This is a genomic window from Micromonospora sp. CPCC 205554 (assembly GCF_036902745.1).
GTDB classification, from domain to species: domain Bacteria; phylum Actinomycetota; class Actinomycetes; order Mycobacteriales; family Micromonosporaceae; genus Micromonospora; species Micromonospora tulbaghiae.
The window spans coordinates 54,249-110,161 of the sequence record NZ_JBAKHP010000020.1; the positions used below are offsets into that span (position 1 = coordinate 54,249).

At 71.9% G+C, this 55,913-nt stretch carries 53 protein-coding genes, 1 tRNA gene and 1 pseudogene (2 of these 55 cut by a window edge); 20 read left to right on the forward strand and 35 right to left on the reverse strand.

The features are described from left to right. The 5 genes in view from resB to hemL are tightly spaced (at most 3 nt apart) and all read right to left on the reverse strand, a layout consistent with a single transcriptional unit that may run on beyond the window. Positions 1-781: the beginning of a cytochrome c biogenesis protein ResB gene (resB, locus tag V6U82_RS22230; RefSeq protein ID WP_334464159.1), read on the reverse strand. The gene continues 839 nt to the left of window position 1, outside the view; the window shows 781 of its 1,620 coding nt (coding positions 1-781); the start codon lies at positions 779-781; its stop codon lies off the left edge, out of view. Next, positions 781-1,617, reverse strand: coding sequence for a cytochrome c biogenesis CcdA family protein (locus V6U82_RS22235; RefSeq protein WP_128137296.1), 837 nt, complete (start codon positions 1,615-1,617; stop codon positions 781-783). The genes resB and V6U82_RS22235 overlap by 1 nt, the downstream gene beginning before the upstream one ends. Continuing rightward, positions 1,617-2,192 carry a TlpA family protein disulfide reductase gene (locus tag V6U82_RS22240; RefSeq protein ID WP_128137297.1) on the reverse strand — a complete coding sequence of 192 codons (576 nt, stop codon included), beginning with the start codon at positions 2,190-2,192 and terminating at the stop codon, positions 1,617-1,619. The genes V6U82_RS22235 and V6U82_RS22240 overlap by 1 nt, the downstream gene beginning before the upstream one ends. Continuing rightward, positions 2,192-2,839, reverse strand: a complete 648-nt coding sequence (locus V6U82_RS22245) for a histidine phosphatase family protein (protein ID WP_013283542.1) — start codon at positions 2,837-2,839, stop codon at positions 2,192-2,194. Before V6U82_RS22245 ends, V6U82_RS22240 begins: the two co-directional genes overlap by 1 nt. 3 nt (positions 2,840-2,842) lie before the next feature. After that, entirely contained in the window at positions 2,843-4,171 is a 1,329-nt protein-coding gene (hemL, locus tag V6U82_RS22250) for a glutamate-1-semialdehyde 2,1-aminomutase (RefSeq protein WP_442933457.1), read from the reverse strand. A gap of 155 nt (positions 4,172-4,326) precedes the next feature. Here hemL and V6U82_RS22255 point away from each other — a divergent pair, with 155 nt between their 5' ends. Beyond that, positions 4,327-4,659 carry an STAS domain-containing protein gene (locus V6U82_RS22255; protein ID WP_013283540.1) on the forward strand — a complete coding sequence of 111 codons (333 nt, stop codon included), beginning with the start codon at positions 4,327-4,329 and terminating at the stop codon, positions 4,657-4,659. A gap of 94 nt (positions 4,660-4,753) precedes the next feature. On the opposite strand, the gene V6U82_RS22260 is transcribed toward V6U82_RS22255, so the two are convergent. Beyond that, positions 4,754-6,346 (reverse strand): ABC transporter permease, encoded by a 1,593-nt coding sequence (locus V6U82_RS22260; RefSeq protein ID WP_334464165.1) that lies wholly within the window; start codon positions 6,344-6,346, stop codon positions 4,754-4,756. Beyond that, on the reverse strand, positions 6,343-7,287 hold the full coding sequence (locus V6U82_RS22265; RefSeq protein ID WP_128137299.1) for an ABC transporter ATP-binding protein: 945 nt from the start codon (positions 7,285-7,287) through the stop codon (positions 6,343-6,345). Before V6U82_RS22265 ends, V6U82_RS22260 begins: the two co-directional genes overlap by 4 nt. 53 nt (positions 7,288-7,340) lie before the next feature. Here V6U82_RS22265 and V6U82_RS22270 point away from each other — a divergent pair, with 53 nt between their 5' ends. After that, positions 7,341-7,865: a GbsR/MarR family transcriptional regulator gene (locus tag V6U82_RS22270; protein ID WP_258544891.1), complete on the forward strand. Its 525-nt coding sequence runs from the start codon at positions 7,341-7,343 to the stop codon at positions 7,863-7,865. A gap of 4 nt (positions 7,866-7,869) precedes the next feature. On the opposite strand, the gene V6U82_RS22275 is transcribed toward V6U82_RS22270, so the two are convergent. Both V6U82_RS22275 and V6U82_RS22280 read right to left on the reverse strand, forming a co-directional pair. After that, positions 7,870-8,427 (reverse strand): response regulator, encoded by a 558-nt coding sequence (locus tag V6U82_RS22275; RefSeq protein WP_128137300.1) that lies wholly within the window; start codon positions 8,425-8,427, stop codon positions 7,870-7,872. Beyond that, a complete protein-coding gene (locus V6U82_RS22280) occupies positions 8,424-12,788 on the reverse strand; it encodes a HAMP domain-containing protein (RefSeq protein WP_194802085.1) in 4,365 nt (1,454 codons plus the stop codon). The genes V6U82_RS22275 and V6U82_RS22280 overlap by 4 nt, the downstream gene beginning before the upstream one ends. Before the next feature lie 170 nt (positions 12,789-12,958). Between V6U82_RS22280 and V6U82_RS22285 the strand changes: the two genes are divergently transcribed. Beyond that, a complete protein-coding gene (locus tag V6U82_RS22285) occupies positions 12,959-15,019 on the forward strand; it encodes a SpoIIE family protein phosphatase (protein ID WP_128138853.1) in 2,061 nt (686 codons plus the stop codon). Positions 15,020-15,525: 506 nt separating this feature from the next. On the opposite strand, the gene V6U82_RS22290 is transcribed toward V6U82_RS22285, so the two are convergent. Further along, the gene (locus tag V6U82_RS22290; RefSeq protein WP_334464170.1) at positions 15,526-17,124 is read right to left on the reverse strand and encodes an FAD-binding oxidoreductase; all 1,599 of its coding nucleotides are present in this window, start codon (positions 17,122-17,124) and stop codon (positions 15,526-15,528) included. A gap of 100 nt (positions 17,125-17,224) precedes the next feature. On the opposite strand from V6U82_RS22290, the gene V6U82_RS22295 reads away from it, so the two are divergent. Both V6U82_RS22295 and V6U82_RS22300 read left to right on the forward strand, forming a co-directional pair. Next, entirely contained in the window at positions 17,225-19,318 is a 2,094-nt protein-coding gene (locus tag V6U82_RS22295) for a S9 family peptidase (protein ID WP_334464172.1), read from the forward strand. A 15-nt stretch (positions 19,319-19,333) separates the two neighbouring features. Then, positions 19,334-19,474 (forward strand): hypothetical protein, encoded by a 141-nt coding sequence (locus V6U82_RS22300; RefSeq protein WP_252451919.1) that lies wholly within the window; start codon positions 19,334-19,336, stop codon positions 19,472-19,474. A 4-nt stretch (positions 19,475-19,478) separates the two neighbouring features. Here the strand turns inward: V6U82_RS22300 and V6U82_RS22305 are convergent, their stop codons facing one another. The 10 genes from V6U82_RS22305 to V6U82_RS22350 form a co-directional block, all read right to left on the reverse strand. Then, entirely contained in the window at positions 19,479-20,990 is a 1,512-nt protein-coding gene (locus V6U82_RS22305; protein ID WP_334464175.1) for an FtsX-like permease family protein, read from the reverse strand. Continuing rightward, positions 20,987-21,688 carry an ABC transporter ATP-binding protein gene (locus tag V6U82_RS22310; RefSeq protein WP_334464177.1) on the reverse strand — a complete coding sequence of 234 codons (702 nt, stop codon included), beginning with the start codon at positions 21,686-21,688 and terminating at the stop codon, positions 20,987-20,989. Before V6U82_RS22310 ends, V6U82_RS22305 begins: the two co-directional genes overlap by 4 nt. Continuing rightward, positions 21,685-22,221 (reverse strand): PadR family transcriptional regulator, encoded by a 537-nt coding sequence (locus tag V6U82_RS22315; protein ID WP_120572135.1) that lies wholly within the window; start codon positions 22,219-22,221, stop codon positions 21,685-21,687. The genes V6U82_RS22310 and V6U82_RS22315 overlap by 4 nt, the downstream gene beginning before the upstream one ends. A 73-nt stretch (positions 22,222-22,294) precedes the next feature. Next, complete coding sequence (locus tag V6U82_RS22320; protein WP_334464180.1) at positions 22,295-22,861, reverse strand: TIGR03086 family metal-binding protein; 567 nt, start codon at positions 22,859-22,861, stop codon at positions 22,295-22,297. A gap of 98 nt (positions 22,862-22,959) precedes the next feature. Then, the gene (locus tag V6U82_RS22325) at positions 22,960-24,498 is read right to left on the reverse strand and encodes a SpoIIE family protein phosphatase (protein ID WP_128137719.1); all 1,539 of its coding nucleotides are present in this window, start codon (positions 24,496-24,498) and stop codon (positions 22,960-22,962) included. 2 nt (positions 24,499-24,500) lie between these two features. Beyond that, entirely contained in the window at positions 24,501-25,847 is a 1,347-nt protein-coding gene (locus tag V6U82_RS22330) for a sensor histidine kinase (RefSeq protein ID WP_128137720.1), read from the reverse strand. Further along, positions 25,844-26,857: a SpoIIE family protein phosphatase gene (locus V6U82_RS22335; RefSeq protein ID WP_334464242.1), complete on the reverse strand. Its 1,014-nt coding sequence runs from the start codon at positions 26,855-26,857 to the stop codon at positions 25,844-25,846. Before V6U82_RS22335 ends, V6U82_RS22330 begins: the two co-directional genes overlap by 4 nt. Then, a complete protein-coding gene (locus V6U82_RS22340; RefSeq protein WP_120572138.1) occupies positions 26,854-27,273 on the reverse strand; it encodes an ATP-binding protein in 420 nt (139 codons plus the stop codon). The genes V6U82_RS22335 and V6U82_RS22340 overlap by 4 nt, the downstream gene beginning before the upstream one ends. After that, positions 27,270-27,680 carry an STAS domain-containing protein gene (locus V6U82_RS22345; RefSeq protein ID WP_128137721.1) on the reverse strand — a complete coding sequence of 137 codons (411 nt, stop codon included), beginning with the start codon at positions 27,678-27,680 and terminating at the stop codon, positions 27,270-27,272. The genes V6U82_RS22340 and V6U82_RS22345 overlap by 4 nt, the downstream gene beginning before the upstream one ends. Beyond that, a complete protein-coding gene (locus V6U82_RS22350; RefSeq protein WP_128137722.1) occupies positions 27,680-28,540 on the reverse strand; it encodes an STAS domain-containing protein in 861 nt (286 codons plus the stop codon). The genes V6U82_RS22345 and V6U82_RS22350 overlap by 1 nt, the downstream gene beginning before the upstream one ends. A gap of 159 nt (positions 28,541-28,699) precedes the next feature. Between V6U82_RS22350 and V6U82_RS22355 the strand changes: the two genes are divergently transcribed. Further along, a complete protein-coding gene (locus tag V6U82_RS22355) occupies positions 28,700-29,056 on the forward strand; it encodes an STAS domain-containing protein (protein WP_018789120.1) in 357 nt (118 codons plus the stop codon). Between the two features lie 10 nt (positions 29,057-29,066). Here the strand turns inward: V6U82_RS22355 and V6U82_RS22360 are convergent, their stop codons facing one another. Next, a complete protein-coding gene (locus V6U82_RS22360) occupies positions 29,067-30,335 on the reverse strand; it encodes an MFS transporter (RefSeq protein WP_334464187.1) in 1,269 nt (422 codons plus the stop codon). 49 nt (positions 30,336-30,384) lie between these two features. Between V6U82_RS22360 and V6U82_RS22365 the strand changes: the two genes are divergently transcribed. The 5 genes and pseudogenes from V6U82_RS22365 (at position 30,385) to V6U82_RS22385 (ending at position 33,815) form a co-directional block, all read left to right on the forward strand. Next, positions 30,385-31,077 carry a FadR/GntR family transcriptional regulator gene (locus V6U82_RS22365; RefSeq protein WP_334464189.1) on the forward strand — a complete coding sequence of 231 codons (693 nt, stop codon included), beginning with the start codon at positions 30,385-30,387 and terminating at the stop codon, positions 31,075-31,077. Between the two features lie 138 nt (positions 31,078-31,215). Beyond that, positions 31,216-32,574: pseudogene (gene tnpB, locus V6U82_RS22370) on the forward strand (IS607 family element RNA-guided endonuclease TnpB); the annotation flags it as partial. 48 nt (positions 32,575-32,622) lie between these two features. Next, positions 32,623-33,093, forward strand: coding sequence for a large conductance mechanosensitive channel protein MscL (mscL, locus tag V6U82_RS22375; protein ID WP_128138612.1), 471 nt, complete (start codon positions 32,623-32,625; stop codon positions 33,091-33,093). A gap of 78 nt (positions 33,094-33,171) precedes the next feature. Next, positions 33,172-33,420: a hypothetical protein gene (locus V6U82_RS22380; RefSeq protein ID WP_026268772.1), complete on the forward strand. Its 249-nt coding sequence runs from the start codon at positions 33,172-33,174 to the stop codon at positions 33,418-33,420. 29 nt (positions 33,421-33,449) lie between these two features. Beyond that, positions 33,450-33,815 (forward strand): hypothetical protein, encoded by a 366-nt coding sequence (locus V6U82_RS22385; RefSeq protein ID WP_334464192.1) that lies wholly within the window; start codon positions 33,450-33,452, stop codon positions 33,813-33,815. A gap of 4 nt (positions 33,816-33,819) precedes the next feature. Here the strand turns inward: V6U82_RS22385 and V6U82_RS22390 are convergent, their stop codons facing one another. Further along, positions 33,820-35,025 (reverse strand): benzoate/H(+) symporter BenE family transporter, encoded by a 1,206-nt coding sequence (locus V6U82_RS22390; RefSeq protein ID WP_334464194.1) that lies wholly within the window; start codon positions 35,023-35,025, stop codon positions 33,820-33,822. 58 nt (positions 35,026-35,083) lie between these two features. Here V6U82_RS22390 and V6U82_RS22395 point away from each other — a divergent pair, with 58 nt between their 5' ends. The 5 genes from V6U82_RS22395 (at position 35,084) to V6U82_RS22415 (ending at position 39,904) form a co-directional block, all read left to right on the forward strand. Next, positions 35,084-35,647, forward strand: a complete 564-nt coding sequence (locus tag V6U82_RS22395) for a helix-turn-helix domain-containing protein (protein ID WP_128138618.1) — start codon at positions 35,084-35,086, stop codon at positions 35,645-35,647. Between the two features lie 93 nt (positions 35,648-35,740). Further along, entirely contained in the window at positions 35,741-36,460 is a 720-nt protein-coding gene (locus V6U82_RS22400; protein ID WP_099162983.1) for a PP2C family protein-serine/threonine phosphatase, read from the forward strand. A gap of 52 nt (positions 36,461-36,512) precedes the next feature. Beyond that, positions 36,513-37,712: a GNAT family N-acetyltransferase gene (locus V6U82_RS22405; protein WP_334464198.1), complete on the forward strand. Its 1,200-nt coding sequence runs from the start codon at positions 36,513-36,515 to the stop codon at positions 37,710-37,712. A gap of 39 nt (positions 37,713-37,751) precedes the next feature. Continuing rightward, complete coding sequence (locus tag V6U82_RS22410; protein WP_120572146.1) at positions 37,752-38,501, forward strand: ZIP family metal transporter; 750 nt, start codon at positions 37,752-37,754, stop codon at positions 38,499-38,501. A gap of 254 nt (positions 38,502-38,755) precedes the next feature. Further along, a complete protein-coding gene (locus V6U82_RS22415; protein ID WP_334464244.1) occupies positions 38,756-39,904 on the forward strand; it encodes a hypothetical protein in 1,149 nt (382 codons plus the stop codon). Positions 39,905-40,282: 378 nt separating this feature from the next. Here the strand turns inward: V6U82_RS22415 and V6U82_RS22420 are convergent, their stop codons facing one another. Then, positions 40,283-41,365, reverse strand: a complete 1,083-nt coding sequence (locus V6U82_RS22420) for an NAD-dependent epimerase/dehydratase family protein (RefSeq protein ID WP_334464200.1) — start codon at positions 41,363-41,365, stop codon at positions 40,283-40,285. 37 nt (positions 41,366-41,402) lie between these two features. Next, positions 41,403-41,702, reverse strand: a complete 300-nt coding sequence (locus V6U82_RS22425; RefSeq protein ID WP_120574039.1) for a hypothetical protein — start codon at positions 41,700-41,702, stop codon at positions 41,403-41,405. A 180-nt stretch (positions 41,703-41,882) separates the two neighbouring features. On the opposite strand from V6U82_RS22425, the gene V6U82_RS22430 reads away from it, so the two are divergent. Next, entirely contained in the window at positions 41,883-42,266 is a 384-nt protein-coding gene (locus V6U82_RS22430) for a DUF6223 family protein (RefSeq protein WP_334464204.1), read from the forward strand. A gap of 28 nt (positions 42,267-42,294) precedes the next feature. Here the strand turns inward: V6U82_RS22430 and V6U82_RS22435 are convergent, their stop codons facing one another. Both V6U82_RS22435 and V6U82_RS22440 read right to left on the reverse strand, forming a co-directional pair. Further along, a complete protein-coding gene (locus V6U82_RS22435; RefSeq protein ID WP_334464206.1) occupies positions 42,295-42,957 on the reverse strand; it encodes a response regulator transcription factor in 663 nt (220 codons plus the stop codon). Further along, complete coding sequence (locus V6U82_RS22440; protein WP_334464208.1) at positions 42,954-44,120, reverse strand: sensor histidine kinase; 1,167 nt, start codon at positions 44,118-44,120, stop codon at positions 42,954-42,956. The genes V6U82_RS22435 and V6U82_RS22440 overlap by 4 nt, the downstream gene beginning before the upstream one ends. 131 nt (positions 44,121-44,251) lie before the next feature. Between V6U82_RS22440 and V6U82_RS22445 the strand changes: the two genes are divergently transcribed. Then, a tRNA-Lys gene (locus V6U82_RS22445) sits at positions 44,252-44,323 on the forward strand. Between the two features lie 84 nt (positions 44,324-44,407). Here V6U82_RS22445 and V6U82_RS22450 read toward each other — a convergent pair. The 3 genes from V6U82_RS22450 to V6U82_RS22460 are packed head-to-tail and all read right to left on the reverse strand — an operon-like array spanning position 44,408 to position 47,390. After that, positions 44,408-45,628: a tyrosine-type recombinase/integrase gene (locus V6U82_RS22450; RefSeq protein WP_334464211.1), complete on the reverse strand. Its 1,221-nt coding sequence runs from the start codon at positions 45,626-45,628 to the stop codon at positions 44,408-44,410. Next, a complete protein-coding gene (locus V6U82_RS22455; protein ID WP_091099625.1) occupies positions 45,628-45,825 on the reverse strand; it encodes an excisionase family DNA-binding protein in 198 nt (65 codons plus the stop codon). Before V6U82_RS22455 ends, V6U82_RS22450 begins: the two co-directional genes overlap by 1 nt. Beyond that, the gene (locus tag V6U82_RS22460; protein WP_334464215.1) at positions 45,822-47,390 is read right to left on the reverse strand and encodes a replication initiator; all 1,569 of its coding nucleotides are present in this window, start codon (positions 47,388-47,390) and stop codon (positions 45,822-45,824) included. The genes V6U82_RS22455 and V6U82_RS22460 overlap by 4 nt, the downstream gene beginning before the upstream one ends. A 1,309-nt stretch (positions 47,391-48,699) precedes the next feature. On the opposite strand from V6U82_RS22460, the gene V6U82_RS22465 reads away from it, so the two are divergent. Continuing rightward, on the forward strand, positions 48,700-49,755 hold the full coding sequence (locus V6U82_RS22465) for an IS110 family transposase (protein WP_334464217.1): 1,056 nt from the start codon (positions 48,700-48,702) through the stop codon (positions 49,753-49,755). A gap of 49 nt (positions 49,756-49,804) precedes the next feature. Here V6U82_RS22465 and V6U82_RS22470 read toward each other — a convergent pair whose 3' ends face one another. From V6U82_RS22470 to V6U82_RS22485, 4 genes are all read right to left on the reverse strand, one after another. After that, positions 49,805-50,578, reverse strand: coding sequence for a hypothetical protein (locus V6U82_RS22470; protein ID WP_334464219.1), 774 nt, complete (start codon positions 50,576-50,578; stop codon positions 49,805-49,807). A 46-nt stretch (positions 50,579-50,624) separates the two neighbouring features. Continuing rightward, on the reverse strand, positions 50,625-50,891 hold the full coding sequence (locus tag V6U82_RS22475; RefSeq protein WP_334464221.1) for a hypothetical protein: 267 nt from the start codon (positions 50,889-50,891) through the stop codon (positions 50,625-50,627). A 976-nt stretch (positions 50,892-51,867) separates the two neighbouring features. After that, positions 51,868-53,373: a restriction endonuclease gene (locus V6U82_RS22480; RefSeq protein ID WP_334464223.1), complete on the reverse strand. Its 1,506-nt coding sequence runs from the start codon at positions 53,371-53,373 to the stop codon at positions 51,868-51,870. Positions 53,374-53,780: 407 nt separating this feature from the next. Then, positions 53,781-54,002 carry a winged helix-turn-helix domain-containing protein gene (locus V6U82_RS22485; RefSeq protein ID WP_334464225.1) on the reverse strand — a complete coding sequence of 74 codons (222 nt, stop codon included), beginning with the start codon at positions 54,000-54,002 and terminating at the stop codon, positions 53,781-53,783. 699 nt (positions 54,003-54,701) lie between these two features. On the opposite strand from V6U82_RS22485, the gene V6U82_RS22495 reads away from it, so the two are divergent. Further along, positions 54,702-54,875, forward strand: coding sequence for a hypothetical protein (locus V6U82_RS22495; protein WP_334464229.1), 174 nt, complete (start codon positions 54,702-54,704; stop codon positions 54,873-54,875). 324 nt (positions 54,876-55,199) lie between these two features. Here V6U82_RS22495 and V6U82_RS22500 read toward each other — a convergent pair whose 3' ends face one another. After that, on the reverse strand, positions 55,200-55,499 hold the full coding sequence (locus tag V6U82_RS22500; RefSeq protein WP_334464231.1) for a hypothetical protein: 300 nt from the start codon (positions 55,497-55,499) through the stop codon (positions 55,200-55,202). A 162-nt stretch (positions 55,500-55,661) separates the two neighbouring features. Beyond that, on the reverse strand, positions 55,662-55,913 hold part of the coding region annotated (locus tag V6U82_RS22505; RefSeq protein WP_334464233.1) for a ricin-type beta-trefoil lectin domain protein (this coding region is incomplete at its 5' end). 508 nt of the annotated region lie beyond the right edge of the window; 252 of 760 annotated nt are visible.

The window sequence follows — 55,913 nt, forward strand, 5'->3', positions numbered from 1 at the left end:
GGGACGCCAGCCCGGACGGCAGGTAGTCGGCCTCGAACTTCTCCAGCGTCAGGCAGAACGGCGGCAGGTCGGAGCTGTCCACGCGCGGGCCGAGCGACGCCTCGGCGTACTGCTGGCGGGTGTTGCAGAACGCGTTGTCCTCGCCCGCCACCAGGATGCGGTTGCCGTGCCATCCGTACCAGGAACCGAGTGCCACCCCGAGCAGGACGGCGACCAGCGACACGTGGAAGAGCAGGTTGCCGGTCTCCTTGAGGTAGCCCTTCTCGGCGGAGACCTCGTTGCCGCGCACGGTGACCCGCCACCGGCGGCGGCGCAGCACCGCCGCGATCGCCTCGGGGTCGGCGGCGGCCGGGGCCTCCAGCACCGCGTGCTGCGGCAGCCGGTCGAACCGTCTCGGCGCGGCCGGTGGCCTCATCCGCAGCGCGCGGACGTGGTCGCGGGCGCGGGGCAGGATGCAGCCGATCAGCGAGGTGAACAGCAGCAGGTAGATCGCGGAGAACCAGACCGAGCCGAAGACCTCGAACGCGCCGATCTGGTTCAACCGGGGCGCGAGGTCGGGGTGGTCGACGAACCACTGGTCGACGCGTTCCGGGTTGACGCCGCGCTGGGGCAGCACCGAGCCGGGGATGGCCGCGATGGCGAGCAGGAACAGCAGGATCAGCGCGGTACGCATGCTGGTGAGCTGCCGCCACGAGTTGCGCAGCAGGGCCAGCACCGGGTTGACCCGCCGCCGGGGCGCCTGGGCGGGTGGGGTCGACGGCCGGTCGTCCACGGTCGTCATCAGATGCTCACCTCGCCCACGCCCACGTTCGTCTGCAACCAGATCACCACGTTCACCCAGCCGCCGGTGATCAGCGCCAGGCCGATCGCGATCAGCAGCGCGCCGCCGATCCGGGTCACCCAGCGGCTGTTGCGCCGGACGGCGCGGAACACCCCGAGCAGGCGCTGGAAGCCCAGCCCGAAGACGACGAACGGTATCCCCAGCCCGAGGCAGTACGCCACGGCGAGCAGCACGGCGCGGTCCGTCCCACCCTCGGTGGCGGCCATGCCGAGCACCGCGCCGAGCGTCGGGCCGGTGCAGGGCAGCCAACTGAGCGCGAAGACCGCGCCGAGCACCGGTGCGCCGAGCAGCCCGGCGGCGGGCAGCCAGCGGATGCGGAACTCCCGCTGCATGCCGGGGATCACCCCGAGGTAGCCGAGGCCGAGCACCACCACGAGCACGCCGATGACGATCTCCAGCGTGCGCTCGTACCGGAAGAAGAGCTTGCCGACGCCGGAGAAGAGGATCGCGGTGGCGACGAACACGACGGTGAAGCCCGCGATGAACAGCAGCGTGCCGGCGAGCACGCGGCCCTTGACGGCGGCGGTGGTCCGGGCCTGCGTCCGTTCCGCCACGGCGACGCCGCCCCCGGTCGGCGGTGGGTCCGGCGGCTGCGGCGCGCCCGGGCGGCGGCCCTCCAGATCGGTTCCGGCCAGGCCGGTCACGTACGACAGGTAGCCGGGCATCAGCGGGAGCACGCACGGCGACAGGAAGCTGACCAGTCCGGCCAGCGCGGCCGCGCCGACCGCGAGCAGCAGCGGGCCGGACTCGGCGAGCTGGCGGAACGTCTCGCCCATCAGCGGGAGCCGTTCGGCGGCGGCGACTCGGCGGCGATGTCCTCGACGATCGGCCGCAGCTCGTCACGGGTGACGGCCCGCCGGATCACCACGGCGATCCGGCCCTCGCGGTCGAGCACGACGGTGGCCGGGGTGGTGTTCGGCGGGATGTCGAAGTTCAGCGCCTGCCGGCTGGCCGGGTCGAAGATGCTCGGGTACGTGACCCGGCCCTCCTCGAAGGCGATCGCCTTGTCCTTGCTGTCCTGGACGTTGATGCCGAGGAACGTCACGCCGGAGCCCTTGGTGGCCTGGTAGGTGGCCTCCAGGTCGTCCGCCTCGGCCCGGCAGGGCGCGCACCAGGAGCCCCAGAAGTTGACCACGACGACCTGCCCGCGGTCGCGGGAGATGTCGTAGCTGCCGCCGGTGAGCAGCTCACCGCTCACCTTCGGCGTCTTGGACCGCTGGTCGGGGGCACAGGTGACGGTGGAGCCGTCGGCCGCGCACCGGCTCTCCTGGCTGCCGGAGGAACAGCCGACCAGCGCCGTACCGGCGGTGACGGCGGCGAGCAGGGCGGCGGCGAGCCTCCGGGTGAGCATCAGGCCCCCTTGGCCGTCCGGGCGGTCGGCGAGATCGACACGAGGTGGGCCGCCGGCTCGGAGTACCCGATGCCGACGATCTTGGCCCCGTCGAAGTGGAACGAGGTGAGGCTGGCCAGGCCGCACTGGCGGCGGCGCGGGTCGTGCCAGAGCCGCTTGCGCTCGACGTGCCGGCGCAGCGTCCAGATCGGGAGCTGGTGCGACACCAGCACCGCCTCCCGCCCCTCGGCGGCGACCCGGGCGGCGTGCAGCGCGGCGAACATGCGCTCGGCGATGGCCCGGTACGCCTCGCCCCAGGACGGGGTCACCGGGTCGCGCAGCACCCACCAGTTGCGCGGGTCGCGGAACGAGCCGTCACCGGGCGATACCTTCTTGCCCTCGAACCAGTTCGCGCTCTCGATCAGCCGCTCGTCGACGCCGACGGAGAGGCCGAACTGCGCCGCGATCGGCTCGGCGGTCTGCTGGGCGCGCTCCAGCGGGCTGGCCACCACGTGCACCACGGTCCGGTCGGCGAGCGCCTGCGCGGCCGCCTTGGCCATCTGCACGCCCAGCTCGGAGAGGCGGAACCCGGGCAGGCGGCCGTAGAGGATGCCGTCCGGGTTGTGCACCTCGCCGTGCCGCAACACGTGCACCACGGTCTCCGCCATGAGTTACCCCCCGCTTCCCGCCGCTGCCGCCGCCCGCGCCGCCACCGGAAGGGCGGCGGCGATCTGCTCCCACGCGGCGTCGTCGATCGCGGTCGAGACGAACCACGACTCGAACGCGCTCGGCGGCAGGTAGACGCCGGCGGCGAGCATCGCGTGGAAGAACGCCTTGAACGCCGGCACCACCTGGGTGCGGGCGCTGTCGTAGTCGTGCACGTCCGCGTCGGTGAAGAAGACCGAGAACATGTTGCCCGCGGTGGAGAGGCGGTGCGGCACGCCGGCCGCGGACAGCGCCTCGGTGGTGAGCTTGCCCAGCGCGGCGGCGGTCTCGTCGAGCCGCCGGTAGAGCGCGTCGTCGGCCAGCCGCAGCGTGGCCAGCCCGGCCGCGCAGGCCAGCGGGTTTCCGGAGAGCGTGCCGGCCTGGTAGACCGGGCCGGCCGGGGCGAGCTTCGCCATGATCTCCGCGCGCCCGCCGAACGCCGCGGCGGGCAGGCCGCCACCCATGACCTTCCCGTACGTCCACAGGTCCGCGTCGGACGGGTCGAGGCCGTGCCATCCGGCGCGGGACACCCGGAACCCGGTCATCACCTCGTCGACGATGAGCAGCGCGCCGTTCACGTGCGCGATCCGGGCCAGCTCGGAGTTGAAACCGTCGCGCGGCGCGATCACGCCCATGTTGCCGGCGGCGGCCTCGGTGATGATCGCGGCGATGTGCTGCCCCTCGGCGGCGAACGCCTCCTCGACCGCGCGCAGGTCGTTGTACGGCAGCACGATGGTGTCGCCGGCCGCCGCGCCGGTCACGCCGGGCGAGTCGGGCAGGCCGAACGTGGCGACGCCGGAGCCGGCGGCGGCGAGCAGCGCGTCCGAGTGGCCGTGGTAGCAGCCGGAGAACTTGATGATTTTGGAACGGCCGGTGAAGCCGCGGGCGAGCCGGATCGCCGACATGGTCGCCTCGGTGCCGGAGTTGACCAGGCGGACCTGCTCCACCGGCGTCCGCGCGATGATCTCCTCGGCCAGGTCGACCTCACCCGGTGTCGGCGTGCCGAAGCTGGTGCCGAGCGCCGCCGCCTCGCGCAGCGCCTCCACCACGGCCGGGTGCGCGTGGCCGAGGATCAGCGGACCCCACGAGCAGACCAGGTCGACGTAGCGACGGCCGTCGGCGTCGAAGAGCCACGGACCCTCCCCCCGGACCATGAAGCGCGGGGTGCCGCCGACGGCACGGAACGCGCGCACGGGGGAGTTGACCCCGCCGGGCACGACGGCCTTGGCGCGGTCGAACAGGGCCTCGGAGGCCGGGGCGTCGGCCGGGTAGCGGCCGGATCCGGCGGAATGCATCTCGGTCACGATGGGGCCATTGTGTCAGCGCCGGAGTGCTGCCTGGCAGGCACCCCGCGACGGGGGTTACCAGGCTCACCCGCCTGAGCGGCGCGGCGGGCCGACGGCGATCCGCTCGACAGGCCCGTCGGTCGAGATCGCGATAGGGTGACCGGGTGGATCGTGCCGAACTGTCCATCACCGTACACCGGACGGGTGACGAAGCCGTGCTTCGCCTGGCCGGTGAGATCGACATGCTCACGGCCGCCCAGCTCTCGACGGTGGTCAACGAGGTGCTGGCGGATCCGCCTCCGCGCATCGTGCTCGACCTGGCCGGGGTCACGTTCTGCGACTCGCAGGGCCTCGGCACGCTCGTGGTGCTCAGCCGCAAGGCCAGTCACACCCAGTGCCTGCTGATGCTCACCAACGTCGGCGACTTCCTGATCCGCGTCCTGGACATCACCGGCCTCCGCAGCGCCCTGATGATCCGCAACGAAGCCACCCCCTGAGCCTCGGGCTTCTCCCCCGCGATCTTGCACTTGCGGCCCTTTGCTCGGGCGATTCGTCCCCTTCGTCGGGGCCGCAAGCGCAAGATCAACGCGGTTAGAGGACGGGGAGATCGCGGCGGCGGAAGGTCAGCAGACCGGCTGTGGCCAGGGTCACCGCCAGGGCGGTCAGCACGTAGAGCGGGGTGGGGGTCCACGTGTCGCGCAGCACCTGTGGGGTGTGCGTGAACGGGGACACGTCCAGCAGCCACTGGTCCAGCTCCAGCACGGCGCCGAGCTGCCCGAGCAGCACACACACCGCCAGCACCACCCACGCGGCGGACGCGAGCCGGGGCAGCAGGCCGTAGAGCAGCACGGCGAGCCCGGCCAGCACCCACGCGGCCGGCACCTGGGCCAGGCCGGCGGCGAACATGCGGCCCAGCTGGCGGGGCACGTCACCGGTGCTCAGGCCGTACGTCAGGCCGGTCGTCAGCCCGGTCACCGCGAGCACCACCACCGGGCCGAGCAACGCGAACGCCACGTGTGAGAGCAGCCAGGCCGAACGCCGCGTCCCGGTGGCGAGCACCGGCTCGGCGTGCCCGGCGGACTCCTCGGCGCGCATCCGCAGCGCGGCCTGGATGCCGTACCCGGCGGCTGCGAGCCCGGCCAGGCTCAGCGTGACCCCCAGGTACGCGTCGGCCATCCCGGACGCCCCGCCGAGCCGGGCCACGATCTCCTCCATCCGCGGGCTCCCCTCGACCGACCGGCCCGCCGCCTCGGCCGCGCCCCCGAGGATCAGCCCGAGCAGGCCGAAGCCGACCGACCACCAGAGGATCTGCCCCCGGTGCAGCCGCCAGGCCAGCCCGAACGGACCGGACAGTGCGCCGGGCGCAGTCGCCGGGCCGAGCCGGGGTGGCAGCACGCCGGCGCCCAGGTCGCGGCGGACCGAGACGGGGTACGCGAGCGCGGCGAGCAGCACCGTGGCCGCCAGCGGCAGCAGCAGCACCCACCACCGCTCCCCCTCGTACGGCCGGACGCGGGCACCCCAGCCCAGCGGGGACAGCCAGCTCGGCCAGTCGTTGCCGGCGGTGTCCCCGGCCAGGCGCAGCCCGAACGCGGCGCCGAGACCGGCGAGGCCGATGCCCCGTGCCCCGCCGGCGGTCTCGGTGAGCTGGGCGGCCAGCCCGCCGAGCGTCGCGAAGACCACACCGGTCAGCACGGTGACCAGCCCGTACGCGAGCGAGCCGCCCACCGGCAGCCCGGTCGAGACCAGGCCGGCGGCGGTGAGCAGCCCGAGCACCAGGCCGGCCGCGTACGTGACGAGCAGCGCGGCGGTCAGCCCGGCGTGCCGCCCGAGCACGCTGCCGCCGAGCAGTTCCCGCCGCCCGGCCTCCTCCTCGGTGCGGGTGTGCCGGATGACCGTGAGCAGGCTCGCCAGCGCGACGATGAGCAGCAGGAAGCCGCTGCGCTGCGCGGTCAGCCCGCCGATGCTGTCGCCGTAGGCCGGGCCGAGCAGCGCGACGATCGACGGGTTGCGGGCGGTGCCCTCCAGGTACGCGGCCCGCTCGGCGGCGGTCGGGAACAGCTCGAAGTAGCTGGCCGCGTACGTCATCGGCAGCACCGCGAGGACCAGCACCCACAGCGGCAGCAGGAGGCGGTCCCGGCGCAGGATCAGCCGGACCAGGTGGCGCGTCCCGGTGAGCGCGCTCATGACCGGTCCGCCGTCTCGGAACGCGCCACGCCGGAGGAGGACGCCACGCCGGAGGCGGGCGCCGTCTCGTAGTGCCGCAGGAACAGTTCCTCCAGCGTGGGCGGCGTGCTGACCAGGCTGCGTACCCCCAGCTCGGTGAGCCGGCGCAGCGCGGCGTCGAGCGACGCGCTGTCCACGTCGAAGCGGACCCGCTGCCCGTCCACCCGCAGGTCGTGGACACCCGGCAGGTCGGCCAGCCCGTCCAGCGGCGCGGTGACCTCGGCGTCGATCGCGGTGCGGTGCAGGTGGCGCAGGTCGCCGAGGGTGCCGGACTCGACGGTCCGGCCGGCCCGGATGATCGTCACCCGGTCGCAGAGGGCCTCGACCTCGGCGAGGATGTGGCTGGAGAGCAGCACTGTGCGCCCGTCCTGCCGGGCCCGGCGGACCCAGTGCTGGAAGACCTCCTCCATCAGCGGGTCGAGCCCGGAGGTCGGCTCGTCGAGGATGAGCAGCTCGACGTCGGAGGCGAGCGCGGCGACCAGGCCGACCTTCTGCCGGTTGCCCTTGGAGTAGGTGCGACCCTTCTTGCGCGGGTCCAGCTCGAACGACTCCAGCAGCTCGGCGCGGCGTCTCGGGTCGAGCCCGCCGCGCAGCCGCCCGAGCAGGTCGATCACCTCGCCGCCGCTGAGGTTGGGCCAGAGCGTCACGTCGCCGGGCACGTACGCGAGGCGGCGGTGCAGCGCCACCGCGTCCCGCCAGGGGTCGCCGCCCAGCAGCCGGACGGCCCCCGCGTCCGCCCGCAACAGGCCGAGCAGCACCCGGATGGTGGTCGACTTGCCGGAGCCGTTCGGGCCCAGGAAGCCGTGCACCTCTCCGGTGCGGACGGTCAGGTCGAGCCCGTCGAGAGCCCGGGTGCGGCCGAAGGTCTTCACCAGGCCGGACACATCGATTGCCGTTTCCATACTTCAGAAGCTACGCTCGTTTCACAAACTTGTGAAGACTGTAGGGTCACGGGGTGAGCGTCGAGGAGCCGACCATGAACGTGCCGCCCCACCACGACGAGGAAGAGGTCCACCTCTTCGTCGAGCGGATGGCGATGGCCTTCGCCGACGTGGGCTTCCCCCGGATGGCCGCCCGGGTCCTGTTCACGGTGATGAGCGCCGACGACCCGCTCACCGCGGGCGAGATCGCGGAGCGCCTCGGCGTCAGCGCGGCGGCGGTCAGCGGCGCGGTGCGCTACCTGACCCAGTTCGCCATGCTGGTCCGCGAGCCGGTCAAGGGCTCCCGGCGCGACCGCTACCGGATGCCCGACAACCCGTGGTACGAGGCGACCATCACCAAGACCACGATCTACAAGAACTTCATCGACATCGCCGCCGGTGGGGTCGACGCGCTGCACGGCCGCAGCACCCCGGCCGGTGAACGGGTCGCCGAGATGCGCGACTTCTTCCTCTTCGTACAGGAGGAACTGGAATCGCTCGGCGACCGCTGGCGGGCCCGGCGGGCCGCGGCCGGGCACGGCGGCCCGGCCGGCGGCTGAACCGTCAGCGGGTGTTGCCCCAGCGCGCCTGCTCCAGCAGCTCCACCGCGCGGTCCCGGGCCGACGGGTCGTCGTCGGAGCGCAGCAGCGCTGTCGCCTCGTCCACCGCGTCGGTCAGGTGCCGCCACTGGAGATCCCGCTCCCGCACCAGGTCCGACTGGGCGGCGAGCTGCCGCGTCTTCACCCACAGGTCGACGAAGACTGTCACCTTCGCCCGCAGCACCCACGGGTCGAACGGCTTGGTCAGGTAGTCGACCGCGCCGGCCGCGTAGCCGCGCAGCGCGAGCTGGGCGTCCTTGTCCGCGGCGGTCAGGAAGATGATCGGTACGTGCCGGGTGCGCTCGCGCCGCTTGATGTGGGTGGCGGTCTCGAAGCCGTCCATGTCCGGCATCTGGGCGTCCAGCAGGATCACCGCGAAGTCGTCCACCAGGAGCTGCTTGAGCGCCGCCTCGCCGCTCTCCACCGCGACCGACTGCACCGGGAGACCCTGGAGGATCGCCTCCAGCGCCATCAGGTTCTCCCGCCGGTCGTCCACCAGCAGGGCCTTGGCCGTCTGCGTCACGCGTTCTCCTCGCCTCGGCTCCGGCCGATCCAGGACGCCATCAGTTCGATCAGCTCGTCCAGGTCCACCGGCTTGGTGATGTAGTCGCTGCCGCCGGCGCCGAGCGCCGACTCCCGGTCGCCGGGCATCGCCTTCGCGGTCAGGAACACGATCGGCAGGTCCGCGAACCGGTGGTTGCGGCGGATCTGCGCGGTCGTCTCGTACCCGTCCTGGTCCGGCATCATGGCGTCCATCAGGACGATGTCCACCTCCGGGTGCTCGGCGAGCTGGCGGACGCCGTCCGCCCCGTTGTCCGAGTACAACACGGTCATCCCGTGCAGTTCCAACGCGGACGTCAGCGCGAACACGTTCCGCACGTCGTCGTCGATGATCAGCACGGTCACGCCGTCCAGGCGCCGGGTCGCGGGCGTCTCCTGCGGCTGCGGCAGCTCCATGGGCATGAGCAGCGACGACGGCAGGCCCGCGCGGCTCGGCGACGGTGGCGCCGGCGCCACCACCGCGTCCGGCGCCAGCACATCGGGTACGAAGAGAGTGAACGTCGAACCCTGACCGGGCGCGGACGAGACGGTGATCGTGCCACCGAGCAGGCGGGCCAGATCACGGCTGATGGACAGCCCGAGGCCGGTGCCGCCGTAGCGCCGGCTGGTGGTGCCGTCCGCCTGCTGGAACGCCTCGAAGATCAGCGACAGCTTGTCGTCGGAGATCCCGATCCCGGTGTCTATCACGGTGAACGCGATCACCCGCTGCGCGTTCGTCAGCGCCGGCACGTCGAAGACGGCGTTCTCGGCCGCCGGGCCGATCCGCAGCGTCACCGCGCCGTTGTCGGTGAACTTCACCGCGTTGGACAGCAGGTTGCGCAGGATCTGCTGCAACCGCTGGGCGTCGGTGACCAGCGCGGGCGGCAGGTCACGGCTGACCCGTACCTGGAAGTCCAGGCCCTTCTCCTCGGCCTGCGGCGCGAACGCCTGCTCGACGTAGCCGCGGATCTCGGCGAACTGGATCTCGGTGGGCTCCACGTCCATCCGGCCCGCCTCGATCTTGGACAGGTCGAGGATGTCGTCGATCAGCGACAGCAGGTCCGACCCGGCGCCGTGGATGGTCCGCGCGAACTCGATCTGCTTCGCGCTGAGGTTGCGCTCCGGATTCTCGGCGAGCAGCCGGGCCAGCAGGAGCAGCGAGTTCAGCGGCGTACGCAGCTCGTGGCTCATGTTCGCCAGGAACTCCGACTTGTACGCCGACGCGCGGGTGAGCTGCTGCGCCTTCTCCTCCAGGCCGAGGCGGGCCAGCTCGATCTCCCGGTTCTGCGTCTCGATGTTGGCCTTCTGCTCGGACAGCAGCTTCGCCTTGTCCTCCAGCTCGGCGTTGGTGCGCTGCAACTCGGCCGACTGGTCCTGCATCTCGTGCGCCAGCCGCTGCGACTGCGCCAGCAGCTCCTCCGTACGCCGGTTGGCCTGGATGGTGTTGACCGCGACGCCGATGGTGAGCACCAGCCGCTCCAGGAACGCCAGGTGCAGCTCGGAGAACGTGGCCACGCCGGCGAACTCGATCACGCCGAGCAGTTCGCCCTCGAACTGGACCGGCAGCACCACCAGGTCGGCCGGGGGCGTGTCGGCCAGCCCGGACCGTACGACGAGGCGCCCGTCCGGCTGCGCCTTGACCCGGATCGTCCGGCGCGACAGCGCGGCCTGCCCGACCAGTCCCTCACCCGGGCCGAACGTGACGTCGTGGCCGCGTGCCACGTACCCGTAGGAGGCGGTGAGCCGCAGCCGCATGCTGCCCTCGGAGCTGTCCGCCAGGAAGAACGCGCCGAGCTGCGCGTCCACCAGCGGGGTCACCTCCTGCATGATCATCCGGCAGACCTCGCCGAGGTCGCGCTGGCCCTGGAGCAGACCACCGATCCGGGCCAGGTTCGAGTCCAGCCAGCCCTGCTCGGCGTTCTTCTTCGTCGTCTCCCGGAGGGTGACGATCATCTGGTTGATGTTGTCCTTCAGCTCGGCGACCTCGCCCTGCGCCTTCACGTTGATCCGCTGGGTCAGGTCGCCGCGGGTCACCGACGTGGAGACCTGCGCGATGGCGCGCAACTGCGTGGTGAGGGTCGAGGCGAGCTGGTTGACGTTCTCGGTGAGGTCGCGCCACGTACCGGAGACGCCCTTGACCTGGGCCTGACCACCCAGCTTGCCCTCGGTACCCACCTCGCGCGCCACGCGGGTCACCTCGTCGGCGAACGACGAGAGCTGGTCGACCATCGTGTTGACGGTGTTCTTCAGCTCCAGGATCTCGCCCTGCGCGTCCACCGTGATCTTCTGGCCCAGGTCGCCGTTCGCCACGGCCGTGGTGACCGAGGCGATGTTGCGGACCTGACTGGTCAGGTTCGACGCCATCGAGTTCACGTTGTCCGTCAGGTCACGCCACGTACCCGAGACGCCCTTGACCTGGGCCTGACCACCCAGCTTGCCCTCGGTACCCACCTCACGGGCCACCCGCGTGACCTCGTCGGCGAACGACGAGAGCTGGTCCACCATCGTGTTGACAGTGGACTTCAGCTCCAGGATCTCGCCCTGCGCGTCCACGGTGATCTTCTGCGACAGGTCACCCTTGGCGACGGCGGTCGACACCTGGGCGATGTTGCGCACCTGCGCGGTCAGGTTCGACGCCATCGAGTTCACGTTGTCGGTCAGGTCGCGCCAGGTGCCGGCGACGCCGCGTACCTGGGCCTGGCCGCCGAGCTTGCCCTCGGTACCCACCTCGCGCGCCACCCGCGTGACCTCGTCGGCGAACGACGAGAGCTGGTCCACCATCGTGTTGACAGTGGACTTCAGCTCCAGGATCTCGCCCCGGGCGTCCACAGTGATCTTCTGCGACAGGTCACCCTTCGCCACGGCGGTGGTGACCGAGGCGATGTTCCGCACCTGACTGGTCAGGTTCGACGCCATCGAGTTCACGTTGTCCGTCAGGTCACGCCACGTACCCGAGACGCCCTTGACCTGGGCCTGACCACCCAGCTTGCCCTCGGTACCCACCTCGCGGGCCACGCGGGTCACCTCGTCGGCGAACGACGAGAGCTGGTCGACCATCGTGTTGACGGTGTTCTTCAGCTCCAGGATCTCGCCCTGCGCGTCCACCGTGATCTTCTGACCCAGGTCGCCCTTCGCGACCGCCGTGGAGACCTGGGAGATGTTGCGGACCTGGCTGGTCAGGTTGCCGGCGAGCTGGTTGACGTTCTCGGTGAGGTCGCGCCAGGTGCCGGAGACGCCACGCACCTGCGCCTGGCCGCCCAGCTTGCCCTCGATGCCGACCTCGCGGGCCACCCGGGTCACCTCGTCGGCGAACGACGAGAGCTGGTCCACCATCGTGTTCACGGTGTCCTTCAGCTCCAGGATCTCGCCCTGCGCGGCCACCGTGATCTTCTGCGACAGGTCACCCTTGGCGACAGCGGTCGACACCTGCGCGATGTTGCGGACCTGAGCGGTCAGGTTCGACGCCATCGAGTTGACGTTGTCGGTCAGGTCCTTCCACGTTCCCGCCACGCCCGGCACCTCGGCCTGGCCGCCGAGCTTGCCCTCGGTGCCCACCTCGCGGGCCACCCGGGTCACCTGCTCGGCGAACAGCCGCAGCGTGTCGGTGAGCGAGTTCATCGTGTCGGCCAGCTCGGCCACCTCGCCGCGCGCCCCGACCGTGATCTTCTGCGACAGGTCGCCCTTCGCGACGGCGGTGGCCACCTGGGAGATCGACCGCACCTGCCCGGTGAGGTTCGACGCCATGGTGTTCACCGAGTCGGTGAGGTCCTTCCAGGTGCCCGCCACCCCACGCACGTCGGCCTGGCCACCCAGCTTGCCCTCGGTGCCCACCTCGCGGGCCACCCGCGTCACCTCGTCGGCGAACGACGAGAGCTGGTCCACCATCGTGTTCACGGTCCGGCCGATGCGCAGGTACTCACCGCGAAGCGGGCGACCGTCTATCTCCAGCGCCATGTGCTGGGAGAGGTCGCCGTCGGCCACCGCCACGATGACCCGGGCGATCTCCGTGGTCGGCCGGCCCAGGTCGTCGATGAGCGAGTTGACCGCCCGCTGCCCCTCCGCCCAGGAGCCGTCCAGGCCCTCGTCGTCCAGGCGCTCGGTGAGCCGGCCGTCGCGGCCGACGATCCGGCTGATCCGGCGCAGGTCCAGGTGCTGCCGTTCCTGCAACGACACCACGTCGTTGAAGGCGTCGGCGACCTCACCGGGCAGTCCCGCCCGCCGGGGCAGGCGCACCCGCAGATCGCCGCGCCCCACCCGGCGCAACGCCTCGACCAGTTCGCCGAGGAGCACCTCGTGGTCGGACGCGGACGGGTCAGCGGTCACCGACTGATTCACCGTGGCCATCGTTCCTCGCTCCGCTCGGGCTCGTGCGGTCACACGGGCCATCCCATCATTGTGCCGCGCGATCCGTCGAGGTCACCGCGTGTGATCGCGCGTCACGTGCGGTATCAACCCGGGTGGCGGGTTCGCCGGGACGCTTGGCACCCGGGGTGGGCGCGGTGGAGGATATGAAGGTGTCAGCGGAGGCAGGGCCGGCCAGCGGCGGCGCGGACGAGCGCGTCCGCCGGGTCCGCCTCCCCGCCGACCGCCGCACCCCCGCTGCGGCCCGCGCGCTGGTCCGCACCATGCTGCTCGAAGCGCGGCTGCCCGAACTGCTGAACGAGGCGCTGCTGCTCACCACCGAGCTGACCACCAACGCCGTCGAACACGCGCGGACCGAACTGGACATCGAGGTCGACACCGACCGCGACGGCCTCACCGTGACCGTCACCGACTTCGCCTCCGGCCCGGTCGACGAGCTGATCGTCGGTGTGCGCAACACCACGTCCGACATCACCGAGGTGGCCGCCCGAGGGCGCGGGCTGCTGCTCGTCGACCACTTCTCCAGCCGGTGGGGCACGACCTACCTGCCCACCGGCAAGGGGGTCTGGTTCCGCCTGGACCGGTCCGGCCCCGGCGGGTCCGCCCGGCCGTCGGCCGGCCCGCTGCGGGTCGCCGAACCGGAACGCACCGGCGACGGTACGCCGAGCGCCGCGGCCATGAGCGATCTGATGCAGCTCACCCCCGACGCGTACGCCGACGAGCCGCTGCCCGAGTTCGCCACCGGGCTGCTGACCCGGGTCGCCGAGATGGTGGGCGCCGCCGGTGGCACGGTCCGGCTGGACCGGGGCGACGGACTCGGCACCCAGGTCTTCGCCCGGTACGGCCGGCCGCCGCGCGATGGCAACGAACTGCTGCGCGTACCGCTGGCGGTGCACCGCCCGTACTCGGGCGAGCTGGAGCTGGACGCGGCGCCCTCGGCGTACGCCCGGCCGCTCGCCGTACTGGCCGCCGAACGGCTGTCGCTGCACCTGGAGAACGACCGGCTGCGCCGCGCCGACGTACGCCGCTCCACCTGGCTGACGTTCCTGGCCGAGGCCAGTGAACTGCTCGCCCAGTCGCTGGACGTCGAGCTGACCATGGCGCTCGTCCCGCAGCTCGTGGTGCCCCGGCTCGGCCAGTGGTGCGCCGTGCACACCACCGACGAGTGGGGCCGGCTGCGGCTCGCCGCGTCGAGTCACGCGGACGAGGCGATGCTGCCGCAGCTGCACCGGATCCTCCAGGAGACCGGCCCGGACTCGATCCAGTCCCGGCTGCGCGAGGCGTCCCGCAACGCCGCCCAGGTGCCGCTCGGCGGGCCGATGGAGGGCTTCGCCGTGCCGTTGATCGCCCGTGGCCAGCGGCTCGGCACGCTCGCCGTGGGCCGGCACCAGCGGCACCGGCACGACCCGGACGAGGTGTCGGTGCTGGAGGACGTGGCCCGCCGGGCCGCCCTTGCCATCGAGAACGCCCGCATCCACGCCGAGCGCCGCCGGGTCGCCCAGACGCTCCAGCAGTCGCTGCTGCCGCCGGTGCTCCCGGTGGTCGAGGGCATCGGCTTCGCCGCCGAGTACGTCCCGACCGGCGACGACGCGGAGGTCGGCGGCGACTTCTACGACGTGCTCCCGCTGCCGGACGGCCGCTGGCTCGTGGTGGTCGGCGACGTGTCCGGCAAGGGCGTGCAGGCCGCCGCCGTGACCGGGCTGGTCCGGGACGTGATCCGGGTGCTCGTCGGCGACGGCAAACCGCTGCCCGAGGTGCTCGGCCGGCTCAACGAGACGCTCGTCGAGCGCGGCGGCGGGCGCTACTGCACGTTGGCGCTGGCGGCTGTCGCGCCCGGCGACGGCGACCAGCTCGACGTCTCGCTGCACCTGGCCGGCCACGACCGCCCGGTGCTGCTGCACGGCGGTGGCGGCGCGACGTTCGTCGGTGCCGGCGGTACGGCGCTGGGCCTGCTCGACTCGATCACCACGCCGACCGCCGAGCTGACGCTCAAGCCCGGCGACGCGCTGATCTTCTACACCGACGGGGTCACCGAGCGGCGGCGCGGACGGGAGCTGTTCGGCACCGACCGGCTGCGCGAGTCGGCGGCGCCGCTGGCCGGGTACTCGGCCGACGTCGTGGCCGCCCGGTTGCGTGCCACCACCATCGCCTTCTCGGTGGAGCCCCCGCGCGACGACATAGCCATCCTGGTCCTCCGAAACGACACCCCCTAGCGCTCCCACCCGGTCCCGGTCCCGGTCCCGTCCCGCGCACGGTCCCGAGCCTGGCCCCGTCGATCATGAAGTTAACCGCTCACTTCGCCCGATTCCTCCCCGCCAACTTCATGATCAACGCCCTCCGGCACGCCACGGACGCCTCAGGCCGCCTCCCGTCGCGCTCCAGCCCGCCCTCGCCCCCCTCCCGCCCGCCCATCGGCGGTGATCAAGGAGTTTGTGTTCTCTGGGGGCGCGAAATCCGACGCAAAGTCCTTGATCACCAGGGCGAGGTAGGGCGCGCGGGACGGGAGGCGGGGACGCGGGTGGCGCCGAGGCTGTGCGGTTCCGGGGCGCCCCGACAGGCGGGTCGCCCGGCCAGGCGGGGGCGCCCGGCGGGTGGCGCCGTCGAGCGAGGTGCCGGCACGGGTGCGGGCGGACGTCGGCAGGCCGGCGTCTGGGGAGGACGCACCAGAGCTCGGCGAATCCGCCGTAGCGCAGGCAGAGCGGGCCGCCGTGAGGGCTGGTCAGAGGCCGCCGGGGAGGCGGCCGGGGGCCAGGCGGCGGTGCGGGTCCAGGTGGGCCTTCGCGCTGCGCAGGCGCGGCAACGTGGGCAGCTCGCCCCAGAGGTCCACGGCACGGCGTACCGCCGCGGGCGCGGCCACCACGACGCACCGGCCCCGCCGGGCGATCAGCACACTGCGGACGGCGGTGAGGATCGAGGCGACCCGCTCGGGCGGCAGCGCGCCGGACAGGGCGGCGTGGACGGTGCCCGAGCCCGCTGAGCCGCGTACCGGCACGGGGCCGCCGGTGGCGTCACGCAACGCGTAGACGGCCGCGTGCAGGTCGTTGATCGGCACCTCGATGCGCAGCGCGGTGTCGCCGGGCGCGAACGGGTAACGCCCCCACCATTCCGGCGCGTGGTGACTGACCATCGCCTCGGCGCCGAGGACTGCGGTGAGCCGTTCGGCCCGCTCGGTCACGTCGGCCGGGCCGCCCTCCAGCAACACCACCAGGCTGCCCGCCGCGGGTCGTCCGGTCACGGCGGGATGGTCGGGACGGTTGACCACCGACGGGTGTGTGGCCGGGATGCGACGCCGGGGCAGCGGCACCGGCACCGGCAGGTCCAGTTCGACGGCCGCCGGATCGACGCCCGCGGCCAGTACGGCCCGGACCAGGTCGTGCACCTCGAGCGGTGTCCACACCGGACGGGACACCCAGAGCCGCCCGGCCGGCACGGCGTGCACCCGCATGGTGGCCGAGACCAGCACGCCGAGCCCGCCCTGCGAGCCGCAGAGCAGCCGCGCCACGTCGAGCCCGGGCACGTCGCCCCGCCCGAGGATCGCGGCCCCGCCACCCGGACCGTCGCCGAACGCACCACCGGCACCCCAGCCCGCGCCACCGGCCGGACCGCCGGCACCCCACCCGGGACCGTCCGCCGGGCCACCGGGTCCAAAGCCGCCACCACCCGCCGAACCGCCGGCACCGGCGGCACCGCCGCCACCATCGCCCGCCGGACCGCGCCCACTCGCCCGGCCACCGCCGCCCGGGGTGGCCCGGCCGAGCGCCTGCGTGCCGGACTCGCCGACGCTCACCAACTCGCCGTCGGCGTCGAGGTAGCGCACCCCGACGAGCTGGGCGCACGGGCTGCCGTGCCGGTGACGCAGCGGACCGGACTCGTCGGCGGCGAGCACCCCGCCGAGCGTCGCGCCCGGCGAGGGCGCGTCGACCGGCAGCCGCCGGTTGGTGCGCGCGAGCGTGGCCTGGACCGCGCGTAGCGGCGTACCGGCGCCGATCTCGGCCACCGCCGCGTCGCGCGGCTCGTGCCACACCCCGGCGAGGCGGCCGGTGTCGAGCATGATGTCCACCTGCGCGGGGGCGGCACCCCAGTCGATCTTCGTGCCGGCGCCGCGGGGCACCACTGTCAGGTCGTGCGCGGCGGCCAGCCGCAACACCTCCGCCGCGGCGTGCGGGCCGCCCGGCACGGCCACCCATCGGGCGGTACGGCCGGCCACCTCGTCGGCCGGGCCGGCGAAGCGGGCGAACGGGTCACCGCAGATCGCGGCCAGCTTCCGGGTGATGTCGAGGGCTTCGAGTCGGTGGGTGGAACGTGCCGCATCCGCCATGGCGGTTATCGTACACATGTTCGAAAGGCCTGGCGGCGAGTCGCGGGATTCGGTCGGCGGGCGAGCCCGGCGGCGGCCCGGCGACCGGTAACGTGGCGCCGTGACCGAAACCCCACCGCCCGTCGCCAAGCGCGTCCCGACCGAGCGCGTCCATCACGGTGACACAGTCCTCGACGAGTACGCCTGGCTCGCCGCCAAGGACGACCCGGACACGATCGCGTACCTGGACGCCGAGAACGCGTACACCGAGGCGCGCACCGCCCACCTGGCCGGGCTGCGCGCGGAGCTGTTCGAGGAGACGCGCCGGCGCACCCAGGAGACCGACCTGTCGGTGCCGACCCGCAAGGACGGCTACTGGTACTACACCCGCACGGTCGAGGGTCAGCAGTACGGCGTGCACTGCCGCCGCGCGGTCCGGCCGGGCGAGACGGCGCCCCCGGTCAGCGCGGACGGCGCCCCGCTCGACGGCGAGGAGGTGCTGCTCGACGGCAACCAGCTCGCCGAGGGGCACGACTTCTTCTCGCTCGGCGCGTTCGACGTGAGCCCGGACGGACGCTGGCTGGCCTACTCCACCGACTTCTCCGGCGACGAGCGGTTCACGCTGCGGATCAAGGATCTGACCACCGGCGAGTCGCTGCCGGACGAGGTGCCGGACACGTTCTACGGCACGGCCTGGTCCAGCGACGCGTCCACGCTGTTCTACGTGACGGTGGACGAGGCATGGCGGCCGAACCGGGTCTGGCGGCACACCGTCGGCACGGCGTCCACCGAGGACGTGGTGGTCTACTCCGAGGACGACGAGCGGTTCTGGGTCGGCGTCGAGCTGACCCGCTCGGAGCGCTTCGTGGTCATCGACGTCCACAGCAAGATCACCAGCGAGGTGTGGGTGATCCCGGCGTCCAACCCGACCGGCGAGCCCGCCGTCGTGGCCCCGCGGCGTCAGGGCATCGAGTACGCGGTGGAGCACCACGGCCACCGCTTCCTGATCCTGCACAACGACGGCGCGGAGGACTTCGCGCTCGCGTACACCTCGGCGGACGCGCCGGGTGAGTGGGAGCCGCTCATCCCGCACACACCGGGCACCCGGCTGGAGGCGGTCGACGCGTTCGAGCACCACCTCGTGGTGTCGCTGCGCGCCAACGGCCTGACCGGCCTGCGGGTGCTGCCGGTGGGCAGCGACGACAGCTGGGACATCGACTTCCCCGAGCCGATCTACAGCGTCGGGCTGGACGCGAACCCGGAGTACCGCACGAACGAGGTCCGGCTGCGCTACACCTCGCTGGTCACCCCGGACTCGGTCTACGACTACGACCTGGTGACCCGCGAGCTGACGCTGCGCCGGCAGAAGCCGGTCCGCCCCGGGCCGGACGGGCGCGCGTACGACCCTGCGGACTACGAGCAGCACCGGGACTGGGCGCTCGCCGACGACGGCACCCGCGTGCCGATCTCGCTCGTCTGCCGCCGCGACACCCCGCGCGACGGCTCGGCGCCCGCCGTCATCTACGGCTACGGCTCGTACGAGGCGAGCATGGACCCGTGGTTCTCGATCGCCCGGCTGAGCCTGCTCGACCGTGGCGTGATCTTCGGGGTGGCGCACATCCGGGGCGGCGGTGAGCTGGGCCGTCGCTGGTACGACGAGGGCAAGCTGCTGGCCAAGAAGAACACGTTCACCGACTTCGTGGCCTGCGCCCGGCACCTGGTGAAGGCGGGCTGGACGGCGAGCGACCGGCTGGTCGCCCGGGGCGCCTCGGCCGGTGGTCTGCTGATGGGCGCGGTGGCGAACCTCGCCCCGGACGCGTTCGCCGGGATCGTCGCGCAGGTGCCGTTCGTCGACGCGCTCACCTCGATCCTCGACCCGTCGCTGCCGTTGACGGTCACCGAGTGGGAGGAGTGGGGCAACCCGCTCGACGACCCCGAGGTGTACGCGTACATGAAGTCGTACACGCCGTACGAGAACGTCACCGCCGCCGACTACCCGGCGATCCTGGCGGTGACCAGCCTCAACGACACCCGCGTGCTCTACCACGAGCCGGCCAAGTGGATCGCCCGGCTGCGGTCGCTCGCGCCGACCGGTGACTACCTGCTCAAGACCGAGATGGGCGCGGGCCACGGCGGCCCGAGCGGCCGGTACGACTCCTGGCGCGAGGAGGCGTTCGTCAACGCCTGGATCCTCGACCGCGTCGGCCGGGCCTGACCCGTTCCGGATCAGATGAGCGACGAGGAGCAGCCGGGCCGACGTGCGCCGGCGTGGCTGCTCCTCGTGGTGGTCGCCGGCGCGCTCGTGGTCTGCTGCTGTTCGACGGTGATCGGCCTGGCCGTCGCCGGCTCCGCCGGGCTGCTCGGCCGCTGACCGCTCAGGTGCTGCGCAGTTCCTCCACCGAGGTCGCGGCGCGCAGGAACAGCAGGCCGGCCACGACCGTGCCCAGCACCGCCGCCAGCCCACCGGCCGCGAGCCAGGCCAGCTGATCCCACGGTACGTCCGGCGGGATGGTGGTCTCCGGCACCCATTCGGTACGGGTGTACCGCGCCGCGGTGGCCGGGTCGCCGCACAGTTCCGTACCGGCGTCGCAGACCGTCTGCGCGAAGCCACCGTTGCTCGGTGCCGGCATGACGCCCCGGACCAGCAGGTAGCCGACCGTCAACGCGAGCCCGATCGCGGGTACGGCGGGGGCGAGCGCGGCCCAGAGCAGCGACCGGCCGATGGTGGCGCGTGGCACGCCGGTCGCCACCTGTGCCGCGTACGCCCGTCGCCGGCTGGTGATCCCCTCGACCACCGCCACGAGCAGCCCGCCGCCGGCGATCGCCATCGCCACCACGACCGCGAGGTCGACGAGATCCATCGCGCCGAGGAAGAAGTCCGGGTCGGCCAGTCCGGAACCGGTGCGGCGGGTCAGCTCGGCCTGGGCCCGGAAGTCGGCGCGCATCCCCGCGGCACCGGCGCCGAAGATCAGCGCGGCCAGCAACGCGGCGAAGGTGCGGCTGCCGGCCCACGGGTCGGCGGCCAGCCGGCGGGCGGCGAGCAGCGCGGCCGGGCCGCGTCCGTGCCGGTGCAGCAGCCGCCCGGTGTGGTACGAGATCCAGCCGGTCCCGGACACGACACCGATCATCGCGGTCAGCCCGCCGACGACCAGCAGCGTCGGCACCAGCCAGTCCGGTGCCACGGCGCCACGCCGCTCGTACCAGAGCAGGAGCGGGCGGATCGCGGCGAACATCGCCAGTGCGGCGAGGATGAGCACGCCGGGCCACGGCCAGGGCGCCCGGGTGCGGACCCTGCGCACGACGCCGAACGGGGTGGTGGCGACCCGCCGCAGCAGCAACGCGCTGACCAGCGCGGCGGCCAGCGGCAGGCCGAGCACGACGGCGGCCGCCACCACCGGGGCCGGGTGCACGTCGGTGGGCAGCGGCAGCCGCCCGTCGGCGTCGGGCCGGTGCAGCAGCCGGCGCCCGGCCAGGAAGACGGCCAGGCCGGCGAGGGTGCCGATCAGGCTCGCCACGCCGGTCTCGGCGACCGCGACCCGGGTGACCTGCCCGGGGGTGGCACCGGCCAGCCGGAGCGCGGCCAGCCGCCGGTCCCGGCCCGGCGCGCCGAGGCGGGCGCACTGCCCGGCCAGCCCCAGCACGGGTACGCAGAGCAGCAGCAACGCGAACGCCACGCCGGGGCGCAGGCCGGGTTCCCGCAGCAGGGCGTTGGTGTACTGCTCGGACTGCGTCCAGGCGTCGCCGGGCGGCTTGACCACCGACAGCACTGTGAGCGCGGCCAGCCCGGCCAGCGTCGCGAGCGCCGCGCTCACCGCGGTGAGCACCACCCGTGCGATGTCGGTGCGCGTGCCCGCCAGCACGAGACGCAGCAGCGTCCCCGGCCTCACCGTGACCCGCTCGGCAGCGCCGGGTCGAGCCCGAGCCCGGTGTGGTCGACCATGCCGTCGCGCAGGCTCACCTCCCGGTCCGCGTACGCGGCGATGCGCGGCTCGTGCGTCACCAGCACGACCGTGGTGCGCTGCTCGCGGGCCAGCCGGACCAGTTGGGCGAGCACCTGCTCTCCGGCCAGCGTGTCGAGCGCGCCGGTCGGTTCGTCGGCGAAGATCACCCGTGGTTCGGTGACGAGCGCCCGGGACATCGCGCAGCGTTGCTGCTGCCCGCCGGACATCTCACCGGGCCGGGCGTCGGCGACGTCGGCCACGCCGAGCCGGTCCAGCCAGGCCAGCGCCGCGGTCCGTGCCGCTCGCCGCCCCGTGCCGGCGAGCAACAGCGGAAGCGCGACGTTCTCCGCGGCGGTCAGCTCGGCGACGAGCTGACCGAACTGGAACAGCACCCCGAATTCGGTACGGCGCAGCCGCGAGCGGGCCGCCTCCGACCACGTGTCGATCCGTTCCCCGCGCCAGGTCACCTGACCGGCGTCGGCGCGCAGGAGGCCGGCGAGGCAGTGCAGCAGCGTGGACTTGCCGCAGCCGCTCGGGCCGGTGACCGCGAGGATCTCGCCTTCGGCCACGTCGAGCGTCACACCGCGCAGCGCGGGTGTGTGACCGTATGCGCGGACGACTCCGCGCGCTTGCAGGAACGTCACGAGCGCACCTCCCGGTGCCAGTCGGCGACCCGGTCCAGGGTGGTGTGCAGCCACCGGAGATCGGCGTCGAGGTGGGCGATGGCGAAGTCGGCGGCGACCACCTCGTCGAGGCGGGCGCCGGGGGCCGTCTTGAGCGCGGTCAGTTCGCGCAGCCGTTGCGTGTGCGCCTGCCGTTGCGCGATCAGGTAGGCGCGGGCCTGGTCGACGTCGGCTACCAGGAGCGCGACCACCACCTTGGCGAAGAGCGTGCTGGCCACGTACGGCATCGGCGGCTCGACGGTGCCGAGCCAGTGGTCCAGGGCCGCACGCCCGTCGTCGGTGAGCGCGTACGAGGTGCGGTCCGGGCCGCCCTCGCGGGTCTGGCCGGCCGTGGCGACGAGGCCGTCGCGGCACAGGCGGGCCAGCGTCGCGTAGACCTGCCCGAAGGCGAGCGGACGGGCGCGGGGCAGCCGCTCGTCGTGCGCGCGCTTCAGCTCGTAGCCGTGGCGCGGGCCGGCGGCGAGCAGCCCGAGCAGGACGTGCGACGTGGACACGGCCCTACTATTCGCTGAGCGAATAGCGGTGTCAAGAACGGCCCGCGCGGCGCACCACGCGGGCCGTCGGGGTTCAGCGGGTCCAGGCCGGATCGCGACCGGCCCGGCCGAGCAGCGCGTCCATGCTGTCCGGCGCCGCGTCGGTGGGCACCGGCGGGCCGAACGCGCCCATCTTCTGCCCCGTGTCGCCCATCCGGTCCATGAACTCGTGCCCCGCCGCCACCACTGCGGGATCCACGCTCAGATCCTTGCCGGTGGCCCGCGCCAGATCCCACCCGTGGATGGTGAGGTCGATCAGGGCCATCATGCCGACCGTCTCCTGGGGCAGTCCCATGCCGGGCGAGATCCCCTCCTGCGTGGCCGGGTCGGACCAGGACTCGGTCAGCCGGGCCGCCTCGGTCGCGAACCGGTCCCGCCAGCCGTCGGTCAGGTGGTCGGTCTTGCCGGACCAGTCGACCTCCTCCCGGCGGGCCAGCGCCTGGAAGTTGACCACCACGTCGAACAGGTGGCCGAGCAGGTCGCGCACGGTGTAGTCGGGACAGGGGGTGGGCAGGACGAGCTGGTCGTCGGAGATGCCGCGCACCACCGCGGCCGTACGCGGCGCGGCGACGGCGAGCAGTTCACTGGTCTTCGTAGTCATAGGGACAGCCTATGAGGACGGTCACGAGGAGACGGGGCACGAACCGGCAGGGTCCGGTTCCGGCGCCGGCCGGCCGCCGCGACGACCGCGCCGATCGCTCAGCGGCGGCGGACCGCCACCACCGCCACGTCGTCGTGGATCTCCGGCGGCGCCAGCTCGACGAGCAACCGCCGGCAGAAGTCGTCCAGGTCGTCGTCCACCCGGGTGGCGGCCACCCCGAGCGCCGCCATGCCGTCGTCGATCGTGGCGTCCCGCCGCTCGATCAGCCCGTCGGTGTAGAGCACGAGCGTGGCCCCGGCGGGCAGCACGAACTCCAGATCCGGCGGGCGCGGCGCGCGCACGCCGAGCAGCGGCGCGGACTGCGTCACGAACTCGACCCGCCCGTCCCGGCTCAGCAACGCCGGCAGGTGCCCGGCGCTGGCCAGCCGGACCAGCCCGGTCGACGGGTGGAGCAGCAGGACGCAGATGGTCGCCAGCTCGGTCGGCAGCAGGTTGCGCATCAGCTCGTTGACCCGGTCCAGGATCACGCCCGGCTGGTGCCCCTCGACCGCGTACGCCCGCACCGCGTGCCGCAGCTCGGCCATCACGGTGGCGGCGTGCAGCGAGTGCCCGGCCACGTCACCGATCGCCACCAGCAGGTGCCCGTCGAGCATCACCAGCTCGTAGAAGTCGCCGCCCACCTCGGTCTGCGCGCTCGCCGGCTCGTACCGGACGGCCAGGTCCAGGCCGACGACGTCGGGCAGCCGCTGCGGGAGCAGGCTGCGCTGCAACGTCACCGCGATCCGGTGCTCCTCGTCGAAGGACCGCTGCGCCTCCACCGCCGAGGCGACCGCCTGGGCGAGCTGCACCAGCACCGGCGTGCGTACGGTCTGGGTGGCGGTCGGCACCACCACGTACAGCGGGGCCCGGTCCTCGCGCAGCCGGGACGCGGCCACCGTGACGGTGTCGCCGTCCGGCCAGCCCGCCACCGCCCAGTTGCCCGGCTCGTCGACCCGCACCCGGGTGCCGATCGGCACTCCGGTGTCGTCCACCACCCACGGCACGATCCGGGCCGGCGTGTGCGGGTCGTCCGCCACCCCGGCCAGGCAGTCCCCGTCGAACGTCTCCGCGACCACCGCCGCCGGGGCCTTGAAGATCCGCGCCGCGCCGCTCGCGGCGGCCTCCAGCAGCCGGACGAAGTTCGGCGTCGCGTGCATCTCCACTGTGGCGTCGGCGAGCGCGGCGAGCCGCTCGGCGAGCTGCTCGGCCCGCAGCCGGGCCTGGTAGTAGCGGAGCACCGCGTGCGCGGTGGCGACCAGTTCCTCCGGCTCGATCGGCTCGGCCAGGTAGGCGTCCGCACCCCGGGTGAGACCCTGCGCCCGGTCGACCACGTCGACCGCGTGCGCGGAGACGTGGATGACCGGGATGTACGGGTACTCCTCCTTGATCCGCTCGCACACCTCGAAGCCGCTCATGTCCGGCAGCCGCACGTCGAGCACCACGAGGTCGACGTGTTCCCGGGCCACCCGGTCCAGCGCCGCCGTGCCGTTCTCGGCCTCCAAGGTGACGAAGCCGGCCCGGGTCAGCCAGTTGACCAGCAGGTATCGCTTGGGGCCGCTGTCGTCGACCACAAGCACGGTCACCGGCCCGCTGTCCACCGTCACGCTCCGCCCGCGGGGAGGACCACTGTGAACGTGCTGCCCCGGCCGGTTTCGCTGGTCAGCTCCAGCGTGCCGCCGAGCAGCGTGACCAGCCGCCGCGCGTACGGCAGGCCGAGCCCGGTGCCACCGACCCGGGTCGTGCCGGGCACCTGGTAGAACTCCTCGAAGACCCGTTCGTGCAGCTCCGGCGGGATGCCCACGCCGGTGTCGGTGACCGACAGCGTCCACTGCTCACCGCGGCGCTCGGCGCGCAGGCGTACCTCGCCGCGCTCGGTGAACTTCAGCCCGTTGTGCAGCAGGTTGCGCAGCACCTGGGCGAGCAGCACCTCGTCCGAGCGGAGCGTGGCCGGTGCCGGGGGTTCCTCGACCACCAGCTCCACCTCGGGGCGCGAGGCGAGCGCCCGCAGCGTGCCGCGCAGCTGCCCGAACACGGCGCGCAGATCGACGTCGGACCAGTCCGGCTCGATCCGGCCCGATTCCGCCTTCGCCAGGTCGAGCAGCTCGTTGACCAGCCCCAGCAGGTCGCCCGCCGAGGAGCGGATCAGCCCCACCTGGCGGGCCTGCTCGCCGGTGAGCGGGTCGGAGGCGGAGTCGGCCAGCAGCCGGGCCAGGCCGATGATCGCGGTCACCGGGGCGCGCAGCTCGTGACTGACGTTCGCCAGGAACCGGCTCTTCGACTCGCTCGCCGCCCGAAGCTGGGCGGACTTCTCGTCCAGCTCGGCGTAGAGCGCCACGACGCCCCGGTTGGTCTCCTCCAGCTCCTCGGTGAGCTGGTTGTAGAGCGCCATCACGCCCCGGTTGGTCTCCTGGAGTTCCGAGTTGAGCACCGCCAGCTCGTCGCGCTGACTGCGTACCTCGTCGAGGGCGGCGATGAGCTGCGCGTTCTGGGCGGCCAGCTCGTCCAGCGCGGACCCCGGAGCGCGCTCGGCCAGCTCGGCCCGGAGCCGGCCGGCGCGTTCCGGCGTCAGCTCCTCGGCGTGGTCGGGCACTCGTCGGGACATCCTCACGACCGTATCGCCCTCGACGGCCACGACCCGCAACGTGTCCACCAGACGCGCGACGGCGCCGGACTGCGGCTCGTACCGTCCACCGGGGAGCGGGCGCAGCGGCGACAGGTCCACCTGGAGGACCCGGCGGCCGACGGCGTCGCGGTCGAGGGCGAACGTCACGTCCGCGCCGTCGACCCCGTGCAACAGCTCCCGCGCCACCTCGCTCAGCGCGGTGGCGATCCGTACCTGGTCCTGGTGTTCCAGCCCGACCGCAGCGGCCACCTCCCGGCCACGCTGCCGGACCAGGAAGATGTCCTGCTCCACCCGGAGCGCGAGGTGCAGGAGGGGTTCGGTCATGCCGCCCCCCGGGCCACCAGGACGCAGGCGTCGTCGCGGCGGGTGCCGGCGTCACGCAGCAGCGTCGCGGCGGCCAGCAACGGGTTGCGCCCGGCCAGCCCGGGGTAGTCGTCGAGGTCCCAGCGATCCACCACCCCGTCACTGTGCATGACCAGGGTGGCGTCGCGCGAGAAGGGGTAGTCGTACCCGCGGATCGCCGGACGCTGGTGCCCGGCGATGCCCGGCAGCGAGACCAGCCCGCGCCGCCGCTCGCCCGGCGCGACGATCATCGCGGCGATGTTGCCCAGTCCGGCGTAGCGGAGCACTCCGGCGACCGCATCCGGCTCCGCCACCGCGAGCGCGGCGCCCCGGGTGTGCGAGATGGCGGCGTGCAGGTGCCGCACCACCACGTCCGGCGGCCCGTCCGGCGCCGAGCGGAACGCGGACACGGCGGCGCCGGTCGCGGCGGCGGCCAGCGGACCGTGGCCCAGACCGTCGGAGACCAGCACCTGGCGGCGGCCGTCGACCTGGCGGACCGCGTACCCGTCGCCGCTGCTCTGCTCGCCGGTGATCGGACGGGCCAGCCCGGCCGCCCAGTCCGGCTCCGGCGGTACGCCGTCCCAGACCTGGATGACCAGGACCGTGCCCCGGCCCGGCGACGAGTAGCCGTCGAACCGGCTCGACTGCCGGGTGATCGCGCCGAGCCCGATGCCGAGCGTGCCGGCGGTGGAGTGGCCGTCGACGGAGGAGAGCGTGAGGTCGGCCATGCCGGGGCCGGAGTCGATCGCCACCAGCTCCACCCCGGCCCGGCCGCCCCGGCGCGCCGGGCGCATCAGCAGCGTGCCCTCGCGGGCGTGCTTGACCAGGTTGCTGGTGATCTCGGCGGTGACGATGGCCAGGTCCGCGACGCGCGGCGCGCTCAGTTCGAGCTGCCGGCCGAGACGCTCGGCCGCCCGGCGTACGCTGCCGGCGGTCGCCCCGGTGTCGACCCGGAACCAGAGGCCGTGGTCGGGCACCACGTCGGCGGTCATCGCGACCACTTGGTGACGGTGATCCGCGTCCCCTCGCCGACAGCCGTGCGGATGTCGAAGTCGTCGACGAGCCGGCGGGCGCCGCTCAGTCCCAGGCCCAGCCCGCCGCCGGTGGTGTAGCCGTCGGTGAGCGCCAGGTCGAGGTCCGGGATGCCCGGTCCCTCGTCGGCGAAGACGATCCGCACGCCACGCCGGCGGCCGTCCTCCACGGTGCTCACCTCGGCGCTGCCCCCGCCGCCGTAGATCAGCGTGTTGCGGGCCAGTTCGCTGGCGGCGGTGACGAGCTTCGTCTGGTCGACGAGGGAGAGCCGGGCCGCGACGGCTGTGGTACGCACCAACTGCCGGACCCGCACCACGTCCTCGTCGCTGCGGATCGCCTGGGTCGCCGGCACACCCAGGTCGACGCCCGTGGTCATGACGTCGCCGTCGTCTCGGTGTCCTCGTCGTCGGCCGTCTCGTCCCACTCGTCGGCGCGGCTGGCCGCAACCAGCTCCATGCCGCGCTCGACGTTCAGCGCGGTACGGATGCCGTTGAGCGACAGCCCCAGCTCGACCAGCGTGATGGCGACGGCCGGGCGCATGCCGACCACCACCGTCTCGGCGTCCAGCACCTTCGAGATGGACGCGATGGTGGACAGCATCCGGCCGACGAAGGAGTCGACGATGTCCAGCGCCGTGATGTCGATGATCACGCCGTGGCAGCCGGTGGCGACGATCCGCTCGGCCAGGTCCTCCTGCAACTGGATCGCCGTCTGGTCGGACATGTCGACCTGGATGGAGACCAGCAGGATGTCGCCGATCTTGAGGATCGGCACCCGTTCCATCAGGACTCCCGGCGCGGGCGGCGAGCGGTGGTCTCGACGCCGGTCAGGCGCAGCACGTGGCGCAGCGCGTCGGCGAGGCTCGCCTTGGTGGCGATGTCACCGAACTCGATGCCGAGGGCCACGATCGTCTGGGCGATCTGCGGGCGGATGCCGGAGATGATGCAGTCGGCGCCCATCAGCCGCGCGGCCACCACGGTCTTGAGGATGTGCTGCGCGACCTGCGTGTCCACCGCCGGCACGCCGGTGATGTCGATGATCGCGTACGGCGAGCCGGTGTCGACGAGCGTCTGGAGCAGCCGCTCCATCACCACCTGGGCGCGGGCCGAGTCCAGCGTCCCGACCAGCGGGACGGCGACCACGCCCTCCCAGAGCTTGACCACCGGCGTGGACAGCTCGAGCAGCTGCTCCGCCTGGTCGGCGATCAGGCTCTCGCGGGCCCGGACGAACGTCTCGAAGGTGAACAGCCCCATCTGGTCGACGAGTGCGGAGTAGGCGACGAAGTCGCGCAGGGTCTCGGCGCCCTTCTCCTCCTCCATCAGCTCCAGCAGGGCGTCCTTGAGCGCGAACACGCTGATCGCGGTCTCGGTGGCGGAGAACCCCTGCCGGGCCCGGTTGGTGGACAGCTCGGACAGCACCGCCCGCAGCTCACCGCCGTGCTCGTCGGCCAGGTCGGAGACGCCCTGCCGGCCGGCGTCGACCAGCGCGCGGTGCAGTTCCTGGACCTGCCGGGCCAACTCGGCCCGGCTCAGGCGACCGCGCAGCGAACTCGCGACGATCTCCGTCCAGCGGTTGGTCAACCGGTCCGCGTGCTGACTGAGCACGTCGGCGAGCCGATCACCCTGTTCGGCGCTCAACGCCATGCTGACCTCCCTGATTTGGACGGGCGGACTCTATCACCGGAGGCTGAGGCGTTACTTGTCGCGGGGCAAAGAATGATCGACCGCACCCGTGACCGCTCCCGTTCTGCGCGGCGCGCCCGTCGTGGGATACCGTTTCCCCCGAACACAGGAGGTCGACGTATGTCCTTGACGGTGCACACGGAACAGCGCGGCGACGTGGTCGTCGTGTCGGTCGCGGGCGAGCTGGACATGGCCACGGCACCGCAGCTGCAGGACCAGATCACGGATCTGCTGGACAAGGGGCGCAGCCGCCTGGTCTTCGACCTGGCCGAGGTGTCGTTCTGCGACTCCACCGGCCTGTCCGTGTTCGTCCGGGCGAAGAACAACTGCGACGAGGCGGGCGGCGTGGTCCGGCTGGCGGCCCCGCAGCGCGGCGTGCTGCGCATCCTCGAGGTCAGCGGCCTGGTCGAGGTGCTGCACACGTACCCGACCGTGGAGCAGGCCGTCGCGGGCGACCCCACCCCGGCCTCCTCCTGACCGATCCCGCTCAGCGCTCGTCCTCGATGTAGCGGGGACGAGCGATCACCATGCCCGCCGCCGTCTGCACGGCCAGCGCCACCAGCAGGAAACCGATCGGGGCGGTCCAGCCGCCGGTCGCCTCGTAGAGGATGCCCACCAGCAGCGGTCCGAGCGCCGCGATCACGTACCCGGTGCTCTGCGCGAACGCGGACAGCGCCACGGTGCCCTCGGCGGTCCGGGCGCGCAGCCCGATCGTGGTCAGGATGAGCGGGAACGCGCCCTGGCCGAGCGCCAGCAGCAGCACCCACAGCGGCGCCAGGCCGTGCGGGGCCAGCGCCAGACCGGTGTACGCGGCGGCGGAGAAGACGGTCAGCGACAACACCAGTGGCCGGAGCGTGGCCAGCCGGCCGGCGAGCGCCGGCATCATCAGCGCCACCGGCACGCCCAGCGCGGTCACGCCCGCCAGCAGCAGCCCGGCCGCCTCCGGCCGGTATCCGGCGTCCCGGAAGAGCTGGGCCAGCCAGCCCATGATCGCGTACCCGCTGAGCGACTGCGCCCCGAAGTAGACCGCCATGGCCCAGCCGAGCCGGGTCCGGGCCGGCTGCACCCGGGCCGGGGCGGCGACCGTCACCGCCGGGGGCGCGGCCCGTCGCGCGGCGCGGGCCCGCAGCGCCAGCGGCACCCACGGGAGTACGGCCAGCGCGGCCAGCCCGGCCCAGATGCCGAGTCCGGCCCGCCAGGACCCGAACGCGTGCGCGACCGGCACGGCTGCGGCAGCGGCCACCGTCGTGCCCACCGTCAGGGCCATCGTGTACGCCCCGGTGACGAGCCCGGTGCGGTGCGGGAAGTGCTGCTTGACGAGCATCGGCAGCAGGATGTTCGCCACCGCGATGCCGGCCAGCGCGAGCGCGCTGGTGAGCACGAAGACCGCCGCCGAGCCGGTGACCGCGCGCAGCACCTGCCCGACGGTGAGCGCCAGCATCGCCAGCACCAGCACCCGGGGTGCGGCCCAGCGGCGGACCAGCCAGGGGGTGAGCGCGCCCAGCCCGGCGAACGCGATGGTGGGCAGCGTGGTGACCAGGCCGGCCATCGCGCCGGAGAGGCCGAGCCCGACCCGGATCTCGTCGAGCAGCGCACCGAGGCTGGTCACCGCGGCCCGCAGGTTCAGCGCGACGAGCAGCATCCCGGCCAGTACGAGCAGGCCGCCCCGGACCGGGCCGGCGGCCGGGGTGGGCCCCGCCGCGGGGGTGACGCCCGGGGCGGGCACTGTCGCGGCGGGCGCAGGTGGCGGAGTCATGACCTCGAACCTACAATCATGGGATGAATTTCGGCACGAGTTGTAACCGGTGACACCCGCCCGGGATTCCGTCGCCGTGCCTCCGCGCGGTCACCGGGTCCGGCAGACGATCGAGCAGCTCCGGGAGCGGATCCTCGGCGGCGAGTGGCCGGTGGGCGGGCGCATCCCCACCGAGCCGCAACTGGTCGCCGCGCTCGGCGTGGGGCGGAACACGGTCCGCGAGGCGGTCCGGGCGCTCGTGCACGCCGGGGTGCTGGAGTGCCGGCAGGGCTCCGGCACCTACGTGGTGTCGACCGACGAGCTGGCGCCGGTGGTGGCCCGCCGGCTCACCGACGACCGGATGACCGAGGTGATCGAGGTCCGGCGCGCGTTCGAGGTGGAGGCCGCCCGGCTCGCCGCGCTGAGGCGTACCCCCGAGGACCTGGTGGCGCTCGACGGCGCGCTCGCGGCCCGCGAGGCCGCGTGGCGCGGCGGCCGGGTGGACGAGTTCGTCGAGGCGGACGCCGCGCTGCACACGGTCGTGGTGGCGGCCGCGCACAACGCCATGCTCGCCGAGCTGTACGCCTCGGTCGGCGCGGCGCTGCGCAGCACTGTGGCCCAGGCGATGGGCGAGGCGCTGACCCCCGAGCGGTACGTGGACCACGGCCGGCTGGTCGAGGCGATCCGGGCCGCCGACCCGCAGCGGGCGGCGATCGAGGCCGGTGCTTTTCTCGAAGGGCCCGCCGGGGGCAGCGGCTGCTGACGCACGCAAAATGTCACTGGCACCCGCTAGCTTCCTGACATGACGGGAGACCCGAAGGAGCAAGTAGTGGCCACGGCATCCTGGCCGGCGCCGTCGCCTCCCGATGGTTCCGCGTGAAGACGATCCAGGCGTACCCGATACGCCCTCGATCTCACCCCGACGCAGGAACGCGCAGCACTTGCGCACGCCGGAGCCGCCCGCGTGGCGCACAATTGGGCGCTCGCACGAGTCAGAGCAGTGATGTGTCAACGGGCCGCGGAGCGCACCTACGGCATCCCGGATAATCAACTCACCCCGGCGCTGTCGTGGTCGCTTCCAGGGCTGCGCAAGGAATGGAACGCCGCTAAGCGCCAGGTCGCCCCATGGTGGGCGGAGTGCTCCAAAGAAGCGTTCAATACGGGTCTCGACGCACTCGCCCGAGCACTGAGGAACTGGACACGTTCCCGCAGCGGGCACCGGGCCGGCCGACCCGCCGGTTTCCCCCGGTTCAAGTCCCGCCGACGCACTGCGCCGAGCGTTCGCTTCACCACTGGCACGATCCGGGTGGAGTTGGACCGGAAGCATATAGTGCTTCCACGGCTAGGCCGGCTGAAGCTACACGAGTCCGCCCGTAAGCTCGCCCGCCGCATCGACAGCGGGACCGCCCGACTCATGTCCGCCACCGTGCGCCGTGACGGCGGCCGGTGGCACGTGGCCTTCACCTGCGAGGTCGAGCGAACCGATCGCCGCCCGACCCAACCCCTGTCGGTGGTCGGTGTCGACCTTGGCATCAAGCATCTCGCGGTGCTCTCGACCGGTGAGAAGGCACCAAACCCCCAGCACCTGATTGGTGCACAGGCGCGGTTGCGGCGTTTCAGCCGGGCGCTGACCCGAAAGGCCGGACCGGATCGGTGCGCCAGCCGCCACCCGTCCGGCCGGTGGGAACGGGCATCCGCCCGCCTCAGCCGGGCTCACGCACGGGTGAGAAACCTGCGTCGCGACGGGTTGCACAAACTCACCACCCGCCTCGCCCGAGAACACGGCACGATCGTGCTAGAAGACCTCAACGTCGCCGGGATGCTGCGCAATCGACGGCTGGCGCGGCATATCGCCGATGCCGGTTTTGCCGAACTGCGCCGGCAACTGGCATACAAAGCTGAGTGGTACGGCGGCCAAATGATTCTGGCCGACCGCTGGTATCCCTCCTCGAAAACCTGCTCGGGTTGCGGTGCGGCGAAAGCCAAGCTGGCCCTAGCCGAGCGGACCTACATCTGCACAAAGTGCGGCCTGGCGCTTGATAGAGATCTCAACGCTGCCCGCAATCTGGCCGCCCTAGTCGCGAGTCACACCACCGGGAGTGGTCCGGTGGCTGGACGTGGAGCCGACCGTAAGACCCAGCATGCTGGGCTGGTGGCAGTGAAGCGTCAACCCGGCGCCGCCTCAGCGGGTCAGACCGGGACCGTCCCGCCGCAAGGCAGGACTACCGATCGCGAGCTCACTAGAGCCGGCGATGGGTAACGGCATAGGTTGTCCCGGACGCAGACTCATCAGGGCACGGGAGTACGGATGCTCAAGGGCTTCAAAGACTTCATCATGCGCGGCAACGTCGTCGACCTGGCGGTCGGTGTCGTCATCGGCGCCGCGTTCACCGGCGTGGTCACCCAGCTCACCAAGTCGTTCCTGGAACCGCTGGTACGCGTGTTCATCGCGGTGATCACCGGCAGCGAGAACGGGCTCACCGGCTCGACGCCGGCGTTCCGGGGCATCCCCTTCGACTGGGTGGCCTTCGTCAACGCGCTGATCACGTTCGTGCTCACCGCGGCGGCGCTGTACTTCCTCGTCGTCTACCCGATGAACAGGCTCGCCGAGCGGCGCAAGCGCGGCGAGGAGCCGCCGCCGTCGGCCCCGAGCGAGGAGGTCAAGCTGCTCACCGAGATCCGGGACGCGCTGCTCGCCGGCAACCACGGCACGCCCGGCCAGCGCAGCGCCCTGGACGACGTGCTCGGCCGCCGGCAGGAGCCGCCCGCGCCGCGCTGAACGCCATAGCCGATCGGCCCCCGCGACGATCTCGCGGGGGCCGACGTGTATCGAACACATGTTCGATAGAGTCCGGGCATGGAGCAGCGTAGGCACTGGTGGAACGGGAAATGGGGACGCCTCGCCCGGCGTGACGTCTTCCTCCGGGTGGACGGCGACCGCTGGCACGTGGAGCAGCGGGCCGGCGGCGCCGAGGGGGTCTCCCGGTTCTACGAGCACGCCAGCGTCGAAGAGGCCGAGGAGACGGTCCGGGCGCTGCTGGACGGCACCGACACCTGGCGCGAGCTGTCCCCCCGCCCACCGGGCGGCTGGGCCCCCTCCGTTTAGCGCCCGCGCGCCCCGGGAACCGCTTCTGCATGAGCCAGCAGCAGGACACCGTCTCCCGGGTCACCACCGGCATGCGGGTGGTCGACTCCGCAGGCGTCGAGGTGGGCACAGTCGATCTCGTGCAGCGTGGCGACCCGGTCGCGGTGACCGTGCAGGCGCCCGCCCCGGTCGACCCGGGCAGCAGCCTGGACGAGCTGATCGAGTCGGCCGCGGCCGAGGAGCCGGACGTACCGGCCGACCTGGCCGCCCGGCTGCTGCGCGACGGCTACCTCAAGGTCTCCACCGAACTGGTCCGCACCGGCGCGGTCTACGTGCTGGCCGACCGGATCGCCGCGGTGAGCGACGGCGCGGTACGCCTCACCGTCCCGGCTGCGGAGCTACCCGCCGAGGAGTGACTGGTCACCCGGTCCGGGCGGGAACGGACGGGGTGGGATCCGCCTCGACCGGCGCCGGTGCAACCGTCCGGCGGCGGAACAGCAGCAGCATCAGCCAGCCCGCGACCAGTCCCCAGAACGCGCCGCCCACCCCGAGCAGGCTCACCCCGGAGGCGGTGACCACGAACGTCACCACGGCTGCCTCCCGTGCGTCCGGCTGGGCGACCGCCGCCGTGACGGCTCCGGCGAGCGCGCCGAGCAGGGCGAGCCCGGCGACGGCTTCGACCAGCACCGGCGGGGAGAGCAGCACCAGGGCGGTCGCCACGCCGGCGCCCAGGCCGAGCAGGGCCAGGCCGATCCCGGCGGTGACCGAGGCGATCCAGCGCCGTTCCGGGTCCGGGTGGGCGTCCGGGCCGGCGGCCAGGGCGGCGGTGATCGCGGCCAGGTTCACCGCGTGCCCGCCCGCCGGGGCGCCGAGTGCGGTGGCGAGCCCGGTCACCCGCAGCGCCGAGCCCAGCGGGGCCCGGTAGCCGTACCCGGCGAGCACCGCGGTGCCGGGCACGTTCTGCGCGGCCATGGTGACCAGGAACAGCGGCAGCGCGAGCCCGACGACGGCGGGCAGCGTCCAGGCCGGCGCGGTGAACGCGACGACCGGTGCGGCGTCCAGCCGGGCCGGCCCGGAGGTGGTCAGCGCGATCGCGACCACCGCCACGGCGAGCGCGCCCGGCACCGCCCAGCGGCGGGCGAACCGGTGCAGCAGCAGCCAGACCAGCACCACCGGCCCGGCCAGCAAGGGCACCTCGACCAGGGCGCGTACCGGCGCCGTACACAGCGGCAGCAGCACCCCGGCGAGCATGGCGGAGGCGATCGGGGCGGGGATCGCGGCGACCGCGCGGCCGAGCGCGGGGATCAGCCCGGCCGCGATGATCAGCAGTCCGGCGACCAGGAAGGCGCCGACCGCCGCGGGCCAGCCGCCGGCGACCGGTCCGGTGGCCACGAGCAGCGCCGCGCCCGGCGTGGACCAGGCGATCGACAGCGGCAGCCGGTGCCGCAGGCCGAGCCAGACCGCGCAGGCGCCGCTGGCGACGCAGAGCGCGAGCAGGCCGGAGGCGGCCTGGTCCGGTTCGGCGCCGACCGCGCGCAGCCCGGCCAGGACGACAGTGAACGAGCTGGCGAAGCCGACCAGGGCGGTCACCACGCCGGCCAGGACGGGTTGGAGCCGACCGCCCATGCTCTCCTCCTCCGACCGTTCCGTTTACGGAACGGCACGGTGTAGCACGATAGCCCTCATGACAGCCGCCGCACCAGCCGACGACCGGGGCGCCCGGGAGGTCGGCCTGCGCATCCGCTCGCTCCGCACCGAGCGGGGCATCTCCCTGTCCGAGCTGGCCCGCCTCGCGGGCGTCGGCAAGGCCACGCTCTCCGGCCTGGAGAACGGCGTGCGCAATCCCCGGCTGGAGACCCTGTACGCGATCACCGCGCAGCTCGGCGTACCGCTGACCGCCGTGCTCGCCACGCCCGACCAGGCGCCGACCCTGCGCGGGGCCGCGGTGGGAGGCACGCTGCTGGAGGTGTTCAGCGACCGGGAGGCGACCTACGAGCTGTACCGGATGTGGGTCACCCCGGGGCCGGCGCAGCTCTCCCCCGCCCACTCCAGCGGCGTGACCGAACACGTGACGGTCTTTTCCGGCGTGCTCCGCGCCGGGCCGGCCGACGCCCCGCTGACCGCCGGCCCCGGGGGCTACCTGCGATGGACCTCCGACGTGCCGCACACCTACGCGGCGGTGGGCGAGGAGGAGGTCCACGCGAGCCTCCTGCTGCGCTATCCTCGTCCATCCACACTGGACAGTTGACGCATACCCAGGATGCAAGCTGATGACATTTCTTTCAGCAGACCCGCCAGCGCGTGCAGACGCGGAGCCGTTCTTCTTGGCAAGCTTGTCCTCATGACGCTCATCCTCCGCTCGGCCATCCTCAACGACGTCGGCCTCGTCCGGACCAACAACGAGGACTCCGCCCTCGCCGGTGACCGCCTCGTGGCGGTGGCCGACGGCATGGGCGGGCTCCCCGCGGGCGAGGTGGCCAGCGAGATCGTCATCCGGATCCTGGACGAGCTGACGCCGCCCACCGGCGCCGACGAGGCGGCCGACGCGCTGCGCGCCGTCGTGAGCACCGCGAACCAGCGCATCCGCGCGGCCATCACGGTGGACCCGGCCCGCGACGGCATGGGTACGACGCTCACCGCCGCCCTGCTCGCCGGCGACACCCTGGTCCTGGCCCAGGTCGGCGACTCCCGCTGTTACCTGCTGCGCGACCACGAGCTGACCCAGCTCACCCGTGACGACACGTTCGTGCAGGCGCTGGTCGACCAGGGCGCGCTCTCCCGCGACCAGGCCCGGCACCACCCGCAGCGCTCGCTCGTCACCCGCGCGGTGCAGGGCTCCGACGCGCCACCCGCCGTCGGGGCGCTCACCGTGTTCGCCGGAGACCGGCTGCTGCTGTGCAGTGACGGCCTCTCCGACTACGTGGAGGACGCCGCCATCGCGGCGGCGCTCGCCACCTACGGCGACCGCCAGCAGTGCGGCGAGCAACTGGTGAAACTGGCCCACCAGGCCGGCGCGCCGGACAACGTGACTGTGGTCATCTCGGACGTTACCGAGGCGTGAGCGGGCGTCCTTTCCGGTTGCGGACCACGCCCGGTGCGGTTGGGATGAACGGATGCACATCCGCCGGCTGGCCGCCGATGAACGACTGACCACCAGCTTCCCGCTCCAGGCGTACGCGTTCGAGGCATCGCCGATGGCGGACTCCCGGACCGACCAGTTCCGCGCGTACCTGCCGTACAACGCCGGGAACACGACGCTGGTGGCCGAGGAGGACGGGGTCACCGCGGCGGCCGTGTCGGCGATACCGATGCGGCAGAACCTGCGCGGCGCGGTGCTGCCGATGGCCGGTGTGGCGGGCGTGGCCACCCATCCGCTGGCCCGCCGGCGCGGCCACGTCCGGACGCTGATGCAGCAGCTTCTCGACGGCATGCGCGACGAGGGCCACCAGCTCACCGCGCTGCACCCGTTCCGCGCCTCGTTCTACGAGCGCTTCGGCTACATCGGGCTGCCCCGGCGGCGTACCGCGGTCTTCAACCCGGCGGACCTGGCGCCGCTGCTGCGGGCCGAGCTGCCCGACGAGCTGGTCTGGGAGCGGATCGGCGCGGGATATGCGCGGTGGCGCGCGTACACCGAGCGGTGCCTGCGCGAGCGGCACGGCTTCGCGGTCTTCCCGGACTTCCGCGCGGTCGGCCTGCGCGACCGGGACGACCGATGGCTGGTCAGCGTGGTGCGCGGCGGCGAGACGGTCGGCGCGGTGACCTACCGGATCGACGACCACGCCGGCACGCTGTTCGCCGACGACCTGCTGGCCGACGACGCGTACGCCCGCACGTCGGTGCTCCAGTTCTTCGCCCGGCACGTCGACCAGGTGGCCCGGATCAGCGTCCAGGTGACCCCCGACGAACTGCCCGAGCTGTGGCTCACCGACCTCGACGTGCAGGTGGAGGCGCGGGTGGCCCGGCCCGACCCGACCGCGCCGATGGCCCGGCTGCTCAGCCTGGACGCGCTCGCCGACCAGCCGGTCGGGGTCGGCCGGGTGCTGGTCGAGCTGGTCGGTGACCGCTGGCTCGCCGGCCGGCACCTGCTCGACGGCACCACGGGCAAGCTGGCGGTGCTGCCCGCGCAGACCGCCGCCGGGGGCCGCGTGCCGGCCGCGCGGCTCACCGCCGCCGGGCTGTCCGCCCTGGCGTACGGGGTGCTCGACCCGGCCGAGGTGGTCGTACGCGGGCTGGGTGAGGTGCCGGTGGACGCGGCGGGTGAGCTGCGACGTCTCTTCCCCCGCGAGTTGCCGCACCTGTTCGCCGACTTCTGACCCGGTCGACGGCGCACGCCCGGGGGTAGGGTCCAGCGCGTGCCGGAGTGGCTGGAAGCGGGATTCTGGGGCCTGCTCGCCGGGTCGGCCCTGCTGATCGGGGCGGCCGTCGGGTTCTTCGCGCGCGTACCGCGCCGGGTGACCGCCTCGGTGATGGCGTTCGGCGCGGGCGTGCTGCTGTCCGCCGTCTCGTTCGAGCTGATCGACGAGGCGCACGAGCAGGGCGGCCTGCTGCCGGTGGCGATCGGCGCGGCGGCCGGCGCGCTGGCGTACACCGGGGCGAACGTGCTGCTGGCCCGGCACGGTGCGCGGCACCGCAAGCGTTCCGGCGACGAGCAGCCCTCCGAGCGGGAGCAGCCCGGCTCGGGTACGGCGATCGCGGTCGGCGCGCTCCTCGACGGCGTACCCGAATCGGTGGTGATCGGTGCGAGCCTGCTCGCCGGCGGCCCGGTCAGCCTGGTCACCGTCATCGCGGTGTTCCTCAGCAACGTGCCGGAAGGGCTCTCCAGCGCGGCCGGGATGCGGCAGGCCGGGCGTACCCGGCGCTACGTTTTCGGGCTGTGGACGGCCATCGCGTTGATCTCCGGCGCGGCGTCGCTGGCCGGGTACACGCTGCTCGGCGGCGCGCCGCCCGAGGTGCTGGCGACGATCACCGCGCTCGCCGCGGGCGCGATCCTCGCGATGATCACCGACACCATGGTCCCGGAGGCGTTCGCCGACGCGCACCTGCTGGTCGGGCTGATCACCGTGCTCGGCTTCCTGGTCGCGTTCGCGCTGTCGCACGCCTGACCGCCGCACGCGGTGCCGGGGGCGCTGCCCGCCGCCGCGCGGTCGCCGGCTCAGGTGCCGGCTGCGGCTCCGGTGCCGGCCGCGGCTGCGGCTCGGGCTGCGGCTCCGGTGCCGGCTGCGGCTGCGGCTCGGGCTGCGGCTCCGGTGCCGGCTGCGGCTGCGGCTGCGGCTGCGACGCCGGCTTAGCGGCGGGTTAAGGATCGGCTGTGGAGTCGTGCCGGGGCGGCCGGTCCTCCTAGCATCGGGCGGTGCGCGTGAAGTCGGCTGTCACTCTGCTCGTCCTCGCCCTGGCGACGGCGACGCTGCCCGCCTGCGGCGGCGAGGATCCGGCCCCTGTCTCCGCCGTGGCCAGTGGCACGCCTGGAACGCCGGGTGCCGCCCCGGCGTCCGCACCGGGCGGGCGTTCCGGCCTCGGCAGCGCCCGACCGAGCCCCACCCCGGCCACCGTGGCGTTCCGCGCCGGCAACCCCGCAGGCCGGGCGAGCGTACCGGCCGAGGCACGTCCGGTGGACACCTCGCGCCCGACCCGTACCGTCGGCAGCGGCACCCCGGCGAGCTGCACCTCGGAGGCGGTGGTGAAGGCCGTCGCGGCCGGTGGCGTGATCACGTTCGACTGCGGCCCCGCGCCGGTGACCATCACCATGAAGGCCACCGCCAAGGTGGTGAACTCGCACGGCCCGCGCGTCGTGCTGGACGGCGGCGGCAAGGTCACGCTCAGCGGCGGCGGCAAACGCCGCATCCTCTACATGAACACCTGCGACGAGGCACAGGGCTGGACCACCTCGCACTGCCAGAACCAGGACCACCCGCGGCTCACCGTGCAGAACCTGACGTTCGCCGACGGGGACGCCACGGGCGATCGCACCGAGGGCGGTGGGGGCGGCGCGATCTTCGTACGCGGCGGGCGGTTCACCGTGATCAACTCACGGTTCGTCGACAACCGCTGCGACCGCACCGGCCCGGACCTCGGGGGCGCCGCGCTGCGCGTGCTCAGCCAGTTCGAGAACAATCCGGTGTACGTGGTGAGCAGCACCTTCACCGGCGGGGTGTGCGCCAACGGCGGGGCGCTGAGCAGCATCGGCGTCTCCTGGACGGTGCTGAACAGCGTCTTCCGGGACAACCGCGCGGTCGGCACGGGCGCGAACCCGGCGCGGGGCGGCACACCGGGTGGCGGTAGTGGCGGCGCGATCTACTGCGACGGCAACGAGTTCGCCGTACGGATCGCCGGCACGGTGATCGAGGACAACAGCGCGAACGAGGGCGGCGGCGCGATCTTCTTCGTCAGCAACAACCGCACCGGCACCCTGAAGATCGACAGCAGCACCCTGCGGCGCAACCCCAGCCGAGGCTTCGAGACAAAGGGCCACCCCGGCATCTTCTTCCTGGGCGCCCAGATCTCCTGACCTCTTTTCTCCCTCCCTCCCTTGCGCTGCCCCCGAGGGCTCCGCCCCGCCGATCATGAAGTTGGCGGCCTCCCCGTCGGCGTGTCGCGCCGTCAACCTCATGATCACCGCCTGAGCCCTCGGCCTGCGCCACGCCGCTCCCACCCCACCCCGTCGATCATGAAGTTGACGGTTCCATCATCGGCGTGTCGCCCCGCCAACTTCATGATCACCAGCCAGGCCCCGACCCGATGGCGCCCGCCCCGCCGGCCTCACCTCGCGCGTGACCCCTTGACTTTGTGATCAAGGAGTTTGCGTCCTGGTCGATCTCTGGGAGGGACACAAACTCCTTGATCAACAGGGCGGGGAGGGGCGGGGCAGGGCGGGGGCGGGGTGGGGTCAGTAGGGGTTGGGGTGGCCGGGGAGGTGACCTCTGGTCAGGGCGGCCGGGCGGCCGGGCAGCGCCGGGTCCGGGGACAGCGGCGGGGAGTCGGTGCCCGCTCTCGTGGCCATACCGGCGAACAGCTCCTTCAGGGCGGTCACCGTGTCGACGGCCGGCGTCCAGCCGAGTTCGGTCTCGGCACGGTGGCTCGACATCAGCGGCACGTTCAGCGCCAGGTCGACCCAGCCGGTGTCGACCGGCTGCAGCCGCGCCCGCCAGGTCACCGCCGCCGCCGCGCGCAGCACGGGCGTCGCCACCGGCACCGTCCAGCCGTGGAAGTGCCGGGCCACCAGCTCCGGCGTCAGCACCGGGTCGGCCGCCACGTTGAAGGCGCCGCTCGCGTCCCCCACGACCGCCCTGGCGTACGCGTCGGCCACGTCGTCGGCGTGCACCGCCTGCATCCGGAGTCGCTTGTTCGACGGCACCAGCGGAATCCGGCCGTACCGCAGCAGACGCACCGGCACCAGCGGGCCGAGGAAGTAGCGGCTGATCTCCGTACCGGCCTCGCGCTGGAAGATCAGTCCCGGGCGTAGCCGTACCACCCGCAGGTTCGGGTGCTCCCGCTGCACGCCGTCGAGCAGCGCCTCCACCTCCGCCTTGTCCCGGCTGTACGACGACGTCTCCACCCCGGTCGCCGGCCAGTTCTCGCTGACCGGGTGGTTCTTCGGGCCGGGCGCGTACGTGCCGACCGATGAGGCGTACACCAGGGCCGGGACGCCGACCCGGACGGCGGCCTCGATCACCGCGCGGCTGCCGCCGACGTTGGTCCGGTAGAGCGTGCGGCGGTCGTGGCTGGGCTGGATCTGCCAGGCCAGGTGCACGACCGCCCCCGCCCCGGCGAAGATCCGCACGAGCTGGTCCGCGGCGCCCGGTGCGCCGATGTCGCAGGAGTGCCACTCCACGTCGTCGTACGGTTCACCGGCTTCGGGCCCGGGCAGCCGGCGGGCCACGCCGACCAGCTCGGTACCCGCCTCCTGCCGCAGCCGGCGCAGCACTGCCGTCCCCACGTTGCCGGTCGCCCCCACGATCACGATGCGCATGACGGGTGCGGTACCCGCTGAACCGGACAGCAACCGCTCACGGACGGGGGTTCGTGCGGACCCAGCCCTTCTCCCGTTCGCGGCGACCGGCGGTGGCGGCCAGGCAGCGCGGGCAGAGCCAGCTCTCCGGGTCGGCCTCGGTGAGCACGTCGGTGCCGGAGTAGTCGAACGGCACGTGCGGGAAGCGGCGCAGCCGGGTCCGGCTCAGCGGCAGCCCGCACAGCGTCTGGTTCTGGCCCGGCAGCCAGGCGTGCACCTCACCGCCGGGCCGCCGTACGCCGTCGTCGCCCGGCACCTCGCGGGACGCCGCCACGGCGGCGGTGGTCGTGACTCGCATGGTCGCCCAGGTTCCCCGGTCGCCACCGTTCACGCCTGAAGACAACCCCTGGGGTACGCGGGCGGAGCGCGTACCCCCGTGGTGGTAGCCCGATCGACGACTCCGGGGCGACGACCGGCGGCGATGCGCGTCCATACGCTGCCGCCGTCACCACTTGCCGCGACCCGAGGGAGTCCCAGAATGTCCATCCGTCACCTGCTCGTCGCCACAGTCGCCGGAGAGTTCGCCCCGGCCGCGCACACCTCGCTGGCCGCCGGGGGCATCGGCGGCTCCGGGCGGGCCGGCGCCACTGTCATCGCCGTGGTGGGCCTGGCCGGTGTGGTCGTCGGCGGGCTGGCACTGAGCCGCTCCCGTCGCGGGCCGGGCGAGGGGCGGGTCCAGGCCCTCGTGGCGGTGGCGGCCGGACTGGTCAGCCTCGTCCTCAGTGTGTGGCACCTGGCGCTGACCACCGAAGGTTTCGGCACCGGCCAGGGACGGGCGGGCGCGATCGCCGGGGTGGCGTTCGGGCTGATCGGGGCGGTGCTGGGCGGGCTGGCGCTGGCCCGTTCCCGGCGTACCGCCTGACCGGTCACCCACTCTGCCCGGCCCTCTGTCAGGAGGCGGTGAGCCAGCCGGGCACGGTGAGCCCCGACTCGTACGCGAGCACCACGAGCTGGGCCCGGTCCCGTACCCGCGTCTTGGTCATGATCCGGCTGACGTGCGTCTTCGCGGTGGCCGGGCTCAGCACCAGCCGGGCCGCGATCTCGTCGTTCGACAGGCCGGCGGCGACCAGGGCGAGCACCTCCCGTTCCCGCTCGGTCAGCGCGTTCAGGCGAGGGCCCGGGTCCGGGTGCCGGGTCCGGGCGGCGAACTCGGCGATCAGCCGGCGGGTGACGGCCGGGGCGATCAACGCGTCGCCCCGCGCCACCACCCGTACCCCGTGGATCAGCTCCGCCGGCTCGGTGTCCTTGACCAGGAAGCCGCTCGCGCCGGCCCGCAACGCGCCGTAGACGTAGTCGTCCAGGTCGAAGGTGGTCAGGATGATCACCCGGGCGTCGGTGCCGGCGACGATCTCCCGGGTGGCGGCCAGGCCGTCCAGCAGCGGCATCCGGATGTCCATGAGGACGACGTCCGGCCGCAGTTCCCGCGCCAGCCGTACCGCACCGGCGCCGTCGGCGGCCTCGCCGACCACCTCGATGCCGTCCTCGCCGTCGAGGATGGAGCGGAAGCCCGCGCGTACCAGGGTCTGGTCGTCGGCGAGCAGCAACCGGATCATGTCGTCTCCCCCCGTTGCCCGCGTGGCGCCGGGACCGGCAGCGGGGCGGGCCGCAGCGGGAGGCGGGCCCGCACCAGGAACCCGCCGCCCGGCCCCGGTCCGGTGGTGAGCGAGCCACCCAGCGCCCGTGCCCGCTCTCCCATGCCGAGGATCCCGTTCCCGGGCGGGCCGGCGGGACCGGCACCGTCGTCCGCCACCTCCACCAGCACCTCGTCGCCGTCCGGCACGACCCGGACCACCGCCGTGCTCGCGCCCGCGTGACGGCTCACGTTGGTGAGCGCCTCCTGGACGATCCGGTACGCGGACAGATCCACCTCCGGCGGGAGCGGCCCGGTCTCCGTCACCTCGGTACGCACCGTCAGCCCGCGCCGCCCGGCCGTCGTGACCAGCTCGTCGAGGCGGTCCAGGCCGGGTGCGGGGTGGCTCGGCGTCGTACCCTCCTGCCGGAGCACGCCGAGCGCCGCCCGCAGCTCCCGCAGCGTCTCCCGGCTCGTCTGCTTGATCACGGCGAGTGCCTCCGCCGACCGCTCCGGATCGGGCCGGTGCAACGCGGCGCTCGCCTGCACGCTGATCAGCGAGAGGTGGTGGCCGAGCAGGTCGTGCAGCTCGCGGGCGATCCGTAGTCGCTCCTCGGTGGCCCGATGACGGGCCTCCTCCTCCTTGCGCTGCTCCGCCGCCAGCACCCGGGCCTGCACCTCGGCGAGATAGGCCCGCCGGTTACGGGTCACGCCGACGATGACCGCGACCAGCCAGCCGGCGTGCAGCAGCGTCGCGCCGTTCCCACTGACACCGGTCCGCGTGTAGCTGTCGGCGACGGCGAAGGAGACGACCGAGGCCAGGCCGAGCCCCACCGCGACCGCGAGGTGCCCCTCGTCGACGACCGTGTACAGCGCCACGACGAACACCAGCATGATCGGCCCAGGCCGGTGCAGCAGAGCGCCGTACGCGGCGACCGCGGCCAGCGCCACCACGCCCACCGTCACCGGGTATCGGCGGCGCAGGTAGAGCGCGCCGGAGGAGGCCAGGACCACGAGCAACGCGACGAGTTCGGCGGTGGTGTCGATGCCGTCCGACTGCACGATCAGGCCGAGCAGGGCCACCAGGGCGACGGCAGGCACCACTGCGGCTTCCGCTTTGAGGCCGTGTCGGCGCCAGCTCGACATTGCCGAAGCGTAGCGGTCCGCGGACGCAGCGGAGGGCCCCGAAGTGGGGTCGTGTGGTGCCGGAGGGTGGTCGGGAGGGTCGGTGCGCGACGCACGCCGGGCTGATCGGGTTCGGGTAACCTGTGGCGTGCGGGCCGCTAGCTCAATGGCAGAGCTGTGGACTTTTAATCCATAGGTTCAGGGTTCGAGTCCCTGGCGGCCCACTCCGTTCCAGCTCAGCGGCCCTTCATAGGGCCGCTGTCTTGTAGGCACGGCTCGTACAGCAGCGAAGTACAGCAGTAGCCGCCTCACCGGTCGAGTGCGCTGCCGAGCCGCTTGAGGGCGTCGCGGGTGGCCGCCGAGGAGACCACCGTGTAGATCTCCATGGTGATGGCGAACTGGGCGTGCCGGAGGATCTGCATCACCGCCCGGGGGTGGACGTCCAGGTCCGCCAGGAGTGAGGCGCAGGTCCGCCGGGCGTCCCGTACGGTAATCCGCCGGACGCCGGCCGTGTCGCAGCGACGGTCCCAGAAGCGGTTGAAGTTGCGCGGCTCGACCGGACGGCCGTAGCGGGTGGTGAAGATGAGGTCCGACGGCTGCCAGGCGGGGCCGGCGGCGTCGCGGGCGGCGGTTTGCGCGACACGGCGGCGGCCGAGAGCCACGGTGCAGATGTCCGGCAGCGGCAGGGTGGCGTCCGAGGCGGCCGTCTTCGTCTCCCGGTGCAGCAGCTCGGCACCGACCCGCTGGGGCTGCCGATCGATGGTCAACTCCCCCGCGTCGAGATCGACGTCAGCCCAGGTGAGCCCCAACATCTCGCCCTTGCGCAGACCGAGCACCAGGACCAGGACGTACGCGGCGTAGAGCGGGTCGTCGTCGGCTCGGGCCGACTCCAGGAAGCGCCGCGCCTCGTCGCTCGTCCACGCCTTTTGCTTGCGCTTCCGAACCGGGGGCAGCTTCACCAGGGACGCCACGTTGCGGGTGATCAGCCCTTCGGTGATGGCCTGGGACAGCAGCGTCCGGAGCACGGTCCGCAGGTGGGTGACGCTCGTTGCCGAGGGCAGATCCTTGCAGCAGCGGCCGAGGGCACAGCAGCGACGTTGGGCGGGCTTGCGCCGCTGGTCCTTGCCCTGGGCACAGCACTGGCAGGTCCGCCCGACCTCGTTAATCCACGTCTGGACGTCGCTCACCCGGAGCTTGTCGAGCCGCTTCCGGCCCAGCCCTGGCACGAGGTAGAGCCGGACCACCACCTCGTAGGTGACGTAGCTGCCCGGGGCCAGGTTCGGCTTGACGATCTCCCGCAGCCAGTAGCCGGCGTACTCCCCGACGGTCGGGGAGCGCGTCGCCACCGGTCCGCCCTTGGCCTGTCCGTGCAGCTTGATCCACTTGTCGTGGACCTCCTCGCGGGTCTTGCCGTAGACCCACTTCCGGCCCCGCTTGCCGTCGGGCTTCTCGACCCAGACGTACGCGGCGAAGCCGTTGCGGTACGGGAAGATCGAGCCTTCGCCGTTGGCCCTGCTGCGTCCGGGCATCAGGCCGCCTCCTGCCGCTCGACCTGGTCACGGATGTACTCGTCGACCCATTCGGGGAGGATGCGGCGGTACTTGCCGTCCTTGATGGAGCGCAGCTCGCCGGTGGCGATCTTCATCTTGACCTTGGAGATGCCGAAGCCGAGCAGAACGGCGACCTCGGCGGGCGAGTACCAGCGCGGGGTGAGGTCTCTGCTCATGCGGCGGCCCCGACGAGCCAGGCTTCGTGGGCGAGTTCTTCCCGGCCGATGCGTCTGGCCTGCCGGCGCTGGGCGGCGGCGGTGTTGGCCAGAAGCGCGTCGCCTTCGGTGAGCCACCCGGAGCCGGCGTAGGTGAGAACGCCAACCGTCACGGCGTCGATGGGGTCGTCGTCCTCGGCGCGGCGGAAGGTCGCGCGGATATCCCGGAGCAGGCCGAAGGTGACGGAGTAGCGGCGGGCCTTGGTGAGGAAGTGACCGCCGAAGCCGAGCATGTGCGCCCAGCGACGCAGCCCAGCGTAGGCGTTCGGTTTGGTGTCAAGGCTGCCTTGACGGTCGTCGGCCGTTGCGGCGCCGCTGGCGGTGTCGGTGCCGGCGGGCCGTCCGAGGTGCCAGCAGGCGTCGATGAGGCGGGCGAGGTGGTCACCTTCCGGATCGGCGTAGTCGTCGACGGTGGCGGGGGTGAGGCGGGTGGACTGGTGGCCGGTGGCTTCGGTCGCCTTGGTGGCGTACTTGGCCAGGTAGGCGGCCACCTTGCCGTCGGTCAGTTCGCCGCTGGCGCTGTTGATACGCCGGACGTCGACCTGCTCGCCCCACGTCACCACCCAGCCGCGTTGCTGGTCGGGGTGCGGGGGCGTGGTGACGGTGATCTGACGTGCGGCGGCGTGCACGGCTGCCTCCAGGTCGCCGACGGTGATCCCCACAGGCGGTGGCACGAGCGCGTCCGGCTCGTCGGGGGCGACGCCGTCGAGGCGCAGCAGGACGTGGAAGTGAACGGCTGCCCGGCGCTGCATCTCGGCGACCTTCCCGTGCGACACCCGAACCGGCGGCAGCCGGCGCATCCTGCCGGAGTCGGTGACGACCTGGACGAAGGGGATGCCGCGTCTGCGGCAGAGGCCGGCGAGGTGCCGTTCGATGGCCTGCTTCGTGCGCCGCCACAGCTCGCCCGAGAAGTAGTTCCAGACGACCTGGTGGCCGTGGTCGTAGCAGTCCAGGCACAACGGCTGCCCAAGCCGCGGATCGTCGGCGTCGTGACGGGCGAAGCACGCCGCGGGCTGCCCATGCTGGCAGGTGCCGACGGTGTGGCGGGCACGGCAGGGAGCCGGACGGCAGTCGCAGCGCTGCCGGGTAGCGCAGGTGTGGCGGGGAACGTGCCGGTTGTGGACCGCGCCGAAGGACGGCGCGGTGAAGGTGGCGAAGACGACCGGGTGCCGGCCTACCGAGGCAGGGACGCCCTTGCCGCCAGTCAGGCCGCAGCGCACGACCTGGTAGGCGTCGCCCTGGTAGACCCAGGCGCAGTCGGGGCATTGCGATTCGCGGCGGTTGCCGCACGCCTTGTAGAGCGCCCCGTCGGGCAGCTCGTCGGTGTGCTGCTCGCCCAAGACCCGGCCGGTGGCTCGCTCGACAGCGGCGATCGTGCCGGTAAGGCGGACCGGACGGGCGCAGCCGCCGGCGGTGCGGGTGTGCTCCATCCAACCGGAGAACTCAGGCATTGCGGCACGGTGCAGGGCTTGGGCGTCACGGCCGCTCGCAACGCCGGGACGGAACAGGTCGAGGGGTGTGGACACGACTCTCTCCTCACGGGGTGGCAGGGACGAAAGACGAAGCACCACCAGCCGTGGACGTCTGTCCGCTGGTGGTGTTCGTCGTGTCTCCTGGCACCGCCGAAAGGGCGGCTGACGCCGGAGGGCGGATGGCTGGTGATGCCAGTTCCCGCCGAAAGGTCATGTCCTTTGCTCTCGTGGACTCGGTGATGAGGGCCGGCACAGGTGGGGAGCCTGGGATGTCGGCATCCGGCGGGTTGCCGCAGGCTGCCCCCACCCGTGGAGGTGAACGAATCCGGGCCATCGTGGACGGCAGCAAGGCCGTACTGGGCCGCTCAGCGGATTCGGGGAACCGGCACAGCGGCCGGCGCGATTGAGAGCCGGCGGGACGTGGCCTGCATCAGCGGCAGGAAGGCCGCTCGGCATCTCCGACATCGAGTCCAGCGATCCGGCAGGAAGGCCGCGCTGGCATGCTCGACGAGCGCCAGACTAGCACCGGGTACCGACACGTCAACCCGCCGTGACCCCGCAGCCAGGGCGGACCGACCGGCTGCCGGCTGCCGACCTGCCGGCTGCCGACCAGTGTGGGAGGACTTTCTGTACGTCTATCAAGGCGGCCCTGAGCGGGCCGCACGCGCCGCCGCCTGGGCGCGCGTCGGCCGCTGCCGCTGTCGCTCGGTGGCCATCGCGCCTGATGCCCGGCGGCTCGCGCGGAGAGCGGGGAGCCCGTAGGGCCGCCGCAGAACGACAGACCGTCGACTGGTGAGGGGGTGGGCCGGCAGCCGGCGGGCCGCGCGGCCACGAGCCCGCGCGGCGTGGGGGAGCGCACGCCGGCCGCGTCGGCGAGCTGGCGGCGGTCACGGGGTTGCCGTTAGTGCGCCTCCGGCGGGGGCACTCCGGCTCCAGGATGGCGGGGCTCCGCCGGCGGGTCCAGGTCCGCGGGTGGTTGCGTAGGCCATCCCGCCTGCCCTCGACCCGGGCAAGCCGAGCAGACCGCCGCCCGACCCGCCAGCGTCCGAACCTGCGTCAATGTCCGCTTGACATGGCGGGCCGGGCGGCGGCCCGCTCCCCAGGAGGGCGGGTCGACGGCAGACAGTGAGGATGGTGAGGTGGGTCGCCGGGTTGGTCTGACTCACCGGCAGACCGACGTTGCTGTCCTCATCCCGATTCGTCGGCCGGCTCGGTGGCCCCGGCAGCTGCATGTCACCGGTCAGGCGTCGTGACTTAATAGGAGCCTGTGCGAGAGGCGCCCACCACTGTGTTGTCCGCATCGCCTGACCGGTGACGTGTCCACGTGTTCTCGACTCGACCGAGAAGGGCGGACCTCACCAGCATGGCAGCCAAGAAGCGATCGGTCATCGGGGGTATCGACACCCACCGCGACACCCACCACGCCGCCGTACTCGACAGCACCGGCGGACTCCTCGGCGACGCCGAATTTCCCGCGACCACCGCCGGCTACGCGGATCTCCTGGCCTGGATGCGCTCCTTCGGCCGGGTCACGGCCGTGGGCGTGGAGGGCACCGGCAGCTACGGCGCCGGCCTGGCCCGCTACCTGACCAGCAAGAAGACTCCCGTCATGGAGGTGGACCGGCCGGACCGCCGCGCTCGTCGCGCACAAGGCAAGTCCGATCCGATCGACGCTATCGCCGCCGCCCGGGCAACCCTTGCCGGCACCGCCATGGGCACCCCGAAGACCCGCACCGGGCCGGTCGAGGCTATCCGCGCCCTCAGGGTCGCCCGCCGAGGCGCGGTCAAGGCCCGCACCGCCGCCCTGAATCAGATGCGCGGCCTGGTCGCCGCCGCCCCCGAGCCCCTGCGAGCCCACCTGACCAAGGTCAGCGCCGCCACGCTGGTCAGCCGGTCCGCTGCACTGACCTACGACCCAGCCAGACTCCACGAACCCGAGCACGCCACCACCGCAGCCCTGGTCGGCCTCGCCCGCCGGGTCACCACCCTCACCGAGGAGATCACCACCCTCGACCGGCAGGTGACCCCCATCGTCCAGAAAGCGGCACCCCACACCACGGCCCTATTCGGCGTCGGCCCCGACGTCGCCGCCCAACTGCTCACCACCGCCGGCGACAACCCCGACCGGCTGCACTCCGAAGCGGCCCTCGCTCACCTCTGCGGCGCCGCACCCATCCCCGCCAGCTCCGGACGGGTGCGCCGGCACCGCCTCCACCGAGGAGGCGACCGCGGCGCCAACCACGCCCTGCACACCATCGCCCTCTGCCGCCTGCGCTACGACCCACGCACCCGCGCCTACCAGCAACGACGCATCACCGAAGGCCTTAGCAAACAAGAGATCCTGCGCTGCCTGAAGCGCTACATCGTCCGCGACGTCTACACCGCCCTACGCGCCGACTTCGCCGCCCTCGCCCCTTGACCTCCATAGGAGCATCGGGATGGAGCAAGTGCGACTCGTCGTGCTCCGCTCAGTCCTCGGAATAGCTGTCAAGGAGCTGCGCGGCTACGGCTGGCGGGAGGATGGTTGACCAGATAATTTCACCGGGATCAGGCTCCAAGCCTGCCACGCCACTAGGCTCCGGCATCCAACTACTGGGATCTACGCCAGGGACCGCGTTGATGATGACGGCGAAGATCTTAGGGTCCGCGACGTTTTCGGTGCCGACTACTAGATAGGTCTCGCCATCAGCAGCCCTGGCCAAGGCCGTCAGGCTGTAGTTATGGAACTCTGCCTGGTAGGCGTAACCGCTACGAAGGGATCGCGCGATTAGCTCACAGACGATCCTACGGATTTCTTTTTCCCAGGCGGACGCATGTTCTAGTTCTAGGCGTTTCCAGTCCCAGTCTGCGGGCAGCCATTTGTCGGATGAGCCGCCCTCGCGCTCGACAGCGGCAGTAAGGGCTGCGTAGAAGTCGGCGGGATCGCCTTCGCGTCGATATCCGGCAGCGCCGACCCACCACGGAGCAGCGCGGACCTGCGGACCCGCATCCGTGTGGTCCGCTTCTGGAAGACGAGTTGCGGCCCCGCGCCAGCGGCCTGTCTTGACTTTGAACCACACGCGGTCTTTCAGGGTGACGACCCTCTCGACGCCTCCAGCCGCGTGCGCTTCGGGCAAGCGTTGAGCCTCTGCTATTAGGTCATGATCAAGGTCGCAGAGGGGTTCGGTGATAGGTGGCACTCGAAGCTCGAGATCCGCCATGCAGGCACGCGTTGGTCGGACGGGCTTGGTCTCACCGCTCATTCCGTGAGTTTAGAGCCCAAGCCCGTCCAAAGCCAGACATGTGTTTTCAGCTAGCGTCAGGCATGCCGCCGTACTCATCGAGCTGCTCGACTGGCACACCAGTAAGGAGTGAGACAGCGGACTTCGATGAGCCGTCAAGTCGGCTTAGAGCGGCTCGAACGCCCTCGTTGATCTCACTGCGGTGCGCCTCGATGTACTCGCGCACTGCGGCGTCTACAACATCCTTCTTGGCCTTGCCCAGGAAGTGAGCGGCGTGAGAGATGAGTTGATCAGTACCAACGTCGACCTTGATGGGAGCGGACGTAGCAGCCATGGGGCCCCCTTCCAGTGACCTACAGTACCTCGGTACCAAAGTACCCGGCAACACCTGCCATCTAACGATCCAACGATACCGAGTATGAGCAGATGCGGCGACCGGGTTGCAAGGATCTGCGCCACACATGGGATCCAGGCATGAGGCAGCGGCATCGCGGCCTGAAGTCGGCCCTGCTCGACGCCGGCCTTCGGTGCCAGTTGAGGAAGTCCGTCCAGGTGAAAGCGGACAGCGAGGATCGGTCGCACTCGTACTATGCTTCTCGCGCCCGTTGGGTGCGGAGCATCGCGTAGCGACGCGAGAAGCATAGTACGAGTGTCAAGTCTCGGGACATCCGGGTTACGCTCACCGCCCGTTGGGTGCGAAGCATCGCGCAGCGACGGTGAGCGTAACCCGGATGTCAAGCGACAAGTCGGCCCTCTTGACCGCTTCCGCCCAGGTGCTTCGGGAATTTTGGGCAGCATGAAGCCTCGCAGCGCGGGCACCGCTACGCTCGCGCAACGCAGTGAACTGCGCGAGCGTAGCGGTGCCCGCCGCGCGGATAGCAGCAGGCGCGCCGCGCGTCTAGTGTGATGTACGTCATGTGATCGACGCGGCTTGAGTGCCGAATCGAGTAGTAACTACGGCAGCAAGTGACGCCCGAGGTGGGTCGGCGTGTCGGCAGCGTTATGGAGCAGTTGAAGGCTGGGCAGTTAGCCAAGAGGCCAGCCAGCGACTGGAGCGGACGATCGCGGGACGCGGGCTCTCAGGATGGGCCGCGAGGATCAGGCGTTGATCAACAATCGCGACCGACTGGGCAGCAAGCAGGTTAGCTCTGCTGCGGCAGATTCGTGAACCGTGCGCGGCAGCAGTGCCTGACAGCAGCCGGCCGCGACGAGGGCAGCGGCCCAAGGTCGCAGACGTCATCGGACTTGCCGGGTGGAGCGCATAGAACTCATGAGCGTGGACACACCATCCGGCTCAGATGAGGATGCCGCTATGTCAAGTCGGCCCTGTCCCAGCCTGGCGGAAGCTTCTCCAAACCGATTAGGGCGTCCAGGCCGAGATGCTCTTTCAACATGTGCTTGAGGTTGCGACCCTCAATAATTTCGATTCGACCATTCGCGGCGGCGAAGTCGCGGCTCGCCTTGCCCACCCATGAGGTAGTTACTAATACACCCTTGGCGGCCCGCTTATGATCCATTACTCCAGCAAGTGCGTGGACGGCTTCGAGGCCGACGATTTTGCTGTAGCGCTTAGCCTGGATGATGCAAAGCCCGCCAACGATTGGATCTTCATTGACAGCGACGCCATCGACGCCTTCATCCTTGGAAGCCTGCGTTACCCAGGACTTCATTCCGATGTTTTCGAAGAGTCGGCGGATCAGGTGCTCGAACTCTCCAGGTGAAAGTGTAAGTAAGTCCGTACGGCTATCCAGGCCGGCGACGACGTCCATCTCGTCAACAAACTTATACCTTGAAAGGTCAAAGGACACCACTGGTCTGACGCCTTCTAGGTCGTAAGGATGCGGGGAAACAATGGCGTTCAGGTGACTGCGGAGGCACAGCACCGGGTCCAGTTCCGGCTCGTCGAGCTGCACCACGGCAAACTTGTCCCGCTCGGCGCCTACGCTCATTAGCAACGGACGCATGGCACGGCCAGTCGCCTTGTCCTTAGTTGAGACGTAGCCATTGAAGACGATGCCGGTCACGAGGTCCGGAGACGTCGCGTCAAAAACTTCAGCAATGGTCCGCAGCGTCAACCGTGCAAGTAGATCGCCATACAGCTTCTTAGTCTGAGTTTCCTTGCGGGGTACGGCAACCATTCCCTTCGCCGTCGTGTAGCGGTAGGCAACGACGGTTGGCACGACATTTTGGAGCGGTAGTTCGTACTCGATCAACAATTCGCGGGAAGCTGGGTCATAGTGCGCTGCGGCCTTGCCTGTCAACCCCTCCGGGTATTGAGACTGCGCGAGGACGTGTTGTAGACGCTCGACAAACGCGGTTGGTCCGCCGTTCGCTAACACCGCCGTAAGTTCGAGGACAGACGCGGCAGCCCGCCGGTTCCTCCGGCTCAGCAACTGCGCATACTCGGCAACCCTTGCGCTGACGGCCTCCGTCCGAAACTCAGCCTCGGTCAACTTGCGGGCGTGTGCTTCCCGCTCCGCCAGGCGCTTCCCGGCGGTCGCCCCCTGCGCCTTCGCGCGGGCATCAGCGGCTTGGCGTCGCTCCTCAGCACGCTCGCGTTGGGCGACCTCACGGGCCGCCTTCGCCGCTGCTTGATCGGCCAGACGCTTCGCCTGTACCTCATGCCTGAGCCGCGCTGCCTCAGCCTTCTTTGCCTCGGCCTCGGCTTGCTTAGCCTCGCGGCGTGCCTCCGCTTCTTGGCGCTTCTGCTCGGCAACTGACTCGCGGTGCCAGCGCGCCTCTGCTTGCGCTTGGAGCTTCTTGGCCTGCTTTCGAGCGTCCAGCACCTGCGCTATGAGTCCCTTACGTCGCGCCATGCGTCCTCCGAGGCTCCACGCTAGACAGACATGACCGTAACCCATTCATGACTCAGTGAAAAGTCTGCAGTACTTTGCGTGGTTGAGGTGCCGGTGGTGCGGCGCAGAGCGGCGAGAGGGCTGCTCCGCAGCGGTCCTGTAGCGCGGACCCTTGGCGAGTTGCCAAGCCACCAAAACCCTCAGGATCGCGGACGGAGCAAGCACCCCACGGAGCGCTAGGCGTTGGTGCCGCTGGCCCGAAGGGCAAGCTATTAGGCGCTATGCCTTCCAGCACCCGGGCTTACAGGTGCGACCCTGGAGGCGAGGGCAGCCGCAGACAACCGCCCCAGGGCCCAGTCTCGGTGGCCCTGCCGTAGCGACGCATAGAGCTTGTCAGCAGGGCGTCACGCGGAAGCGAACCAGACTTATCACGGAAGCGGATTAGCGACGTAAACGCCCTTACCCTGCCGGCCGTCGATCAGGCCCTCGGCTTTGAGTAGGAGCATCGCGGCCCGGATCACGGTGTTGCTGACCTCGTAATGCTCGCAAAGGGCGGCGAACGAGGGCAGCTTGTCGCCCGGCTTCAACTGACCGGAGCTGACCTGCTCGCGGATATCTCGGGCAACCTGTAGGTAGGCAGCTTCAGACATAGGTGGTGCTCCCAGCTTGGCGGCTGGTGCAAGCAGACCACACCTCCCGCTCGACTTACAACGCTATGTGTCGTAGCTGTTGACCCTGTGCACATTGCGTCCTAAGTTGCTCGTGGGGCTACCCAGCTTGGCGGCCGGGTCGTCCTGCCGTGGGTGCCCTGTCTCCGGACACGGCTGACCGGGTGCCCACGGGATCCCAAGCGTCGGCGGGAGGCGTGATGACCAGACCGAACGATGCAACTGATGCGATCGCGGGCGCCTTGCCGGATACCCCCTACCACCAGAGGCAGGACAACAGCCGGCGGCGCGTCTCTTACGACGAGTACGTCTTGGCGGTGGCGCTCACCCTAGCCCGCCGGCACCGACCTGTCTGGTCATGGCAGCACTGGCGGCGCATCTGCCGCTGCGGCGGCGACCTGCCCTGCCGGATCCGTCATCCCATCCCGATCAACCGCGGCCACTGGCCGAGCCAGGACGCACCCCGATGACGACGCACCTCCCAGTCACACCGGCATGGACTTGCGGCGGCTGCGCTGCCGACTGGCCCTGTCAGACGCGACGGCGCGAGCTGCGAGCCGAATACCACCGTGCCCCGGTGTCGCTTGCCCTCTACCTGGCCGCCCAGCTCGTTAACGCCGCCCAGGACCTGGCCCACGTGCCCGCCGGCCACCTGCATCACCGATTCCTCGGCTGGACCCGATGAGCATCCTGCGATCCGGCGACGAGAAGTTCCACTACAGCGACGGCTCTCACAAATGGACCCCGCCAGACCCGGACTACGACCAAGAGGTCTGGGAGGAACAGGTCCGCCAGCACAAGCAAGGCCACCTCCGAAACGAGCGTCCCAAGGTCCGCATCCAACGCCTGATCTAACGCCAGCAGTACAGCAGCGAAATACAGCAACCATGTCAGCCAAACGAGACCGAGAAGCGCATCAGCAGGCCGGATGACCTCGAACCGCACCCGATCCGGCCGCCTTGCCGGCAATCCATAGGTTCAGGGTTCGAGTCCCTGGCGGCCCACTCAGCAGCACATCTGACCTGCGAAAACCTCGGCCGAAGATCATCGGGCACAACCAGGCACAACTCAGGCATGATCTTGGTTGGCGGGATGATCGAACGAGCGACGGAACCGGGCCGCCGCGCTGGCAGCCGAGTACCGCACCGAATTGCTCGTCCCATGACCTCCCGACACGGATCAGTCGTGCCGGGCGGCGACCTCCAGCAGACCTTCGTAGAACTCGACGAGTTCGGTGTCGCTCGGGTCGATCGCCCGTAGGCAGCGGGACACGCCCTCCGCGAGCGCGGCGGCGATTCGCTCGGCTCGGTCCGGTTCCAGGTGCGGCAGCCTCAGCAGGCTCATCGCCCGGGCGGGCCACAGATACGTCTCCAGGTCGTCGTCCTGAAGCATCCCGGCGGGCACCGCCCTGACGATGTCCGCGTAGACGCGGCCCTGGATGTACCACTCCCGGTCGGCGTCGAAGATCACGATCATCATTGCCGTCTCCGCTCCCCCGCGCGCCGGCCGTCTGACACAATTCGGTCCAGCCTAGTCCTCATCCTGTGTGGACTCGGGTCGCGACCGCAGAGACGCGACGGGCGGGCCCGGTGATCGCGTTCACACCGGGCCCGCCCGTCGCGCGCCTTCCGTACGAGGAGGTCAGCTCGCCGCGACGAGCTGGAACCGCTGGTTGGCCTGGCCGTTGCAGTCGTAGATCTGCACCTGCTGGCCGTTGCCGGTGCCCCAGACGTCGAGGCAGCGGCCGGACTGGACTCCGGTGATGGTGCCGTTGGAGTTGACGTTCCACTGCTGGTTCGTCTGCCCGTTGCAGCTGTAGATCTGGACTGCCGAGCCGTTGCCGGAGCCGGCGGCGTCCAGACACATCGAGCCGTACACGGTCAGTTGCCGGCT

Bases quoted from the DNA above. Each gene is read 5' to 3' on its own strand.
- V6U82_RS22235 (WP_128137296.1), bottom strand. From the start codon at position 1,617: ATGGGCGAGACGTTCCGCCAGCTCGCCGAGTCCGGCCCGCTGCTGCTC.
- V6U82_RS22240 (WP_128137297.1), bottom strand. From the start codon at position 2,192: ATGCTCACCCGGAGGCTCGCCGCCGCCCTGCTCGCCGCCGTCACCGCC.
- V6U82_RS22245 (WP_013283542.1), bottom strand. From the start codon at position 2,839: ATGGCGGAGACCGTGGTGCACGTGTTGCGGCACGGCGAGGTGCACAAC.
- hemL (WP_442933457.1), bottom strand. From the start codon at position 4,171: ATGCATTCCGCCGGATCCGGCCGCTACCCGGCCGACGCCCCGGCCTCC.
- V6U82_RS22260 (WP_334464165.1), bottom strand. From the start codon at position 6,346: ATGAGCGCGCTCACCGGGACGCGCCACCTGGTCCGGCTGATCCTGCGC.
- V6U82_RS22265 (WP_128137299.1), bottom strand. From the start codon at position 7,287: ATGGAAACGGCAATCGATGTGTCCGGCCTGGTGAAGACCTTCGGCCGC.
- V6U82_RS22280 (WP_194802085.1), bottom strand. From the start codon at position 12,788: ATGGCCACGGTGAATCAGTCGGTGACCGCTGACCCGTCCGCGTCCGAC.
- V6U82_RS22290 (WP_334464170.1), bottom strand. From the start codon at position 17,124: ATGGCGGATGCGGCACGTTCCACCCACCGACTCGAAGCCCTCGACATC.
- V6U82_RS22300 (WP_252451919.1), top strand. From the start codon at position 19,334: ATGAGCGACGAGGAGCAGCCGGGCCGACGTGCGCCGGCGTGGCTGCTC.
- V6U82_RS22320 (WP_334464180.1), bottom strand. From the start codon at position 22,861: ATGACTACGAAGACCAGTGAACTGCTCGCCGTCGCCGCGCCGCGTACG.
- V6U82_RS22330 (WP_128137720.1), bottom strand. From the start codon at position 25,847: ATGACCGAACCCCTCCTGCACCTCGCGCTCCGGGTGGAGCAGGACATC.
- V6U82_RS22335 (WP_334464242.1), bottom strand. From the start codon at position 26,857: ATGACCGCCGACGTGGTGCCCGACCACGGCCTCTGGTTCCGGGTCGAC.
- V6U82_RS22340 (WP_120572138.1), bottom strand. From the start codon at position 27,273: ATGACCACGGGCGTCGACCTGGGTGTGCCGGCGACCCAGGCGATCCGC.
- V6U82_RS22345 (WP_128137721.1), bottom strand. From the start codon at position 27,680: ATGGAACGGGTGCCGATCCTCAAGATCGGCGACATCCTGCTGGTCTCC.
- V6U82_RS22350 (WP_128137722.1), bottom strand. From the start codon at position 28,540: ATGGCGTTGAGCGCCGAACAGGGTGATCGGCTCGCCGACGTGCTCAGT.
- V6U82_RS22355 (WP_018789120.1), top strand. From the start codon at position 28,700: ATGTCCTTGACGGTGCACACGGAACAGCGCGGCGACGTGGTCGTCGTG.
- V6U82_RS22360 (WP_334464187.1), bottom strand. From the start codon at position 30,335: ATGACTCCGCCACCTGCGCCCGCCGCGACAGTGCCCGCCCCGGGCGTC.
- mscL (WP_128138612.1), top strand. From the start codon at position 32,623: ATGCTCAAGGGCTTCAAAGACTTCATCATGCGCGGCAACGTCGTCGAC.
- V6U82_RS22380 (WP_026268772.1), top strand. From the start codon at position 33,172: ATGGAGCAGCGTAGGCACTGGTGGAACGGGAAATGGGGACGCCTCGCC.
- V6U82_RS22385 (WP_334464192.1), top strand. From the start codon at position 33,450: ATGAGCCAGCAGCAGGACACCGTCTCCCGGGTCACCACCGGCATGCGG.
- V6U82_RS22390 (WP_334464194.1), bottom strand. From the start codon at position 35,025: ATGGGCGGTCGGCTCCAACCCGTCCTGGCCGGCGTGGTGACCGCCCTG.
- V6U82_RS22395 (WP_128138618.1), top strand. From the start codon at position 35,084: ATGACAGCCGCCGCACCAGCCGACGACCGGGGCGCCCGGGAGGTCGGC.
- V6U82_RS22400 (WP_099162983.1), top strand. From the start codon at position 35,741: ATGACGCTCATCCTCCGCTCGGCCATCCTCAACGACGTCGGCCTCGTC.
- V6U82_RS22405 (WP_334464198.1), top strand. From the start codon at position 36,513: ATGCACATCCGCCGGCTGGCCGCCGATGAACGACTGACCACCAGCTTC.
- V6U82_RS22420 (WP_334464200.1), bottom strand. From the start codon at position 41,365: ATGCGCATCGTGATCGTGGGGGCGACCGGCAACGTGGGGACGGCAGTG.
- V6U82_RS22425 (WP_120574039.1), bottom strand. From the start codon at position 41,702: ATGCGAGTCACGACCACCGCCGCCGTGGCGGCGTCCCGCGAGGTGCCG.
- V6U82_RS22430 (WP_334464204.1), top strand. From the start codon at position 41,883: ATGTCCATCCGTCACCTGCTCGTCGCCACAGTCGCCGGAGAGTTCGCC.
- V6U82_RS22435 (WP_334464206.1), bottom strand. From the start codon at position 42,957: ATGATCCGGTTGCTGCTCGCCGACGACCAGACCCTGGTACGCGCGGGC.
- V6U82_RS22440 (WP_334464208.1), bottom strand. From the start codon at position 44,120: ATGTCGAGCTGGCGCCGACACGGCCTCAAAGCGGAAGCCGCAGTGGTG.
- V6U82_RS22450 (WP_334464211.1), bottom strand. From the start codon at position 45,628: ATGCCCGGACGCAGCAGGGCCAACGGCGAAGGCTCGATCTTCCCGTAC.
- V6U82_RS22455 (WP_091099625.1), bottom strand. From the start codon at position 45,825: ATGAGCAGAGACCTCACCCCGCGCTGGTACTCGCCCGCCGAGGTCGCC.
- V6U82_RS22465 (WP_334464217.1), top strand. From the start codon at position 48,700: ATGGCAGCCAAGAAGCGATCGGTCATCGGGGGTATCGACACCCACCGC.
- V6U82_RS22470 (WP_334464219.1), bottom strand. From the start codon at position 50,578: ATGAGCGGTGAGACCAAGCCCGTCCGACCAACGCGTGCCTGCATGGCG.
- V6U82_RS22475 (WP_334464221.1), bottom strand. From the start codon at position 50,891: ATGGCTGCTACGTCCGCTCCCATCAAGGTCGACGTTGGTACTGATCAA.
- V6U82_RS22480 (WP_334464223.1), bottom strand. From the start codon at position 53,373: ATGGCGCGACGTAAGGGACTCATAGCGCAGGTGCTGGACGCTCGAAAG.
- V6U82_RS22485 (WP_334464225.1), bottom strand. From the start codon at position 54,002: ATGTCTGAAGCTGCCTACCTACAGGTTGCCCGAGATATCCGCGAGCAG.
- V6U82_RS22495 (WP_334464229.1), top strand. From the start codon at position 54,702: ATGAGCATCCTGCGATCCGGCGACGAGAAGTTCCACTACAGCGACGGC.
- V6U82_RS22500 (WP_334464231.1), bottom strand. From the start codon at position 55,499: ATGATGATCGTGATCTTCGACGCCGACCGGGAGTGGTACATCCAGGGC.